This is a genomic window from Janibacter sp. UYMM211, assembly GCF_040547045.1.
Lineage (GTDB): Bacteria > Actinomycetota > Actinomycetes > Actinomycetales > Dermatophilaceae > Marihabitans > Marihabitans melonis.
Map to the genome: position 1 here is coordinate 1 of NZ_JBEPOY010000005.1, position 54,359 is coordinate 54,359.

Sequence of the window (54,359 nt, forward strand, 5' to 3'; positions counted from 1 at the left end):
GCTCCCGTCGCGAGCCGCGCGCGGGTCGAGGGGGGCCCACCCCCCCCCCCCGGGCGGGGGGAACCCCCCCCCGGGGGGGGGGGGGGGGGGGGCCCCCCCCCCCCCCCCCCCCCCCCCCCCCCCCCCCCCCCCCCCGGGCCCCCCCCCCCCCCCCCCCCCCCGGGGGGGGGGGCCCCCCCCCCCCCCCCCCGACAGGCGGAGACCGGCGGCGCGTGGTCTCGAGGCTCCTCCGTCGCACCCTCGACCAGCAGCTGACCCCTACGCGGGGCCGACGATGAGGGTGGGGACGCACAGGTCGGGGTCGCGGACGGTGGCGACGAGGGTGCCCTGCTTGCGACCAGGACGGACCTCGGAGACGTCGACCTCGGCACCGAGCAGCCGCTCGCGTACCGCGGCGACGTCGGGGGTGCGCCAGGCGATCCCGGAGAGGCGGTCGGCTCCCCCTTCGCCCCCGTCGCCCTCGCCGTCCAGACGCGTGACGACCTCGACGACCGAGTCGCCCGCGCGGAAGAACAGGCCGCGCATGCGGTGCTCGGGCATCGTGCGGTCCAGGCGCAGCTCGAGCCCGAGCCGCGCGCCGTACAACGCCGCAGCCCGGTCGGGGTCGGTGCTGCTGACGACGACGTGGTCGACCCCTTCGATCCCGCCGCGGGGGTCGAGGTCGACCTGACCGGTCGTGCCCGCCACGCGCCACGACGTGCCGGCGACGTCGACGACGCCCCCGTCGACGGGCAGGCCGCGACGACCGATGAGGGTGAGCGTCTCGCTGACGTCCGTGGCCGCGAGGGTGACGGCGGCGAGCCCCTCGGGCCCCCCGACGGTCGGGCCGACGCCGACAGCGACACCGCCGACGACGAGCGCAGGCGAGTGCTCGATCCCGGCGAAGCGGCACCACGCCTCGCGGGTGGCGTCGACGTCCTCGGAGGCGATGCTCACCCCGCTGATCCCGACGACCTCCTGCGCGCGCTGCGTGTCACTCATGGGCGCAGCCTGGCAGGTGGGGGACCCGCGACGCACGACGGCGTCGAGGGTCCCCGGTCACATGAGCTTGCGGACCACCGGCAGCGGGGCGACCTGCATGACCTTGGCGAGCGCGGCCCACGGGCGGGCGGGGACGAAGGCCTTCGCCCGACGCGCCTCGATCGCCGCGACCATCGAGCGCACGCCGGTCTCGGTGTCGACCATGAAGCGGACCTTCTGCTCGACCTTGTCGTTCATCTCCGAGCGGATGTAGCCCGGGCAGATGACGGAGACGTCGATGTCGAGGTCGGGCTTGCCGAGCATCTCGCTGCGGATGCCCTCGCCGAGGCTCGCGACGGCCGCCTTGCTCGCCGCGTACGCGGTCATCGACGACGGGAAGCCGCGCACCGAGGTCACCGAGCTGATGATGACGAGGTGCCCGCTCTTCTGCTCGCGGAAGACCTGCATCGCGGCCTCCGCCTGCGCGAAGGCCCCGAGGACGTTCGTCGTCAGCGTCTCGCGGTTGGCGTAGTGGCTGCCCTTGCCGACCGGCGCGCCCTTGCCGAGCCCGGCGTTGACGACGTAGCGCTCGATCGTGCCGAAGTCCTCCTGCACCCGCCGGGTCACCGCGAGCACCGCCTCGTCGTCGGTGACGTCGAGCGGGTAGGTCTCGACCCGGCGACCCGGGTGCGCCGCGGTGATCTCGGCCTGCAGCGCGTCGAGCCGGTCGGTGCGGCGGGCGGTGAGGGCGAGGTCGTGGCCGAGCGCCGCCATCTGACGGGCCATCTCGGCACCGAGGCCGGAGCTCGCGCCGGTGATGAGGGTGGTGGGCATGGGGTCTCCTGCGGGTCAGCGGGCGGCGGGTCGGGCCCACCCTAGGAGGAGGTCGCGGCGGGTGACCCGCGGGTAGGACGACCGTCACGGGACGAGCACGGTCCGCACCTCCCGCAGGACCGGGGTACGACCGAGCTCGTGGGCGGCCGCGGTCGTCGTACCCGCGCGTCACGAGGCGAAGGGGGGGACCCTCAGGCCGGAGGGAGGACCGCGCCGGCGGCGGTGACGACCCGGCGAGCCAGGGCGTGCCCGGCCTCGACGGCGGCGACGAGCTCGCTCCCGGCGAGCGTCGCCCCGAGGAAGCCCGCGGCGAAGGCGTCGCCCGCGCCCGTCGTGTCGACGACCCCGTCGACGGGGGCGACGGGCACGACGAGCGCGTCCGCGCCGGCACGCAGCACCCGCGTCGGGTCGGCACCGGCCCGGGCGAGGACGACGGCGCTGGGGTGGGCGTCGAGCCAGGCCGGGTCGTCGAGGCCGAGGGCGTGGACCTCGTCGGCGTTCGCGCTCACCCACGTCGGGGCGACCCGGGCGAGGACCTCGCGCACCCAGCCCGCGCCGTGGCGGTCGACGAGCAGGGTCGAGGAGAGGTCGACGCAGACCCGTCCGCCGGCGGAGCGCACCGTGTCCGCGGCCGCGGCGAGCGCGTCGGGCGTGGTCCCCCCGTCGAAGCCGTACAGCGGCAGGTGCAGGACCTCGACGCCGTCGAGCCATCCGGGCTCGACGCTCTCGACGAGGGCGCTGGCCCCGCGGCTCGGGTACATCGTGCGCTCGCCGTCCTGCTCGACGACGACGACGACGACACCGGTCGTGCCGCGCTCCTGGACCCGCACGTCGACCCCGTGGCCGGCGAGCTCGGCGACGAGGGCCCGCCCGGCGACGTCGTCGCCGACGCACCCGACGAAGCGGGTCGGGGTGCCGCTCGCCGCGGCGAAGGCCGCGACGTTGGCCGCCGACCCACCCCGCTGCGTGCTCACCTGCGCGGCGACGTCGCTCCCCCGCCGCAGCGGCTCATGGGTGAGGACGACGACGTCCTGGACGAGGTCGCCCGCGACAGCGAGCACGCGGCTCAGCCGCTCACGCCGGCGGCGAGCGCCGTGGCGACCTCGCAGCCGAGCGCGACGTTGTTGCGGTAGAGCGCGACGTTGGCGTCGAGGGACTCCCCCTTCGTCGCGCGCTGGATGAAGTCGAGGAGGAAGGGCGTCGTCGCCTGGCCGCGCACGCCCTGGTCGTCGGCTGCCGCCCAGGCGCGCTCGATGACCTCGTCGAGGGCCACCGGGTCGAGGCTGTCGCCCTCGGGGATGGGGTTGCCGACGAGGACCGAGGCGGGCAGGCCCAGGCCGCGCGAGGCGCGGTAGAGCGCCGCGACCTGCTCGGGGCTGTCGACCTGCTGGGCGAGGGGGTAGCCGGAGTCGTGCACGTAGAAGCCCGGGTAGCGCAGGGTGCGGTAGCCGACGACCGGCACCGACAGGGTCTCGAAGCGCTCGAGCGTCGCGGGGATGTCGAGGATCGCCTTCGCGCCCGACGAGACGAGGACGACGGGCACCCGCGAGAGCGTCACGAGGTCGGCGGACTCGTCGAAGGTCGTGCTCGCCCCGTGGTGGACGCCGCCGAGCCCCCCGGTGGAGAAGACCTCGATGCCCGCGGCGTGCGCGAGGAAGGCGGTCGCCGCGATGGTCGTGCCGGCGCTCGCACCGGTGGCACGGGCGATCGGCAGCTCGCGCACCGAGGCCTTGATGACGTCCTCGCCGGCGAGCCGCTCGACCTGCGCGGTGCTCATGCCGACCGTCGGGACGCCGTCGACGACGCCGATCGTCGCGGGCACGACGCCGGCGGCGCGCACCTGCTCCTCGGCCGCCAGCGCGACCTCGAGGTTGCGCGGGCGCGGCAGCCCGTGGGTGAAGATCGTCGACTCCATCGCGAGGACCGGGCGGCCGGCGGCGACGGCCTCGCGCACCTCGCTCGAGACCGCGACGGCGGTGGGGTCGGGCAGGGTCGAGGTGGGGGTCGAGTCGCTCACGCGGCACAGGCTATCCGGGGGTCGTCGGCCCCCTCTGCCGCGTCCCCGAGCGCGGGACGCGGCCGCTCAGGCGGGCCGGGTGACCCCGGCGACGTCGGCCCCGAGGACCTCGACGAGACGGGCTGCGGGGACGGTCGCCGCGACCCCGTGCGCGCCCGCGCCGATGGACACACGGCGCCCCTCGGGCCGCAGGATCGAGGCGTCCGCGACGACCGGCCAGGCGTGCGTGGACCCGAAGGGGGTGATCGTGCCCCGCTCGTAGCCGGTGACGTCGCGGGCCGTGCCCGCGTCGGGCATCGACAGCCGGCTCACCCCGAGGTGCTCGCGCAGCAGCGGCCAGTCGATCTCGCGGTCGCCCGGCACGAGGACGAAGAGGTGGTCGTCGTCGCCCCGGCGCACGACGAGGGTCTTGACGATGTCGGCGGGCTGCACCCCGCGGGCGGCAGCGGCCTCGGCGAGCGAGCCCACCCGGCCGTGCCGGGTCACCTCGTGCTCGATGCCCGCGGCGAGCATCGCCGCGACGGCCCTGCGCTCGCCCTCGGAGGTCTCGACCGGCTCGTGCTCGCTCATCGGCCCAGCGTAGGGGCGGGCGGTGTCAGCCCAGGAGCCCCGCGACGTCGCGCTCGAAGAGCGCCCGGGTGTCCCGCTCCTGCTCCGCGCTCTCCCAGGCGACCTCGTCGAGCTCGGCCAGGGCCTGCTCGGTGACCTCGGCGACCCCCGCGTCGGAGACCAGCCCCAGCCGCTGGGCCACGCCGGCAGCGCCGACGTAGGTGTCGACGACGTGCACGCCGAGCGCGGCGAGCCGGTCGCGCTCGGGCTGCGCCGTGGCGACGACGTCGTGGACGAAGACGGCGGGGCAGTCCTGCGGGTAGGCCTCGCGCATCCGGGTGCCGACGAGGACGTCTCCCTGCCCGGTGTCGCCGACGAAGACGACGCCGTACTCGGGGAAGGCCTGGCGGTAGCGCTCGACGTTCGCGAGCTTGACGTCGGCCATCGCGTCCTTGCTGCGCAGCCCGAGGAGCTCGCCGGCGAGCACGGAGGAGGAGACGACGCCGGCCTTGCGCAGCGCGTCCTTCGTCGAGCCCTCGACGAGACCCATCGCGAGCTCGGGCCGGGCGGTGACGAAGGTGAGGTCGCCGCGGGAGAGCGGGTTGTCGACCGGTCCGTCGTCGAGCGCCTGGAGGAAGGCGAGGACCCCCGGCACCGGGGTGTGCCCGCGGGGGTAGCGCGTCTCGTGGATCATCGGGAAGACGGTGTCGTCGATGTCCGAGAGCACCTTGACGCCGACCCGGCCGAGGGCCTGCGCCTCGGCCGCGAGATGGGCGAGAACCCGCCCGCGGATCTCCTCGTCGTCGACGTCGTCGAAGAGCAGCTGCTCGAGGTCGTGATGGTCGTCGCGCCGGTTGATCGCGTTCTTCAGCTCGGTGAGCTCGACGCCGTGCAGCGAGGTGAAGATCTCGGCGAGCCGGCGCTCGTCGGCCGCGCTCGTCCACCCCTCCTGCAGCTCGTGCACCTCGGTGACCAGGTCCGTGCTCATCGGGCTCCTCCTACGACGTCGATCGCGCGTCGCTCGACGCGCACCCGCAGCCGGTCGACCCGGCCCATGATGTCCCCGTCGAGCTGGACGTGGAGCGGCTGGTCCGCGGTCACCTCGAGCGAGGCAGCCCGGCGGGTGCGCAGACCCGGGACGTCCCGGCGCAGGCCGAGGACCCCCTTCGCCGCCACCGGGAGCCAGCCGACCGGGCGGGCGACGGTCACCTCGAGGACGTCGAGGAGACCGTCGTCGAGGAGCGCGCCGGGAGCGATCTGGACGCCGGCGCGCACCCGGCCGCAGCTCGCGGCGAGCACGCTCCACGCGACGACCTCGCGGGCCGGGCCGTCGTCGAGGCGCACCCGGACGGGCACGGGGCGGCGCAGCGCGTGGCGCGCGGCCGGGGTGACGTAGGCGGGCCACCCGATGCGGTGCTTGAGGTCGTCGCGGGTGTCGGCGACGGTGGCCGCGTCGTGGCCGATGCCGGCGAGCACGACGAAGGGGTGCTCGCTCCCGTCCTCGCCGAGGCGGGCGAGACCGAGGTCGAGGGGGCGGCGGCGGCCGTCGAGGGCCGTGTCGACGGCCCGGCCCGTGTCGCGGGTCGCGAGACCGAGGTTGTGCGCCAGGAGGTTCGCGGTGCCGCCGGGCACCAGCCCCATCGCGACCCCGGTGCCGGCGAGGCCGTGGGCGACGGCGCGCACGGTGCCGTCGCCGCCGCATGCGAGGACGAGCTCGGCCCCGGCGCCGGCGGCCGTGGCCGCCTGGTCGCGACCGGTCGAGTCGACGGTGGTCTCGAGCACCTCGGGCTCGGGCCACCGGCGCTCGGCGCACCCCTGGGCGACCCGGTCGGCGACCCCCTTCGCCCGCGTCTTGGAGGGGTTGACCACCACCGCGACGCGCGTCATGCCCGAAGGCTACGGGTCGCACCCGCCCGAGATGCCGGCACGCGCGCCGGGTGCAGCACGCGCACATGCCGGCATCCGGGGTCTTGACATACAACCGATCGGTTGTATGTTTGACGTGTGGCTGACGACGAGGACCGCGCGGACGCGATGTTCCACGCCCTCGCCGACCGGACCCGGCGCGACATCCTGCGCCGCGTGCTGGCCGGGGAGCACTCGGTGTCAGCGCTCGCGGAGAAGTACGACATGTCCTTCGCCGCGGTGCAGAAGCACGTCGCCGTCCTCGAGCGCGCGGGCCTGATCACCAAGCGACGCGAAGGTCGCACGGCGATGGCCAGCGGAGACGTCGAGGCCGTGCGCTCGGTGGGTCAGCTGCTCGGCGAGATCGAGCAGGTCTGGCGCGGCCGGGTCGCCCGGATCGACGACCTGCTCCTGCGCGGCAGCACCGACGTCTCACCGATCACCCCACCCGAGCAGGACCGAGAGGACTGAGCACCATGCCCGTCACCGACATCACCCCCGACGTCGAGGGTCGTACCCTCACCGTCGTCGCCGACTTCGCCGCCCCCGTCGACCGCGTGTGGCAGGTCTACGCCGACCCGCGCCAGCTCGAGCAGGTGTGGGGCCCGCCGGACTACCCCGCGACCTTCGTCGAGCACTCGCTGACCCCCGGCGGCCGGATGGTCTACTACATGACCTCGCCCGAGGGCGAGAAGTACTACGGCTACTGGGAGGTCGGAGACGTCGAGGAGCCCCGCCGCTTCGACTTCGCCGACGGCTTCGCCACAGACGAGGCCGGCACGCCCGCCCCGGAGCTGCCGGTGTCGCGCGCGACGATGACCTTCGACGCCACCGACGGCGGCACCCGCCTGACGACCGTGTCGACCTACGAGAGCGCCGAGGCGCTCCAGCAGGTGCTCGACATGGGCGTCGTCGAGGGCACCGCGGGCGCGATGAACCAGATCGACGCGCTCCTCGCCGCCTGACCCCCCTTCGCCCCCTCCACTTTCCCGCCCAGGGCGGGAACATTCGACCTCGGGAAGGACATGTTCTTTCCCGAGGTCGCACTTTCCCGCCCTGGGCGGGAAAGCTGTGACTGGGGAGCGAAGGGGGACGAGGGCGAGGTCAGGCGCCGCGGCGGGAGTCGTCGTAGACGACGATCGAGCCGGAGTAGCACGCCACCCAGACCCGCTTGGTCGTCGGCTCGTAGGTGACCCCGATCGGCAGCCCGTCGGTGGGCTCGGAGTCGACGAGCTCCATGTCGGCGGTGAGGATCTTCGAGACCCGCACCGCGCCGTACTCGACGACGTAGAGGGCGGCGCCGTCCGGCGAGATCGCCGTCGAGCGCGGGTCGGCCGCGGTCTTCGCCTCGGCGACGACCTCCCCGCTCGACACCTCGACCTTGCTCACCGTCGCGGCCCCGCTGTTCGTCACGTAGAGGTAGTCGCCCTTGGGCGAGATGACGACGTGGCGCGGCTTGTCGCCGGTCTCGGCGAGGGTGCGCACGCTCCCCTTCGCGAGGTCGACCGCGACGGTGCGGTCGCTGCCCATGATCGCGACGTAGGCCGTCGTGCTGTCCGGGCTCACCGCGATGCCGCGGGGGTGCTGCCCGCCCGTGGGGATCGTGCGGGTCACCGTCGCCTTCGCCGCGTCGACGACGGTGAGGTCCATCGAGCACCAGTTGCTCACGAGGACCGAGCGGCCGTCGGGAGTCACGGCGACGTACTTCGGCACCGCGCCGACCTCGACGACCCGCCGCACCTCGAAGGTGCTCGTGTCGAGCTCGTAGAGATAGCTGTTGGAGATGCCGGCGCCCGAGGTGCACGAGTCGGCGCCCTCGGGGGCGAAGCCCTTGCCGTACATCGAGTACTGGCTCACCCACGCGGTGCGCCCGTCGGGGCTGAAGGCGACCTCGACCGGCGCCCCCTTGCTGCGACCGGGGTGGCCCTTCACCCCGAAGTCGGACAGCTCGACGGTGTCGGAGACCGTCGCCACCCTGGCGCCGTCGGGCCGGTAGGCGGTGACCGTGTGGCTGTACATCATGTTCTGCGCGAGGACGAGACCCTGGCCGCTCGCGACGACCGACTTCGGCGTGAGGCCGCCGGTGATCCGCTGCACCCGGACGAGCTCGGTGTCAGCGGTGCCCGCCGGCTCGCCCTGCTCCTCCTGGGGGCGAAGGGGTGGCGCCGCCTGCTCGACCGTCGTCGCCTTCTTCGCCGGGGCGGCCGCGGCGACGGGGGTGGCGGCAGCCGCGGGCTCCGCGTCGTCGCCGCCGAGGAGCACGCGGCCGAGCGCGCACAGCCCGAGCACGACGGCGATGACCACCGCGAGCGCGACGAGGCGGCGCCTCTTGTAGACCGGGTCGTCGTCGACGTACATCCCTGCTCCCCCTTCGGGTCTCGCGCGTCCCCCGCGCGACCCGGCCACGCTATGGCGGCTCCGCCGCCGGTCCGGGGAGGCGCACCGCGAAGGGGGTACCTGGGGAGGGGGTGCGCCAGCCCGAGGGCTGAGGACGACGCGGTGGGAGGGCACCTACCGTCGAGACGTGACCGACACGACGGACGAGACGCCGCACATCGACATCGAGGACCCGCAGGTGTGGGTGCTCGACATCGACGGGCGCCGGCACGAGGTGCGCACCTCGCAGCGCGGCTTCCGCAACCTCGCGACGTGGTCGGTCGACGGCGTCGAGGTCGCGTCGAGCAGCGGCAGCGCGGACTCCCTCGAGCTCGTCGTGCCCGACGACCACGAGCTCGTCGAGGAGATCGGCGCGATGAAGGCCCGTTTCGCCGCGACCGGGCGCCCGCGCCGGGTGACGCACTTCGCGGGGGCGAAGTCCGCGGCGCTGCCCCGGGCGCTCGTCGGGACCGGGGGCACCGACCTCGACCCCGAGCCGGGGAGCCGGGCGCACCGCCGGGAGGAGTGGGCCGTACGGCACCCCGTGCTCGCCTCCGCCGACGACGTCCTCGGCGGTGCGGGCAAGGTCGTCGTGCCGCTCCTCCTCGCCGCGCTGCTGCCGGTCCTCGGGCGCCTCCTCCCGGACTGGGGCCTCGACCTGCCGAGCGTGGACCTCCCCTCGATCCCGTGGCCCGACCTGCCCTCGATCCCCTGGCCCGACCTGTCGGTGCCCTGGCCGGACGTCACCCTGCCGGGGTGGGTGGGCGCGCTCCTCGGCGCCGCGAAGGTGCTGTGGCCGCTCCTGCTCGGCATCGCCGTCGCGGTCGGCGAGCACCGCCGTCGGCGACGCAACGCCGCGGCGCGCGACGACCGGGAGGCTCAGCAGACGGGCGAGGGGGCTCGCGACGGGGACGCGGACGCCGGGGCGGCGCGGCCCGGCCTGGACGAGGAGGAGTGAGCTGTCGGAGGTGCGGCGTAGCGTGATCTGGTGACAACGGCCCGCCCCGCACCCGCTCCGACCAGCTCCACGAACGCCCAGGGTCCGGACAACCCCTGGCCCGCCCTCTGGGCCCTCGTCGTCGGCTTCTTCATGATCCTCGTCGACGCCTCGATCGTCTCCATCGCCACCCCCGCGCTCATGGCCGACTTCGGCGCCGACATCGAGTCGGTCGTGTGGGTGACGAGCGCCTACCTCCTCGCCTACGCGGTGCCGCTGCTCATCACCGGTCGCCTCGGCGACCGCTTCGGGCCCAAGCGCATCTACCTCGTCGGGCTCGTCGTCTTCACCCTCGCCTCGCTCGCCTGCGGGCTCAGCGGGTCGATCACCGCGCTCGTCGTCGCCCGCGTCGTCCAGGGCCTCGGCGCGGCCATGATGACGCCCCAGACGATGTCGGTCATCACCCGCACCTTCCCCGTCGACCGCCGCGGCTCCGCGATGGCGCTGTGGGGCGCGACCGCCGGCGTCGCCTTCCTCGTCGGCCCGCTCCTCGGCGGCGTCCTGCTCGACAGCGTCGGCTGGGAGTGGATCTTCTTCATCAACGTGCCCGTCGGCATCGCCGGGCTCGTCGCCGCGTGGCGGCTCGTCCCCGACCTCGAGACCCGCGGTCACTCCTTCGACTGGGTCGGTGTCGTGCTGTCCGCCGTCGGCCTCTTCGCCGTCGTCTTCGCCGTCCAGGAGGGCGAGCGCTACGACTGGGGCACGATCACCGGGCCCCTCTCGGTGCCGCTCCTCGTCGTCGTCGGCCTCGTCGTCCTCGCCGCCTTCGTCTGGTGGCAGTCCCGCGTGCGCCCCGAGCCTCTCGTGCCGCTCGGCCTCTTCCGCGACCGCAACTTCTCGCTGTCGAACATCGCCATCACGACGATGGGTCTGGCGATCACCGCGATGATGTTCCCCCTCCTCGTGTGGCTGCAGAGCGTGCGGGGCCTGTCCCCCACGCAGGCGGCGCTCGTCCTCGCCCCGCAGGCGATCGCCTCGATCGTGCTCGCCCGCCCCGTCGGCCAGCTCGTCGACCGCATCCACCCCCGGATCCTGCCGACCATCGGGCTGAGCGGCTTCGCGGTGACCCTCGTCGTCCTCGCCCTGCTCATGCGCGCCAACGCCCCGCTGTGGGCGGTCGTGCTCACCTCGACCTTCGTCGGCGTGACCGGCGCCTCGATCTGGGGCCCGCTCGCGACGACCGCCAACCGCAACCTCCCGGTGCAGCTCGCCGGGGCCGGCTCGGGCGTCTACAACACGACCCGCCAGGTCGGCTCGGTCGTCGGCAGCGCGGCCATCGCCGCCCTCATGAGCTCGCGCATCGCGGCCAACGTCGGGGGTGGCGCCGGTCAGGGCATGAGCATGGAGGGCGCCGGGGCGTCGGCCCAGCAGATCCCGCCGGCCGTCGCCGACGCCCTGTCGAAGGCCTTCGGCGAGGCGATGCTGCTGCCCGCCGCCGTCCTCGTCGTCGGCGCCCTCGCCGCTGCCGGCCTGGAGCGGATGAGCCACACGAAGGGCTGAGCCCCCCGGCCCGGCGGATCACCCCTTCGCCCTCCTCTCCCGCACCCGCCGCCGCTTTCCCCCTTCGCCGAGGTATGGCAATCGGTCGGGATCCGCGTCGGATCCCAACCGATTGCCATACCTCGGCGGGCGGGGTGGTGAGGGGGCAGGGGCGAAGGGGGTCAGGCGTGGGGGTGGTGGATCGGGCCGTCGCGGTGGGACAGGCGGGTGCCCGCACCGCCCCACTGGAGGGCGATGATCTCGGCCGCGATCGAGACCGCGGTCTCCTCCGGGGTCCGCGCCCCGAGGTCGAGGCCGATCGGCGAGCTGAGCCGCGCGAGCTCGGCCTCGGTGACCCCGGCGGCTCGCAGCTGGGCCTCGCGCTCCTCGTGCGTGCGCCGCGATCCCATCGCCCCGACGAAGGCGACGTCGAGCCGCAGGGCCACCTCGAGCAGCGGGATGTCGAACTTCGGGTCGTGCGTGAGCACCGTGAGCGCGGTGCGCCGGTCGATGCGCCCGGCCTCGGCCTCCTCGCGCAGGTACTGGTGAGGCCAGCGCACGACGACCTCGTCGGCGCCGGGCAGCCGGGCGGCGGTGGCGAAGGTGGGCCGCGCGTCGCAGACCGTCACGTGGTAGCCGAGCAGACGCCCCTGACGCACCATCGCCGAGGCGAAGTCGATCGCCCCGAAGACGACGAGCCGGGGCCGGGGCGCGAAGACCTCGACGAAGACCCGCATCCCCTCGCCGCGCCGCTCCCCCGACGTGCCGTAGGTGAGCAGCTCCGGGGTGCCCTGCGCGAGCAGGCCCCGCGCGTCGTCGGTCACGGCGTCGAGCCCGCGGCGACCGCCCGGGAAGCCCGCGGCGTCGACCTCCTCGCGCTCGTCCGACCCCGGGTGCACGACGACACGTCGCCCGACGAAGGCGGCGTCGGTGTGCTCGACGACGGTCGCCACGGCGACCGGGCGACCGGAGCGGATGTCCTGCGCGATCGCGCCGAGCTCGGGGAAGAGGTCGCGCGAGACGGGCTGCACGAAGAGCTCGAGCGTGCCGCCGCAGGTGAGACCCACCTCGAGCGCGTCGCCGTCGCTCACGCCGTAGCGGACGAGCTGCGGGATGCCGGCGGTCGCGACCTCCTGGGCGAGCTCGTAGACCGCGCCCTCGACGCAGCCGCCGGAGACCGAGCCCACGGCGCGGCCCTCGTCGACGAGCATCGCCGCGCCGGGCTGCCGCGGCGCAGAGCGCCAGGTCTCGACGAGGGTGGCCAGACCGACGGTGCGGCCGGCTCGCCAGCTCTCGACGAGGTCGTCGAGGACGTCACGCACGGCGGGCTCCCTTCGTCACGGCCTCGGCGGTCCTCGCAGGCTAGCCCGAGCTGCCGGCTCAGTAGCGACCGCTGAGCAGGCTCCCGGCATCGGGCGACTCGGTGGGCAGGCCGAGGTCGGTGAGGATCGACCACGCGGTCGCGGTCGCGGCGGAGATGACGGGCTTGCCGTAGGCGTCCTCGACGGCCTGGATCGCCGGCAGCGAGGGCATCTGCACGCAGGCCGAGAGCACGAGCGCGTCGGCGTCCTCGAGGGCCTGGGCGTCGAGCCGCTTCCAGTGCTCGGTGAGGTCGGCGGGGTCGAGGCGGGCGACCTCGAGGTTGTCGGAGACCTCGAGCGAGAGGGTGTCGAGGACCTCGAAGCCCGCGTCGACGACGTAGTCGGCGACGAGCTGGGTCAGCGGCTTCATGTACGGCGTCACCATGACGACCTTGCGCGCGCCGAGCGCGGTGAGCGCGCGCAGGAGGGCGCCCGCGCTGCTGATGACGGGGGCGCTCACCCCTTCGCTGTCGAGGGCGGCGCGCATCTGGTCCTCGGCGGTGCAGTGGTAGCCCGCACCCTGCGCCATGATCGCGACGAGGCAGGCCGAGGCGACGACGTCGGGACGCGCGTCGGCGAGCTCGAGCGAGGCGCGCTCGGTCTGCGCGTTCATCTTCACGAGCTCCTCGGGCGTCACGTGCTTCATCCGCATGCGGCTCGAGTGGAAGACGAAGTGGTCCTCAGGGTGCACGAGCTCGCGTCGCCCGAAGATCTGCGGCAGCTCGGTCTCCATCGTCAGGTTCGAGCTCGGCACGATCATCCCGATGTGGCGGGTCGTGGCGGAGGTCGTCGGCAGGGGCTGAGCGGCAGTGGTCATAAAACATTCGTACACGTACTAGTTGCCGTTGACAAGGCCCTCTCGACCACCGGTCTACCGTGCCTCGCGGACGGCCGACGACCCCGTCGAGATCCTTGTCGCGCACCGGATTTCCGCCATGTTTCCGGGGCGTTTCGGGGGCGAAGGGGGACCCTCGCCCCGCGACAACCGCCCGTCGAGAAGTTCGGCCGAAGGTCTTGACGGCCCCAACTAGTGCGTATAGAAACGACCTCCATATCCACCCAGCGCCGAGTGAGAAAGAGATGCAGACGATGACCCAGCTGACCTCCGCAGACCTCGTCCAGGCCTTCACCGACGAGCTGCGCCTGTGCAAGCTCGAGCCGGGCGAGCACGTCGTCGTGCTCTCCGAGCCGTCGAGCCGCCAGGACTACGTCGCCGCGTCCTTCGCCGCCGCGAAGGCGTGCGGCGCCCACGTCATCGCGGCCACCGTGCCCGGCGGCAACCCCGACCCGGTGCCGAGCACCCACACCGGCGCAGGTCCCGGTCTCAGCTCGGTCCTGCAGGACACCGTCGCGCAGCAGCTGCTCAAGCAGGCCGACCTCGTCCTCGACCTCACCCGCGAGGGCTTCATCCACGCGCCGATCCAGGACGAGATCCTCCAGGGCGGCACCCGGATCCTCTTCGTGTGCGACGCCCCAGACGTGCTCGTGCGCAACATGCCCACCGCCGCCGACAAGCCCCGCGTGCTCTCCGGCCAGCAGCTCGTGCACGACTCGAGCAGGATGCGCGTGACGAGCGCGGCCGGCACCGACCTCACCGTCGACCTGACGAACGTGCGCTGCGACTACCAGGTCGGCTTCACCGACGACCCGGGCCGGTGGGACCACTGGCCGAGCACGATGGTCCTGTGCTGGCCGGAGATCTCCGACGGCCAGATCGTCATCGCGCCGGGCGACATCCTCCTCCCCTTCAAGGAGTACGTCCGCGAGCCGGTCACCCTCACCGTCTCCGGCGGTCACATCGAGCGGGTGAGCGGCGGTGCCGACGCGAACATGCTCGAGACCTACTTCGCCGACTCCGACGACAAGTGGGCGCGCTACCTCTCCCACATGGGCTGGGGCCTGATGAAGACCGCCGACTGGTTCGCCCAGGCGATGTACGCCAAGCACGAGGTCATGGGCATGGAGGCCCGCGCCTTCGCCGGCAACTTCCTGTGGTCCACGGGTCCCCACCCCGTCCTGCACCGCGACTCCTACGCCCACCTCGACATCGCCATGCGGGGCTGCACCGTGACGCTCGACGACACGACCGTCGTCGCCGACGGCACCCTCGTCGAGTCCTGACCCGCCACCCCCGACCGGTCCCGCCGGTCCCCCCGTCGAGAATTCTCCCCACCCCACCAGGAGGCACCACGTGTCCATGAGCCAATCTCTCGAGGTCGTCGTCGTCGGCGGCGGTCTCGGCGGGCTCACCGCCGCCCTCGCCATGCGCCAGCAGGGCCTGAGGGTCACCGTCCTCGAGCGCGCCGATGCGCTCGGCGAGGTCGGCGCCGGCATCCAGACCGCCCCCAACGCCGCCCGGGTGCTCATGGGTCTGGGGCTGCTGCCCGAGCTCGAGCGCATCAAGACCGAGCCGCAGGACCAGGTCCGCCGGCGCTGGAAGGACGGCAGCGTCATCGGCCTGACCGCCCTCGGGTCCTACGTCAAGGACACGTACAACGCGCCGTACTGGCACTACCACCGCGCCGACCTGCACCAGGTCATCCACGAGGCCTGCGTCGACCCGCAGGGTCACGGCCCCGTCGTCGAGGTCATCACGAGCGCCGAGGTGCGTGAGGTCGACCAGAGCGACCCGGCCCGACCGGTCGTCGTCACCGCCGACGGACGCCGGGTCGCCGGCGACGTCGTCGTCGGCGCCGACGGGATCCGCTCGGCCGTGCGCGACGCGATCGGCGGCGAGGACACCCTCGTCTTCTCCGGCGAGATGGCCTACCGGGTGCTCGTCCCCGGCGACGCGATCCGCGAGGACCCCGCGACCCGCTGGCTCGTCGACCGCTTCCAGAGCACCATCTGGTACGGCCCGGACCGTCACCTCGTGCACTACATGATCCGCGGCGGCGAGATGCTCAACATCGTCGCCATCGTCCCCGCCGACGACGGCATCGCGCAGAGCTGGTCGCGCCCCGCGACGACCGACGAGCTGCTCGAGCAGTACCAGGACTGGGACGACCGGGTCGCCGCGATGCTCTCGAAGGCCGAGCACTGCAGCGCCTGGGCGATGTACCACCGCCGCCGCGACCCGCTGTGGGTCGACGGCCAGGTCGCCCTGCTCGGCGACGCGTGCCACGCGATGCTGCCCTACCAGGCCCAGGGCGCCTCGCAGGCGATGGAGGACGCCGCCGTCCTCGCCGAGGAGCTCGGCGCGGTCTCGCGCGCCGACATCCCCTCCGCCCTGGCCCGCTACGTCTCGCGACGCTCGAAGCACGCCGGGATGGTCCAGGACGCCTCGCTGCGCAACAAGGACTTCTACCACCTGCCCGACGGTCCCGAGCAGGAGGAGCGCGACGCGAAGCTCGCGGCCTTCAACGGCGAGTCGGACGTCTCGTACCACTGGTTGTGGAGCGGCAGCCCGCTCAACAACGCCGACATGGAGTCCTACCACTACCAGTTCCGCCGCTGAGCCACCCGGCTCGACGTCACCCGTGCCACACGACCAACGGAGATTCGCATGCGTACTGGCGATCAGATCGTCCAAGACCTCCCCTGGAGGTGGAACGTCCAGGGGAAGATCTTCCTCATCGGCGGCCTCGGCTACCTCTTCGACGCCTGGGACATCGCGCTCAACGGCTTCCTGACCCCGCTCGTCGGCCTCGAGTTCGACCTCTCCCCCGGTGAGCGCGGCTACGTCGCGACGGCCAACCTCATCGGCATGGCCGTCGGGGCCATCACGTGGGGCAGCATCGCCGACCGCCTCGGGCGCAAGCGGGCCTTCAGCATCACGCTGATGATCTTCGCGCTCTTCTCGGTGCTCGGCGCCTTCTCGCCGACGTACAGCGTCTTCCTGCTCTTCCGCTTCCTCGCCGGCTTCGGCCTCGGCGGGTGCATCCCCGTCGACTACGCGATCGTCGGCGAGTTCTCGCCGAGGGCCGTGCGCGGCAAGGTCCTCACCGCCCTCGACCTCTTCTGGCCGATCGGTGCGACCTTCGCCGGCCTCTCCGCGTGGGCCCTGCTGAACGTCGAGCACAACTGGCGGGTCATGCTCGGCATCATGGTGCTGCCCGCCCTGCTCACCTTCTGGGTGCGCCGCGGCATCCCCGAGTCACCGATCTACCTCGCGAAGGTCGGCCGCGAGGCCGAGGCCCGAGAGATCATCGACCGGCTCGTCGTCGAGACCGGGGCCACCCCCGAGCCCTACGAGATCAAGCCGCCGGTCGTCCAGGCGAAGGTCAACGGCGTCGTCGCCGCGTCGCGCCAGCTGCGCACCATCTGGGGCCAGCTGCCGATGATCACCTTCATGGCCTGGTTGCTCTTCGTGAGCATCATGGTCGTCTACTACGCCGCTCTCAGCTGGCTGCCCACGCTGCTGCGCGACGCCGGGGCGACCTTCACCGTCGCCTTCCTCGGCTCGACGATCATGAGCGCCATCGGCATCTTCGGCTGCGCGCTGTCGGCGGTCCTCGTCGACATCACCGGCCGCAAGTGGCTGCTCGGCGTCAGCGCGTCGCTCGGCTCGATCGCCCTCGTCGGCATCGGCTACACGATCGACATGCCGGGTACCGCGCTCATCGCCATCGGCATCTTCGGCTTCGTCATCCAGGTGGCGATCCCGGTGCTCTACGCCTACATCGCCGAGATCTACCCCACCGAGGTCCGCGCGAGCGGCTTCGCCTGGGCGTCGTCGATGAGCCGCATCGCGACCGGCCTCGCGCCGATCGTCTTCAGCGCCTGGGCCTTCCCGACGCTGGGCCTGGTCAACACCTTCCTCATCCTCATGGGTGCCGTCTTCGTGGCCGTCGCGGTCATGGCGAAGTTCGGTCCTGAGACCAAGGGGATGGAGCTCGACGCCGTCGTCGAGGACGTCGAGGCCGCCCCGGCACCCGCGCGCGCCGGCGCGCTCGACTGATCCCGCTGCCGCGCCGCGCCCCCCACGGGGGCGTGGCGCGGCAGCACCGTCCTCCCACCAGGAGCTGCCCCGTGAAGCCCGCACCCGTGAGCTACCACCGCGCGTCGAGCGTGCGTGACGCCGTCGCGCTGCTGACGAGCCTCGGCGAGGAGGCCAAGGTCATCGCCGGCGGTCAGTCGCTCGTGCCGATGATGAGCTTCCGCCTCGCCCGCCCCGAGCACCTCGTCGACATCACCCGCATCCCCGGGCTCGACACCCTCGAGGTCGTCGGCGACGAGCTGCACATCGGTGCGCTCGTCACCCACCAGGCGGTCCTCGAGAGCGACGTCGTGCGCGGCAGCCGTGGTCACCGTGTCGTCGCGACGACGATGCGCCACGTCGGCCACCTGCCGATCCGCACCCGCGGCACCGTCGGGGGCAGCATCGCCCACGCCGACGGCTCGGCCGAGTGGCCCCTCCTCGCCGTCCTGCTCGGCGCCCGCGTCGTCGTCGAGGGCTCCTCCGGCGAGCGCGAGATCCCCGCCGCCGAGCTCTTCTACGGCCTCTACACGACCTCGATCGAGCCCGACGAGATCGTCGTGCGCGTGATCTTCCCCGCGGCGAAGGGGGAGACCGGCTTCGTCGAGCACGGCCTGCGTCACGGCGACTTCGCCCTCGCCTCGGCCGGCGTCGTCCTCCCGTCGTCCCCCGGCGCGACGGACGCCCGCGTCGTCGTCAGCGGGGCCGCCCCCGCCCCGACCCGGCTCCCGCAGGCCGAGGCGGCCCTCGCGGCCGATGCCGACGAGGACCGGCTGCGCCGGGCCGTCACCCATGACCTCGACGACCTCGAGGTCGACGACGACTACCAGCGCGACCTCGTGACCGGCATGGTCACGCGGGCCGTGCAGGAGGCACGCCAGTCATGAGCACCGAGCACCAGCACGACGCGCCGCACGACGGCGCCCACGGCCGTGGCCCGGCGATGACCCGCGACGGCGCCTTCATCGGCGCCTCCGTGCGCCGGCGCGAGGACCCCCGGCTGCTCACGGGCGCGGGCCGCTTCGTCGACGACATCGACCTCACCGGCCAGCTGCACGCCCAGTTCGTGCGCAGCCGCGTCGCCTTCGGCCGCATCCTCGACGTCGACCTCGAGGCCACCCGCGCGGTGCCCGGGGTGGTCGCCGCCTTCGCCGCCGACGACCTCGTCATGGCGCCGATCACCGCCCTGCTGGACCGGCCGATCGAGCAGTTCCGTCCCACCGAGATGCCCGTCCTCGCCCACGACACCGTGCGCTTCATCGGCGAGCCGGTCGCGATCGTCGTCGCGAAGACCCCGTACGCCGCCGAGGACGGCGTCGAGGCCGCCCGGGTCGAGTACGAGACCTACGACGCGATCGTCGCGGCCGACGCGGCGATGGCTCCCGGCGCCCGCCGCCTGCACGACGGCGCGCCGGACAACGTCCTCGTCGACGTCTCCCTCTTCGACACCCCCGGGGTCGACGACGCCTTCGCCCGGGCCGCCGAGGTCGTCGAGATCTCCATCGACACCGGCCGTCAGAACGCCCTGCCGATGGAGACCCGCGCCGCCCTCGCCCAGTGGGACGAGCGCGAGTCGCAGCTCGTCCTGCACACCCCCACCCAGGTGCCGCACCTCGTGCGCACCGCCACCGCGGCCAGCCTCGGGCTGCCCGAGCGCCAGGTCCGCGTCGTCGTGCCCGACATGGGCGGTGGCTTCGGCATCAAGTGCGTCGTCGGCCGCGAGGAGATGGTCGTCGCCGCGGCCGCCCGCCGGCTGCGCCGCCCGGTGAAGTGGGTCGAGGACCGCAAGGACGCGCTCACCGCCTCCTTCCTCGCCCGCGAGCAGCACTACACGGCGCGTGCCGCCTTCGCGCAGGACGGCGAGTTCCTCGCCCTCGACGTCGAGGTCGTCTGCGACATGGGCGCCTACTCCTGCTACCCCTTCACCGCCGGCATCGAGCCGCTCATGGCCTCCGGCGAGATGCCCGGGGTCTACCGGCTCGGCGCCTACCGCGTGCACGGCCTCGCGGTCGCGACGAACAAGGCGCCGACCGCTCCGTACCGCGGCGTCTCGCGCCCGCAGTACGTCATGCTCCTCGAGCAGATCATGGACCGGGCGGGCCACCAGCTCGGTCTGGACCCCCTCGACGTGCGCCGGCGCAACCTCATCACCGACTTCCCGTACACCTCGATCAACTCCATCACCTACGACCCGGGCTCCTACCTCGAGTCGCTCGACCTGTGCGAGCAGATGGTGCGCGAGGAGGGCTGGTTCGAGCGGCAGGCGCAGGCCCGCGAGGAGGGGCGCTACGTCGGCATCGGCTTCTCCTGCTTCAGCGAGCGCACGGGGTACGGCTCCTCCGCCTTCGCCGCGCGCAAGATGCTGGTCGTGCCGGGCTTCGACATCTCCGACATCCGGATGGACCTCGACGGCACGATCACCGTGACGAGCGGCACGATGAACCACGGGCAGAGCCACGAGACGACGATGGCCCAGATCGTCGCGGACACCCTCAAGGTCGACGTCGAGCGGGTCAAGCTCCACCAGGGCGACACCGACCGGATCACCTACGGCTTCGGCACCTTCGCCTCGCGCTCGGCGGTCATCGGCGGCAGCGCGGTGCAGCTCGCGTCGCGCGCCCTCGGCGAGGACCTCGTCGAGATCGCGGCGCACCTGCTCGAGACGAACGTCGACAACCTCGAGCTGCGCGACGGCGCGGTCCGCCGCCGCGACGAGCCCGAGGAGGGCGTCACCTACGAGGAGATCGCCGACGTCGCCTACCTCCAGGCGCACCGCCTGCCGAAGGGGGTGAGCCCCGGCCTGCACGCGACCGCGTCCTTCGACGTGACGAACGACGGCACCTTCTCCAACGCCACCCAGGCGGCGGTCGTCGAGCTCGACCCCGTGAGCGGCGCGGTGCGCATCCTGCGCTACTTCTGCGTCGAGGACTGCGGCGTCGCGATCAACCCGCAGGTCGTCGAGGGCCAGGCCCGCGGTGGCATCGCCCAGGGCATCGCCGGCGCGCTCTACGAGGAGATCACCTACGACGCGAACGGCGAGCCGTCGTGCGCGAGCTTCATGGACTACTGCGTCCCGACGGCGATGGAGACCCCCGACATCCGCATCGCCCACCTCGAGACCCCGTGCATCTACAACGAGACCGGCGCGAAGGGGGCGGGCGAGGGCGGCACCATCGGCGCCCCGGCCGCGGTCCTCGGCGCGGTCAACGACGCCCTTCGTCCCACCGGCGCCCTGCTGGGCCGGACCCCGATCACCCCGCGTGCGGTGCACGCGGCCATCACAGGAGGTACCCGATGAGCGACCGGCATCTCATCGAGCTGACCGTCAACGGCGAGGAGCACGAGCTGCTCGTCGAGGCCCGCGAGACCCTCGTCGACGTCATCCGGCACCGCGTGGGCGCCACCGGCACGCACGTCGCGTGCGAGCACGGCATCTGCGGCGCGTGCACGGTCCTCGTCGACGGCGAGCCGACCCGCTCGTGCCTCGTCCTCGGCGTCATGGCCGACGGCAGCGAGATCCGCACCGTCGAGTCGCTCGCGCAGGAGAGCGGGCTGAACGACCTGCAGCAGGCCTTCACCGCGTGCCACTCGCTGCAGTGCGGCTTCTGCACCCCGGGGATGCTCATGCTCGCCGAGGGCGGCATCCCCCACCTGGAGAGCAGCGAGCGCGAGGAGGTCCGCGAGCTCGTCTCCGCGAACCTGTGCCGCTGCACCGGCTACGAGACCATCGTCGACGCGGTCGAGCAGGTCGCCCGGCAGCGCCGGGGCGACGAGCCGGCCGTCACCGAAGGAGCGCACGCATGAAGATCGACAACGAGGCGCTCGTCGCCGCGGGCCCCCAGGAGGTCTTCGACCTCATCAACGACGTCGAGCGGGTGGCCTCGTGCCTGCCCGGGGCCGAGCTGCTCGGACGCGAGGGCGACGACGCCTACCGCGGCCGGGTCGGCCTGCGGGTCGGGCCGATCGGCGCGTCCTTCGAGGGGGTGCTGCGCTTCGTCGAGGTCGACGAGGCGGCCCGCACCATGCACCTCGTCGGGCGCGGCTCGGACGTCAAGGGCAACGGCGACGCCGAGGCCGACGTGCGCCTCGCGGTCGTCGAGCACCCCGAGGGGTCGCTGCTGACGATCACCACCGACCTCAACATCCGCGGCAAGTTCGTCCAGTTCGGCAAGGGCGCGATCGCCTCGGTGAGCAACAAGATCCTCGGCCAGTTCGCGACGAACATGGCCGCCCTGCTCGAGCAGGGCGACGCCCCGGCGGCTGCGGTGGCACCCGCCGGCGCGAGCACCGCGGCGCCCGCGACGGCGGGGGCTCCCCCTTCGCCTGCCGCGCACCGCCCGACGGCGGTCGGCGACGACGCCGCCCGCCGCCGTCTCGTCCTCGCCGCGACCTTCGTCGCGGGGTGCGTCGAGGGCTGGATCCTCACCCGGGCCTTCGGACGGAGGGGATGAGCATGGCCGAGCAGGACGTCCACGACGCGTCGACCCTCGCGACGTACGACCGCGCCGGCTGGGGCGGCAGCGTCGTGCGGGGCCCGCGCCCCGCGCTCGTCGTCATCGACCTCACCCGCGGCTTCACCGAGCCCGGCTTCGACGCCGGCGCCGACCTCACCGACGTCGTCGCCGCGACGCAGCGGCTCGTCGACGTCGCCCACCGTCAGGGCCACCCCGTCATCTGGACCCGGATCGTCTACAGCCCGGCCGAGGTGCGCCCCGGTGCGATCGCCTGGCTGACGAAGGCGGCCGGCATGCGGGCGATGCTCGAGGGCAGCGAGGCCGTCGACATCGACCCGCGCCTGAGCGTCGACCCCGAGCGCGACGTCGTCGTCGACAAGAAGGGCGCCTCGGGCTTCCACGGCACGACGCTCGCCGCGCTGCTGCGCTCGGCGGGCTGCGACACCGTCGTCCTCACGGGCGCGACGACGAGCGGGTGCGTGCGCGCCTCCGCCGTCGACGCCGTCCAGGACGGCTTCTCGGTCCTCGTCCCGCGGCAGGCCGTCGGCGACCGCGCCCAGGGCCCGCACGACGCCAACCTCTTCGACATCCAGGCCAAGTACGGCGACGTAGTCGACCTCGACGACGCCCTGGACTACCTCTCCGGCACGCCCGGGCAAGGAGCACCCGCATGACCCGCACCGTCACCCTCACCGCCCTCGCCGACCTCCCCGGGACCGGCGCGACCAGCCGCTGGGTGGAGGGCGAGGTGGGCCTGCACGTCCTGGACTACCCGGGCCCGGCCGGCTCCACGCTCGCGCCCGTCGTCCTCGTGCCGGGCATCTCGATGCCCGCGATCGGCATGGACCTCGTCGCCCGCGACCTGTGCGCGACCCGGCGCGTCCTCGTCACCGACGTGCGCGGCCGCGGGCTGTCGCAGTCCGGCGGCGGCTACACGATGACCGACTACGCGCAGGACCTCGAAGGGGTGGTCGAGACCCTCGTGCCCGGCGAGGGCGCCGTGCTCGTCGGCCACTCGATGGGCGCCCGCATCGTCACCCTCGTCGCGGCCCGCGGCAGGGTCGCCCACGGCGGCGTCGTCGCCGTCGACCCGCCCCTGTCCGGCCCCGGACGCGCCCCGTACCCGACGACCCGCGCCGCCTTCATGGGCCAGGTCGAGCAGGCCCTGCGCGGCACCGACGCCGACGAGGTCGCGGCGTCGTGGCCGAGCTGGCCGCGCCGCGAGCAGGAGATCCGGGCGCGCTGGCTGGGCTCCTGCGACCCGGAGGCCATCGGCGCGACGCACGACGGCTTCGAGAGCGAGGACTTCTTCTCGTGGTGGCCGCAGGTGCCCGCACCGGTCGCCTTCGTCCGCGGCGCCGACAGCCCGGTCGTGCCCGAGGAGGCCATGGCCGAGGTCGAGGCGGCGAACCCGTGCGCGTCCGTGCACGTCGTCCCGCAGGCCGGTCACATGGTCTTCTGGGACAATGCGCAGGGGGCCGACCAGGTCCTGTCGGAGGCGCTCGACGCCGTCGACGGCGCGTGACGAGAGGGACCGGGTGAGCAGGGGCAGCACCGACGTACGACGGGCGCAGACGCCCGACCGGCTGGGCGACGCCCCCGGTTTCGTCATCCGCAAGCTCTACCAGAGCTACACCGCGGCGTGGTCGCGCATGGTCGACACCGGCCTCACCGGGCCGCAGTTCGCCGTGCTCGCGGTGCTCGACGAGCACGACGGGTCCGACCAGGCGTCGGTGGGCTCGGCGGCGGCTCTCGACGCCTCGACGATGGTCGACGTCGCCCGTCGCCTCGAGCGCCGCTCGCTCATCGTGCGCACCCGCTCGCCGATCGACGCCCGGCGCAAGGTCGTGCAGATCACCGCGCTCGGCGAGGCCGAGCTCGCGCGCAGCCGTGAGTGCATCACGCCCCTCGACGAGGCCCTCTTCGCCCACGCGCCCCGGCGCAAGGAGGAGATCATGGCCGAGCTCAACGCCCTGAGCGTGCGCTGGGCCGAGCTCGCCGCCGAGCTCGACGCCGCGGAGGGCTGAGGCCGCTCCCCCTTCGCCGAGGTCCTCCCCCTTCGCCGAGGTATGGCGATCGGTCGGCGACCCCCGGGGGATCCCGACCGATCTCCATACCTCGCGGGAGCGCGAAGGGGGCGAGGGGCGGGAGCGCGAAGGGGTCAGATCGCGGGGAGGTCGGCGCAGGCCGCGGCGTGGGCGCTCGCGAGCGCCTCGAGATCGGCGCGGTAGTCGGCGATGCGGCAGCCGCGGCCGTTGGGCTTCACGGCGATCCCCTCGTCGGCCCACCGCTCGAAGGCTGCCACCCGCAGGTGCGGGACGTGCTCGCCGGAGGCGTTGACGACCCGCCACCACGCGACATCGCTGCCGTACGTGCTCATCACCCGGCCGACGAGCCGCGGGCCGCGCCCGACGAGCTCGCCGAGGTCTCCGTAGCTGACGACCCGGCCCGGCGGGACGAGCTCGACGGCGCGCAGGACGCGCTCGGCGACGACGTCGTCCACCCCGGGGCTACTTCTCGGTGATGGTGATCGAGTCGATCGTGTGCTCCTCGCCCGGGGAGCCGTCGGGGCTGCCGTCCTCCTCGATCTCGCGGACGGTCTCCATGCCGCTCGTGACCTTGCCGAAGAGCGAGTAGTCCGGCGGCAGCGCGACACCGGAGTCGCCGGTGACGACGAAGAACTGCGAGCCGTTGGTGTCCGGGCCGGCGTTGGCCATCGCGAGCGAGCCGATCTCGTACTCGCCGGCCGCCGGCAGCTCGTCCTCGAACTCGTAGCCCGGGCCGCCGTTACCCTGCCCGGTCGGGTCGCCGCCCTGGATCATGAAGCCGGGGATGACGCGGTGGAAGGGCACGCCGTCGTAGTAGCCGTACCGCGAGAGCACGACGAAGTTGTTGACGGTCTTCGGCGCCTTCTTCGCGTCGAGCGCGAAGGTGACGTCGCCGACGTCGGTCGTCATCACCGCGGTGTAGGTCTTCGACTCGTCGATGCACATCGGCGGCGCCTGCTCGAAGGTCTGCACCGGCGTCTCGACCCCCTCGGCGGGCGGGCACTCGACCGCCTCGCCGCTCTGGCTCACCCCGGTGGGGTTCTCGGGCTCGTCGGAGCCGCACGAGGCGAGCGCGAGGGCGAGGGCGGGCACGGCGAGCAGGGCGAGGGGGGCACGCATGCCGGTGAGTCTACGAAGCGCTCCCCGCCCTTGCCGCCCCACGACGCGGAGGTGAGGATGACGCCCATGAGCGCGAGCACGAGTGCCGGCATCCACTTCCCCGCGGTCGGCGACGAGCGGCCGACGACGGCGACGACCCGGGGGATCCTCGCCGACTCCGTCGCCGGGGTCGACGCCGCGCTCGCCCGGCGCATCGAGGCGACGCCGGACTGGCGCAAGGGGTATCTCGCGCACGTCCACGACATCACCGCGGCCTCGGCCGCCTCGCCGCTCGCGGCCCGTCAGATCGCGCGCGACGGCCTGGCCTCGATGCGCCGCCGTCTCGTCCTCGTCGGCGAGGACGGGTGCGAGACCCCGCTCGAGGAGGTCGACCTCGGCACCTCGACCGACGGGTCCGGGCACGAAGGGGTGAGCCTGACCCCCTTCGCCACCGAGTCGGTCACCGGCACCGGCGAGGCGGTCCGCGAGCTGCGGGTGCCGCTGCGCGGACGTGACCTGAGCGGCACCGCGCTCCTCGCGCAGGTGGAGCGCTGGGTCGAGGAGGGGGTCGTCGAGCCGAGCGTCGGCGACGCCGTGCGCGAGGTCGTCGCGCACCCCGAGTGGCTCACGCTGCCGGGTCGGCGGGTGCTCCTCGTCGGCGCAGGTGCCGAGATGGGCCCGCTCGAGCCGCTGCTGTCGTGGGGGGTCGAGGTGCACGCGATCGACCTGCCGCGCTCGAGGGCCTGGCGCTACAAGCGCGGTCTCGCGGCGGGTCTGGCCGGCACCCTGCGCTTCCCCGTCGACGAGCACGGCGACGCGGGTGCCGACGTCGTGCACCAGCCCCTCGAGGTGCTCGACTGGGTCCGTCGGGCGCGCGGCGACGACCCCTTCGTCGTCGGGATGCACGCCTACGCCGACAGCGGGGTGCACGTGCGGGTAAGCGCGGCGAGCGACCTGCTCATGACCGCGCTGCTCGAGCAGGAGCCGCAGACCGCGCTCGCCTGGCTCGCGACACCGACCGACACCTTCGTCGTCCCGCCCGAGGTCGTCGCCGACGCGCGCCGCCGGTGGGACGCCCGTGGTCTCGCGCTGCGCGGGGTGCAGGCCCCGGCCCGGGCGCTCGCCCGCGGCGCGCTCTTCGCCCCGGCGTACGCGGGCGCCCCCGACGGGCAGCCGGGCATCGCCGACGTCCTCGTGCCCCAGCAGGGCCCGAACTACGCCGTCGCGAAGAGGCTGCAGCGCTGGCGCGGGGTCGCGGCCGAGGCGGGCGGGCACCGGGTGTCCTTCAACGTCGCGCCCGCGACGTGGACCCGCTCGGTGGTGAAGAACCCCGTGCTCGGCGCGGCGTACGCGGGCGCGCACCGCTTCGGGATCGAGGTCTTCGAGCCCGAGACCGTCCGGCCGCTCATGGCAGCGCTCCTCGTCCACGACCTCATGGCGCCGCAGGTGGTGCGGGCCCACCCCGAGGAGCTCTTCTCCGACGGCGCCGCCCACGGCGGGCTGTGGCGCGTGGGCTACGAGCCACGCTCGGCCCTCGGGGTGGCCGCGGCGGCCGGGCTGCCGTCACGGCTGCGGGCGAAGGTGGGCCGGGGCGGGTCGGGCCGCGGGTGAAGGTCGTCGACCCTCAGGGACGCACGTGGCGGGTCTCCCGGCGGTGGGTGCCGTGGCGCCGTCGGACCCGCGTCATGGGTCCCGAGGTCCCGTCGAGCACCGGCCTCGGTGACGACCCCATCAGCATGATCATCGGTCTGGTCCTGCTCGTGCTCTTCATCCCCGTGCTGATCACCGCGCTGCTCGTCGCGGTCGAGCTGCTCCTCCTGCTGCTCCTCGTCCCCTTCGTCGTCCTCGGGCGCGTGCTGCTCGGGCGGCAGTGGCGCGTCGAGGTGCGCGAGGGCTGGACCCCCGTGTGGGACACCGAGGCCGGCGACTGGGCACGCAGCGGGCGCGCGATCAGCGAGATCGCGCAGGTGCTGCAGCAGGGGCGGGCCCCGTGGCCGAGCCCGCCGCCTCAGCCGCCGACGACGGTGCCGACGAGATAGGTCAGACCCATCCCGAGCAGACCGACGACGACGTTGCGGGCGATCGGGCGGGCACGCCCGCTGCCGCCGAGCGTCGCGCTGGTCAGGCCGGTGAGGACGAGGGCGAGGACGACCGCGCCGAGCGTGAGCAGCACCCGGTGCGCCACCGGCGAGAGCACCATGACGAGCAGCGGCACGAGGGCGCCGAGGCTGAAGGCGGCCGCCGACGCCCCGGCCGCCTGCCACGGGTCGGCCCGCACGTCGGGGCTGATGCCGAGCTCGGACTCGGCGTGAGCGGCGAGCGCGTCGCGCTCGGTGAGCGCGACGGCCACCTCGTGGGCGACGTCGGCGGGGATCCCCTTGCGCTCGTAGATCCCGGCGAGCTGACGCAGCTCGCCCTCGGGGTCCTCGGCGATCTCCTGCGCCTCGTGCCGCAGCTCGGCGATCTCGGTGTCGCGCTGGCTGCTCACCGACACGTACTCGCCCCCGGCCATCGACAGCGCCCCCGCGACGAGGCCCGCGGTGCCGGCGACGAGGAGCGCGCTCGTGTCGGTCGTCGCCCCGGCGACACCCATGACGAGACCGGCCGTGGAGATGATGCCGTCGTTCGCGCCGAGGACGCCCGCCCGCAGCCAGTTGAGCTTCGCCGACAGGGCGCCGGCCTGCTCGTCGGCGGGGATCGGGGGCAGGGACTCAGGGGTCCTGGGCTGGGCATCGCTCATGACCCTGATCTACTCCCACCCGTCCTGCTCTGCAAGGACGCCTGGCCTCACTCAGCAGGCCCCCACACTCGCCCCACAGCAGGCGCACAGGGCCGCGGCCTGGACTGTCATCCGACAGCGCAGCCCGGTCCAGGGCCCGCACGCGACGACGGAGGACGACATGAGCGACAGGCGCACGTACGAGGGCCGCGAGCTGCCCAGGCAGGACGAGGAGCTCGTCGACCAGGGGCTGCAGTTCGACATCGGCACGCTGCTGGGGCGCCGCCGGGTGCTGACCTTCCTCGGCGCGAGCGGGGTGCTCGGGCTGACGGCCTGCGCGGCCGGCACCGACAGCCGCAGCCCGAGCACCACGAGCGCGACGACGAGCAGCAGCACGACCTCGGGCGGCAGCGCGTCGAGCGCGAGCTCGGGCGATCTCGCCGAGATCCCCGACGAGACCGCGGGCCCCTACCCCGGTGACGGGAGCAACGGCCCCGACGTCCTCGCCGAGTCCGGCGTCGTGCGCCAGGACATCCGCTCGAGCTTCGGCTCCTCGACGACGACGGCCGAGGGGGTCCCGATGACCCTCACCCTCTCCCTGAAGGACCTCGCCGGGGGCGGCACCCCCTTCGCCGGGGTGGCCGTCTACGTCTGGCACTGCGACCGCGAGGGCCGCTACTCGATGTACACCGAGGGCGCCGAGGACGAGAACTACCTGCGCGGGGTGCAGGTGGCCGACGACAGCGGGCGCGTGAGCTTCACGAGCATCTTCCCCGCGTGCTACTCGGGGCGGTGGCCGCACATCCACTTCGAGGTCTACCCCGACGAGGCGAGCATCACCGACGCGGGCAACGCGATCGCGACCTCGCAGGTGGCCCTGCCCAAGGACGCGTGCGACGCCGTCTACGCGACCTCGGGGTACGAGGACTCGGTGGGCAACCTCGGCCGGCTGAGCCTGACCTCGGACAACGTCTTCGGCGACGACGGCGGGACGAGCCAGCTCGCGGACGTCACCGGCGACGTGACGAAGGGGTACGAGGTCACCCTGACCGTCGGCGTCGACACGGCGACCGAGCCGACGGGCGGCGGCATGGGTGGTGGCATGGGCGACGCCCCTGGTGGGGGCCCGGCGGGCGGCTGAGCTCCCGGCGCTCAGGGGTGGTGCTCGACGCGGCCGGCGTCCGGGCCGACGAGCCGGGTGACGGTGCGGGCCTGCGGGTCCCACCACGTGAGCCCGGCGAGGACGACCGCCCCGGGCGGCTCCTCCTCGACGACGGCGAGGGCGCGGGGCAGGTCCTCGAGCGCCAGTCTCGCGACGAGGGTGACGTGCGGCGCCCACGGCTCGTCGACCCGCGGGTCCTGGGCTGCGCGGCGCACCCCGTCGACGACGGTGCGCAGCTCCTCGGGCACGACGACGGGCAGGTGGAGCACGAGCGCGCGGCCGGTGAAGGTCGCCGGCTCCCCGAGCTCGACGGGCACCGGCAGCAGCGGATCGACCGCAGCGCCTGCCTGCGCGGCGAGGTCCGCGTTCATCTCGGCCGCGGCCGCGAGGGTGACGTGCGGGCGGTTGCTCGTGCTCGCGTGGCCGTGCGGCGAGGCCAGGCCCGCGGCGTGCAGCCGCTCCCAGCACCTGCGCACGACGGCATCGCCCACCGGGTCGAGGGTCAGGTCGAGGGAGTGCCGTGCCACACCCCCAGCATCCCCCTCCCTCGCCCGACGAGGTGCTGCTGGGTCCCCCTTCGCCCCCTCGCCCCTCCTCCCTCCTCTTACAAAACCCTGCTGGCTGGGTTTTGATGTGCCAGGTGCCTCTCGACAGGGTCCTCGCACGTCGAAAGGCTGCCAGCAGGGTTTCGTAGGCCGGGGACGAAGGGTGAGCCCGTCCGGTGGTCGTGCGTGCACGGACGTAAGGTCGGCTGGTGATGACGAGAGGCAGGCCGGGGCCGGCCGGGACGAGCCTGGTGCTGCTCGTCGCGACCGCGCTCGTCGCGCTCAACCTGCGCCCTGGCGCGTCGACCGTCGGCCCGGTGCTCGACGAGATCCGCGACGGCCTGGGCATGAGCGGGGGTGCGGCCGGGGCCCTCACCGGGCTGCCGGGTCTGTGCTTCGGCGTCGGCGGCGCGCTCGCCGTCGGGCTGGGCCGCCGGGTCGGCGCAGCCGGGGGCATCGCGATCGGCCTCCTGCTCGCCGCCGTCGGGCTCCTCCTGCGGCCGCTCGTCGACGCACCCGCCGCCTTCCTCGTGCTCTCGGCGATCGCCCTGCTCGGCATGGCCGTCGGCAACGTCCTCGTCCCCGCGTGGGTGAAGTCGCATCGTGGCCACGAGGTCCGCCTCATGACCCTCTACGGCACCGGTCTCATCGTCGGCGGGGCGGTCGGCTCGCTCCTCGCGGCCCCCGCCGCGGCCGCCGGCGGCTGGCGCACCGGGCTCGGGGTGTGGGGCATCGGCGCCGCTGTCGCGGTCCCCCTGTGGTGGTGGCTCTCGCGCACCGAGCGCCGACGCGTCGTCGTCGGCACGGACGTCGACGCCCCGCCGAGCGCGCACGTCGTGCGCTCCCCCACCGCCCTGGCGATGACCGTGCTCTTCGGGCTGCAGTCGATGCACGCCTACATCCAGATGGGCTGGCTGCCCCAGATCTACCGCGACGCCGGTCTCAGCGCCGCGACTGCTGGCTCGATGCAGGCCCTGCTCGCCGCGGTGACGATCATCGGCGGGCTGACGATGCCCGGCGTCATCGCCCGCGGCCGCGGGCTGCGCCCGATGATCGTCGGGCTCGGGCTGCTCCTCGTCCTCGGCTACGGCGGCCTCATCGGCGCCCCGGCGACCACGCCGTGGGTGTGGGCGGTCGCGCTCGGGCTGTCCGGCTTCGCCTTCCCGCTCGTCATCGCCCTCATCACGGCGCGCACGCGCTCGCCGCTCGTCACGGCCCGGGTCTCCGGCTTCGTCCAGCCGGTCGGCTACCTGCTCGCCGGCGCGGGTCCGCTGCTCGTCGGGGTCCTCCACGACGCGACCGGCGGCTGGACCGTCGTGCTGTGGGTCCTCGCCGCCACCGCCGTCCCCTTCGTGTGGGCCGGTCTGCGGGCCGTGCGCGAGGCGAGCGTCGACGACGAGCTCACGGACCACGCGCGCGACGGCGTGCGTGCCTAGGCTGGGCAGATGAGCCAGGCCACGCCGGAGCAGCTCGAGGCGGCGATCCGCGAGCTCCTCGCGGCGCGCTCCGCGGAGGCGACGATCTGCCCGAGCGAGGCCGCCCGGCAGGTCGGCGGCGACGACTGGCGCGACCTCATGCAGCCGGCCCGCGACGTCGTCGCCCGGCTCGCCGACGCCGGTGAGGTCGAGGCGACCCAGGGCGGCGAGGTCGTCGACGCGCGCACCGCCCGCGGGCCGATCCGCGTACGCACCTCACGAGCCGCGCGATGAGCGAGCCCGACGAGCACTTCTTCGTCGTCGACGGCCGCCGCTGGCGCCGCGAGGACCCCCACCTGCCGAGCGAGGTCGCCGAGGAGCTGCGCTCGCACCTCGGGCGCGCCCGCTCCGCCGTCGGGCGGGCCGGTCGCGAGGGCACCGACCCCGCGCCGTACCGTGCTCGGGTGAGCGCCGCGAAGCACGGGCTCGGCGAGCGCGGCACCCCGTGGTGGGAGCAGGACGACGACGAGCGCCGCGAGCGCTACGAGCAGGCTCTGCGGACCCTGCGCGCGGACGACGACCCCGCCTGATCCGACCACCCGGCTGCGCCCCCTTCGCACCGGTCGTGCTCGGTACGGTCGGGCGATGAGCACCCTGAGCACCACGATCCGCGCGACCCATCTCGTCACCAACGCCGCGTGGTTCGGCGGCTCGCTCTTCGGCGCGGTCGGGCTCAACCCCGCCGCGCGTCGCGCCGGCAGCACCCGCGAGCAGGTCGACATGTCCGGCGAGGGGTGGGAGCGCTGGGGTCCCGTGCAGGGCGCGGCGATCGGGCTGCACCTGCTGAGCGGTCTGGGCATCCTCGCCGACAACAAGAACCGCACGATGCGCCACCGCCCCACCCGCGAGGCCGTCGTCGTCAAGACCGTCCTCACCGGGGCCGCGCTGGCGAGCACCGCGGGCGCCTACGTCTTCGGCGAGCGGCTCGGCCAGCTGCGCGGCAGCGACACCGACGCGAAGGGGGAGATCGCCACCACCCCGAGCGGTCGGGAGGAGCAGGCGCGCACCGCCGAGCGGCAGCTCGCCTGGCTCCAGTGGGCGACGCCCGCGGCGACCGGCGCGCTCCTCGTGCTCGACGCCTACCTCGGCGAGCAGCAGCGCGGTCTGGCCGGCCTGCTCGACCGGCGGCGCTGAGACCCGCGATGAGATCGCAGACCCGCGAGTACCGCACCGGCGGCGACGAGGTCGTCCTCGACATCACGTCTGACTGCGAGCGCTTCGTCGAGGGCGACGGGCTACTCCACGTCTTCGTCCCGCACGCGACGGCCGGCATCGCGATCATCGAGACCGGCGCCGGCAGCGACGACGACCTGCTCGCCGCGCTGCGCGACCTGCTGCCCGCCGACGAGAGGTGGCAGCACGCGCACGGCAGCCGTGGGCACGGTCGCTCGCACGTCATGCCGGCGATCATCCCGCCGTACGCGAGCGTGCCCGTGCTCGACGGGCGGCTCGCGCTCGGGACGTGGCAGTCGATCTGCCTCGTCGACCTCAACGTCGACAACGCCGTGCGCACGGTGCGGCTGAGCCAGCTCCAGGGCTGACCCCCCGGTCGCCGCGACGACGACCGGTCAGGCGGAGCCGTCGTGCCCGCGGAGCAGGTCGGCGAAGCTCGCCGAGGGGGTGAGACCGAAGGCCTGCGGACGGACGTCGCGCGTCGTCGGCGCGAAGCCCTCGACCGCCGTCGGCTCGGCGACGACGAGGGCCGCGAGCTCGCCGGCGGCGCGCTGGATGCGTCGCTGCAGGTCCGACCCGCCCTCGCCCCCGCCGAAGTCGTCGGTCGCGGCGAAGACGCCGGTCGGCACGACGACCGCGCGCAGGTAGGCGAAGAGCGGGCGCATCGCGTGCTCGAGGACGAGCGAGTGCCGTGGGGTGCCCGCGGTCGCGGCGAGCAGGACCGGCATCCCGTCGAGGGCCTTGGGGTCGAGCAGGTCGACGAAGGTCTTGAAGAGCCCGGAGTAGCTCGCGGCGAAGACCGGGGTCACCGCGACGAGCCCGTCGGCCGCGGCGACCTGCGCCTGTGCGGCGACGACACCGGGCGTCGGGCGGTTGCCCGACACCATCGTCTGCGCCATCTCGACGGCCAGCTCGCGCAGCTCGATCGTCTCGACCTCGACGCTCTCGCCCCGCCCGCCGACGGCCGCTCGCACGGCGTCGGCGACCTGGTCGGCGAGCAGCCGGGTGCTCGAGGGCTGGGAGAGACCGGCGGTGAGGACGACGACGCGGCGGCTCATCGGGCGACCGCCTCGGCCTGCGCCTGCTCGCGCGCACGCTCCTGCTCGGCCCGGGCGACGGGGCTGCTGATCACCTGGCGGTGCGGGCTGTCGGGTCCGGCCGCGACGAGCGAGGCGTGGGTCGGCGGGTCGCTCGGCACGTGCGCGGGACGACGGCGCTCGAACTCGGCGCGCAGCGTCGGCACGACCTCGGTGCCGAGCATCTCGACCTGCTCGAGGACCATCGGCAGCGGCAGCCCCGCGTGGTCCATGAGGAAGAGCTGGCGCTGGTAGTCGCCCACGTGGTCGGCGAAGCCGAGGGTGCGCTCGATGACCATCTCCGGGGTGCCGACGGTGAGCGGGGTCTGCCGGGTGAAGTCCTCGAGGCTCGGGCCGTGCCCGTAGACGGGGGCGTTGTCGAAGTAGGGCCGGAAGACGCGCTTGGCCTCGGCCTCCGTGGCAGCCATGAAGGCCTGCCCGCCGAGCCCGACGACCGCCTGGTCGGCGGCGCCGTGCCCGTAGTGCTCGAAGCGCCGGCGGTAGAGGTCGACCATCTGCGCGGTGTGCCCGAGGTCCCAGAAGATGTTGTTGTGGAAGAAGCCGTCGCCGTAGAAGGCGGCCTGCTCGGCGATCTCGGTCGAGCGGATCGACCCGTGCCAGACGAAGGGGGCGACCTCGTCGAGCGGGAAGGGCGTCGAGGTGTAGCCCTGCAACGGCGTGCGGTAGCGGCCCTGCCAGCTGACGTCGCGCTCGCGCCACAGCAGACGCAGGAGGTGGTAGTTCTCGATCGCGAGCGGGATGCCGTCGCGGATGTCCTTGCCGAACCACGGGTACACCGGACCGGTGTTGCCGCGCCCCATCATGAGGTCGACGCGGCCCCCGCTGAGGTGCTGCAGCATCGCGTAGTCCTCGGCGATCTTCACCGGGTCGTTCGTCGTGATGAGGGTCGTCGCGGTCGAGAGCTTGAGGCGCTCGGTCCTCGCGGCGATCCAGCCGAGCATCGTCGTCGGCGAGGAGGGCACGAAGGGAGGGTTGTGGTGCTCGCCGGTCGCGAAGACGTCGAGACCGACCTCCTCCGCCTTGAGCGCGATCTGGAGCATCGCGTCGATGCGCTCGGCCTCGCTCGGGGCGGTGCCGGTCGTGGGGTCGGTCGTGACGTCGCCGACGGAGAAGATGCCGAACTGCATGATGCGCTCCCTTTGATTGACGTTTCAACCATAGCAACGACGCCCCCGGCTTGGCCATTCCCTCCGGCGCGGCGCCTCGGGGGTCGGGCCCCTACCCCGGGAGGACGGCGCCGGGGTTCATCAGGCCGGCGGGGTCGAGGGCGGACTTCACCGCGCGCATGAGGTCGAGCTCGACCTCGGACGTGCGCTGCTGGTGCGCGCCGACCTTCGTGCGCCCCAGACCGTGCTCGGCGCTGATCGACCCGCCGCGCGCGGTCACCTCGTCGTAGACCGCCGCCGTCAGCTCGGGCGCGGCGGCGCGCAGCGCGTCCTCCTGCCCGACGGGCGCGGTGAGGTTGTAGTGGAGGTTGCCGTCGCCGACGTGCCCGTAGGTGACGAGACGGACCCCGGGCAGGACCGCGTCGAGCCTCGGCGCGAGCGCGGCCACGGCATCGGCGAGACCGGCGATCGGGAGGGTGACGTCGTGCTTGACCGACGGCCCCTCGACCCGCTGGGCCTCGGACACCCCGTCGCGCAGGACCCACAGCGCGGCGCGCTGCGCGGACCCTGTCGCGACGACTGCGTCCGCGACGAGACCCTCCTCGACGGCCGCGCCGAGCGCGCCCTCGAGCTGCGCGTCGAGCGCGCCCTGGTCGACCCCCGCGAGCTCGACGAGCCCGTACCAGGGGTGCACCTGGGCGAAGGGGTCCCGCGCGCCGGGCACGTGGGCGAGGACGAGGTCGAGGGCCTGGCGCCCGACGAGCTCCCACGTCGTGAGGCTCTCCGCGGCGTGCTCGCGCAGCCGACCGAGCAGGGCGACGGCCGACCCGACGTCGGGCAGCGCGACAAGTGCCGTCGCCCGCCGTGGGGTGGCCGGCAGCAGACGCAGCACGGCCGCCGTGACGACCCCGAGCGTGCCCTCGGCCCCGACGAAGAGCTGGGTGAGGTCGTAGCCGGTGTTGTCCTTGCGCAGCGCACGCAGCCCCTCCCACACCCGCCCGTCGGGCAGGACGACCTCGAGGCCGAGGACGAGCTCACGGGTCATGCCGTAGCGCAGCACCGCGGTGCCGCCGGCGTTGGTCGAGACGATGCCGCCGACGGTCGCCGAGCCCTCCGAGCCGAGCGAGACGGGGAAGAGCCGACCGACCCCCTTCGCCGCCTCCTGCAGCTCGGCGAGGACGACGCCGGCCTCGACGGTCACCGTGTCCGAGACGGGGTCGACGTCGCGGATGCGGCGCATCCGGGTGAGCGAGAGGACGACCGACGGGCCGTCGTGCCGCGGTGTCGCCCCGCCGTTGAGCCCGGTGTGCCCGCCCTGGGGCACGACGGCGACGCCCTCGGCCGTGCACAGCCGCACGACCTCGGCCACCTCGGCGGTGCTCGCCGGCCGCGCGACCGCGAGCGCCGAGCCGACGACCGTGCCGGTCCAGTCGCGCAGGTAGGGCTCGAGGTCGTCGCCGTCGGCGAGCAGCCCCCGGTCGCCCAGCACCTCGCGCAGCGCCGCGACGAGCCCCGCGCTCACGAGTCCCCCCGGAGCCGGACGTGCTGCGGGCCGAGCGAGCCCACGTCGGGCACCCCGAGCAGGCACATCGTGCGCTCGAGCTCGGAGCGCAGGATCTCGAGCACCGCGTCGACCCCGCGTCGGCCGCCGAGCATAAGGCCGTAGAGGTACGGCCGGCCGACGAGCACGCCGCGGGCGCCCATCGCCAGCGCCGCCGCGGCGTCACCGCCGGAGCGCACCCCGGAGTCGACGTAGACCTCGGTGCGGTCGCCGAGCGCGTCGACGACCTCCGGCAGCAGCTCGAGCGGCACGGGCGCGCGGTCGAGCTGACGCCCGCCGTGGTTGGAGAGCACGACCGCGTCGGCCCCCGCGTCGACGGCGACGCGCGCGTCCTGCGTCGTGAGCACGCCCTTGACGACCACCGGCAGGCCCGAGCGCTCCTTGACCCAGGCGATGTCCTCGGGGCGGATCGCCTGCTCTCGCAGCGCGTTCGACACCCCCCACCGCGCGTGCTCGGACCCCTCGGGGAAGGTCGCGAAGCGCAGCGGCTCGCTCGTGAGGATGCCGCCGACCCACCCCGGGTGACGGGCCAGCCCGGCGAGCGTGCGCGGGGTCAGCTCGGGCGGGATGGCGAAGCCGTTGCGCTTGTCCTTGCGCTTCATCCCCGTGACGACCGTGTCGACGGTGAGCATGACGGCCTCGTACCCGTGCTCGCGCGCCTGCTCGAGGTGCTCCAGGCTCACCCCGCGGTCGCGCATGAGGTAGAGCTGGTACCAGTTGCGCCCGCCGGGCGCCGCGGCCGCCAGATCGGGGATCGAGGTCGTCGCGTACGTCGACAGCGTGTAGGGCACCCCCGCGTCGGCGGCCGCCGCGGCGACCGCGCACTCCCCCGTGTGGTGGCTCAGCCGGGTGTACCCGGTCGGCGCGAGGACGAAGGGGGAGGCCGCGGGCCGCCCGAGCATCGTCGTCGTGAGGTCGGGGGTCGCGACCGCGCCGAAGACCGTGGGCCGCAGCTCGACGCGCTCGAAGGCCTCCCTGTTGCGCGCCATCGCGATCTCCGCGTCGGAGCCGGAGTGCACGTAGTCCCACACCGCGCCCGGCACCCGCCGCCGGGCCATCGCCTCGACGTCGTCGATGCTCACCGCTCGGGCGAGACGCCGCGACACCGCGTCGGCCGCGGGCCGGCGCATGTGGAGGAAGGGCTCGACGTCGGCCCATCGGGGCACGCGTCGGGGCGGGCGCGGGGTGAGGGCAGCGGACATGGTCGACCTCTCGTCAGGTGCGGGGGCGGGGGTGCGTCATCCGAGGACCGCGGCGACGACGAGCGCGACCGGCAGGGCCGCGACGGTGGTCACGAGGATGGTCTCGCGGGCAACGTCCTGCCCGACGCGGTAGCGCGTCGCGTGCAGGAAGATGTTCTGCGCGCTCGGCAGCGCGGCGGTGAGGACGACGCCGAGCAGCGCCGGGCCCTCGAGACCCAGCGCGGAGGCGACCGCCCACGCGACGACGGGCATGACGGCGAGCTTGAGACCGGAGGCGAGGGCGACCTCGGCCGTGTGACCGGAGCGGCCGACCGGGGGCGAGAGCCGCAGCGCGGCGCCGTAGCTGAGGAGCATGAGCGGGATCGCCGCGCCGCCGAGCAGCGACAGCGGGGCCTCGACGACCTCGGGCAGCGGCCAGCCGGCGATCGCGATGACCGAGCCGATGACGGCGGCGACGGTCAGCGGGTTCGTCGCGACCCGGCGCAGCGCGGCGGCGGCGCCCGCGGCCCCGCCGCGGAGCCGGTCGAGCACGACGAGGGCGACCGGCTGCACGACGAGCAGCTGGAGGAGCAGGGTGGGCACGACGACGCCGACGTCGCCGACGACGAAGGCGGCGATGGCGATGCCGAGGTTGCCGGCGTTGACGTAGCCGGAGACGAGCGAGCCGATGACGACCTCGCCCGCCGGCCGGCGCCAGACCAGCCGTGCGACGAGCGCGTAGAGCACGAGGTTGACGGCGAGGGCGCTCGCCGACGCGACGACGTTGACCCCCGCCCCGACGAGGTCAATCCGCGAGACGGTGACGACGAGCAGCGCCGGCATCGCCGCGAAGAACGCGACCTCGCCGAGCGTGACGATCATCCGGTCGTCGACGACCCCGACGTGCGCCAGCCCGGCGCCCACGGCGATGACGAAGAGGATCGTCGCGAATCCCACGATCACGGGTGGACCTCCCTTCGACGGTCTGGACAACTCATCATACAACCTCCATACTCATCGCATGAGTTGGCGGGTCGTCTCATGACCCGCCGTCCGCCCCGCCCCACACAACCACCCGGAGGACCCCCATGGCCGACGCGATCCGCTCCCTGACCCTGTCGCACGTCGTGCTCCCGCTCGAGACGCCCGTGAGCGACGCGAAGGTCCTCACCGGCCGGCAGAAGCCGCTCACCGAGACCGTCCTGCTCTTCGTCGAGGTGACGACCGAGCAGGGCCACCGCGGCATGGGCTTCAGCTACTCCAAGCGCGCCGGCGGTCCGGCGCAGTACGCCCACCTCCGCGAGGTCGCCGAGGTCGCCATCGGGCAGGACCCGGCCGACATCGACCGCATCTACCAGTCCCTCATGTGGGCCGGGGCCTCCGTCGGCCGCTCCGGCGTCGCGACCCAGGCCGTCGCCGCCCTCGACGTCGCGCTGTGGGACCTCAAGGCCCGGCGCGCCGACCTGCCCCTGGCCAAGCTCCTCGGCGCGTACCGCGACTCGTGCCGCGTCTACAACACCTCCGGCGGCTTCCTCCAGGCCTCCGTCGAGGAGATCAAGGAGAAGGCGAGCGCCTCGCTCGAGGCCGGCATCGGCGGCATCAAGATCAAGGTCGGCCAGCCCGACTGGCGCGAGGACCTGCGTCGCGTCGCCGCCCTGCGCGAGCACCTCGGCGACACCCCCTTCATGGTCGACGCCAACCAGCAGTGGGACCGCGACCGCGCCCGCCGCATGTGCCGCGAGCTCGAGGCCTTCGACCTCGTGTGGATCGAGGAGCCGCTCGACGCGTGGGACGCCGTCGGCCACGCCGACCTCTCGCGCACCTTCGACACCCCGATCGCGACCGGCGAGATGCTCACCTCCGTGCCCGAGCACATGGCGCTGATCGACGCCGGCTACCGCGGCATCGTCCAGCCCGACGCCCCGCGGATCGGCGGCATCACGCCCTTCCTGCGCTTCGCGACCCTCGCCTCGCACGCCGGGCTCGCCCTCGCGCCGCACTACGCGATGGAGATCCACCTCCACCTCGCCGCGGCCTACCCGACCGAGCCGTGGGTCGAGCACTTCGAGTGGCTCAACCCGCTCTTCGAGGAGCGCATCGAGATCCGCGACGGCCAGATGTGGGTGCCGGACCGCCCGGGCCTGGGCTTCACCCTCAGCGAGCGGATGCGTCAGCTGACGAAGGACACCGTCACCATCGGCGCCGCGTGAGCGATGGCGTGAGAGCGACGGGTCGTCGTCGTGCGGGCATGATGCCCGCATGACGACGACCCTCGCGCATGCCGTGGTCACCGGGCTCAAGGAGGCGATCCTGCGCGGAGACCTGCCGCCCGGGGCGAAGCTGCCCTCGGAGCCCCAGCTCGTCGAGCAGTACGGCGTCTCGCGCACCGTCGTGCGCGAGGCGGTGACACGGCTGCGCAGCGAGGGTCTCGTCGAGACCTTCCACGGGCGCGGGTCCTTCGTCCTCGCGCTGCCCGAGCCCTCCCCCTTCGCCGCCGAGTCGACCCGGATCCGCACCCACGACGACGTCCTGGCGATGCTCGACTTCCGCATCGGCGTCGAGAGCGAGGCCGCCGCGCTCGCGGCGCACCACCGCACCCCCGCCGACGAGCGGGCCATCCGCGCGGCGACGGAGGACTTCGGGCGGCAGGGGCACGAAGGGGCGGTGAGTGCCGACTTCGACTTCCACCGGGCGGTCGCGGCCGCGACCGGCAACCGCTTCTACCTCGAGCTCGTCGAGTCGCTCGGGCCGATGATGATCATGCTGCCGCGCACCCAGCTCGGCGAGCCGTACTCGATGACCGACGCGACGCACGTCGAGCGGGTGCAGCGCGAGCACGACGCCATCGCTGACGCCGTGCTCGCGGGTGACGCCGACACCGCCCGGGCCGCGATGCGCGTGCACCTCGGCAGCAGCCGGCGTCGGGTGGGGTCTACCAGCTCGCCGTCCGGGGGCTGAAGCCCGGCTCGATCGAGCGCATGTAGACGGTGTCCTCGCGACGCCGCACCCCGCACTCGAGGTACTGCTCGTGGAGCAGGCCGAGCGCGTCGCGGTCGAGCGTCACGCCGAGGCCGGGGGTCGTCGGGACCTTCACCGACCCGTCCACGAAGTCGAGCACGCCGGGCTCGACGACGTCCTGCGTCTTCCACGGGTAGTGGGTGTCGCACGCGTACGTGAGGTTCGGCGTCGCGGCGGCGAGGTGGACCATCGCGGCCAGGCTGACCCCGAGGTGGCTGTTGGAGTGCATCGACAGGCCGAGACCCCACGTGTCGGCGATGCCGCCGAGCAGGGCAGAGCGGCGCACACCGCCCCACAGGTGGTGGTCGGACAGGACGACCTGGACCGCGTCCTGCGCGATCGCCGGCGGCAGGTGCTCCATGGCGATGACGCACATGTTCGTCGCGAGGGGCAGCGGGCTCTGCGCCGCGACGGCGGCCATCCCCTCGATCCCGGGCGTCGGGTCCTCGAGGTACTCGAGGACCCCGTCGAGCCGGCGGGCGACCTCGATCGAGGTGGGGACGGTCCACGCGCCGTTGGGGTCGAGCCGCAGCGGCATGTCGGGGAAGGCCTCGCGCAGCGCCTCGATCGCCGCGCACTCCTGATCGGGCGGGAAGACGCCGCCCTTGAGCTTGAGCGAGCCGAAGCCCCAGCCGTCGACGAGCCGGCGGGCCTGGGCGACGACCTGGTCGGGGGTGAGCGCCTCGCCCCACTCGTCGTCGGGCGCGCCGGGGTGACCGGCCCACTTGTAGAAGAGGTAGCCGGAGAAGGGCACCTCGTCGCGCACGGCGCCGCCGAGCAGGTCGCTCACGGGCACCCCGGCGCGGTGGCCCTGGATGTCGAGGCAGGCGACCTCGAAGGGGGAGAAGACGGTGTCCGACGCGGAGTCGACGTCAAGCATCCCGCCGAAGCTCGCGCCCGCGCCGCCGTCGCCCGTCGCGAGCACCTCGGCGACGAGCCGGCGCAGTCCGTTGAGGTCGTAGGGGTCGGTGCCGGGCATCCGGGCGGCGACCGCCTCGAGCCGGGCGAGGTGGGTCTCGTCGCCGTAGGTCTCGCCGAGCCCGAGCACCCCGTCGTCGGTGTGCACCTCGACGACCGCACGCAGCGCCCACGGCTGGTGGACGCCGACGACGTTGAGCAGGGGCGGGTCGGCGAAGGCGAGCGGGGTGACGACGACGCGGGAGATCTTGGCGCTGCTCATGCGGTCGGCTTCACGGCGAGGACGGGGACGTCGAGACCGAGGAGCAGGCGCTGGGCGTCGCTGCCGAGGACGAGCTTGCCGACGGGGCTGCGGCGACGCAGACCGATGACGACCATGCTCGCGCCGGTGCTCGCGACGAGCCCCTCGAAGGTGTCGACGATGTCGGAGCCGTGCAGCGGCTGCTCGACGGTGGCCTCGACGCCCGCCGCGCGGGCGGCGCCGAGGATCCGCTCGCGGGCCTCGTCGTCGACCATCTCGGCGTCGACGGTGCTGCCGCGGCGTGGGCTGTTGACGACGACGACGTCCTGCTGGAGGGCCGCCGCCATCTCGAGGCCGCGGGCCAGCGCGGCCTCGCCCTCGGGGGTGGGGACGTAACCGACGAGGATGCTCACGGGTCTCTCCTTGGGGTTCGTGCGGGGGTGCGGTGCGGGATGGGCACGGGGTCAGATGGGCACGGGGTCAGACCCGCAGGTCCTCGCGGTCCGGCTGGTCGGCGACCGCCGCGGCGCGGCGGCGCTTGCGGATGCCGCTGACGATCGGCCAGGCGGCGACGAGCACGAGGACGAGCAGGATCGTGCCGGAGATCGGGCGCGTGACGAAGCCGGTCGGGTCGCCCTCGAAGATGATGAGCGAGCGGCGGATGTTCGCCTCGACGAGACCGCCGAGGACGAAGGCGAGGACGAGCGGCCCGGGCTCGAAGCCGAGCTTCTTCATGAGGTAGCCGACGACGCCGAAGATGATCATCACGTAGATGTCGAAGACGCTGTTGTTGATCGTGTAGACGCCGAGGACCGTGATGAGCACGGTGATCGGGGCGAGGATCGCCGGGCGCACCCGCAGGATCCGCACGAAGATGCCGACGAGCGGGATGCTGAGGAGCAGCAGGATGAGGTTGCCGACGTACATCGAGTTGATGACGCCCCAGAAGAGGTCGGGGCGCTCGTCGACGAGCTGCGGGCCGGGCGTGACGCCGAGGATGAGCAGGGCGCCGAAGAGGATGGCCATCGAGGCGTTGGCCGGGATGCCGAGGGTGAGCAGCGGGATGAAGGACGAGGTCGCCGCGGCGTTGTTGGCCGTCTCGGGGGCGGCGACGCCCTGGATGGCGCCGCGGCCGAAGCGCTCGGGCGTCTTGCTGATCCGCTTCTCCGTCGCGTAGGCGGCGAGCGAGGACATCACCGCGCCACCACCGGGCAGGACGCCGAGGAGGAAGCCGATGCCCGACCCGCGGGCGATGGCGCCCGAGGACTCCTTGAGGTCGGCCCGCGAGGGCCAGACGTTGCCCACCTTCGCCGGGGCGTGGACCTTGCCGTGGCGCTCCTCGAGGTTGTAGAGGATCTCGCCGACGCCGAAGAGGCCCATGGCGACGACGACGAAGTCGATGCCGTCGGAGAGCTGGAGGCTGCCGAAGGTGAAGCGCTCGGCGCCGCTGAAGCTGTCGCGGCCGACGGTCGCGAGGAGCATGCCGATGCCGGCCGCGATGAGCGCCTTGAGCATGTGGCCGCTGCCGATGGTCGAGACGAGGAGCACGCCGAGCAGGGCGAGGGCCGCCATCTCCGGCGGGCCGAAGTCGAGGGCGTAGCCGGCGATGACCGGGGCGAGCAGGCTCAGGCCGATGATCGAGACGGTGGCGCCGATGAAGGAGCCGATCGCCGCGATGCCGAGCGCGGTGCCCGCCTTGCCCTGCTTGGCCAGGGCGAAGCCGTCGAAGACGGTGACGACCGATGACGCCTCCCCCGGCAGACGGAGCAGGACCGAGGTGATCGTGCCGCCGTACTGGGCGCCGTAGAAGATGCCGGCGAGCATGATGATCGCCGAGACCGGGTCGGTGCCGTAGACGATCGGCAGGAGGATCGCGATGGTGGCCGCCGGGCCGAGGCCGGGCAGGACGCCGATGAGCATGCCGATGAGCACGCCGATGAGGCAGTAGAGGAGGTTGCGGGGCTCGGCGACGACGCTGAAGCCCTCGAGGAAGGCGCTGACATCCATGACGACTCCAGGTCAGAGGGCGATGAGGTGCGGCAGCGGGATGCGCAGGCCGTAGAGGAAGAGGACGTAGAAGACCGCGACGGTCCCCACGGAGACGGCGATCGAGGTCCGCCAGCTCTCGCCGCCGAGCCAGCGCAGCCACACGAGGCACAAGAGCAGCGAGGGGATCTCGAAGCCGACGACCGGCAGCAGGACCGCCACGCCGAAGAAGGTGGCCAGGCCGACGAGCGGCAGCAGGCTGGAGCGGCTGAAGACCTCGGTGTCGGTCAGACCGCGCCCGAAGAGGAGCAGCAGGACACCGAGCGCGGCGATGCCGACCGAGATGATGAAGGGCCACAGGCCCGGGCCGGGGTCGCGGGGCGACCCCAGCCCGTAGCCCGAGGCGAGCACCGCACCGGCGATGCCGATGATGAGCGCGACGAGCGCGCCGGCGATCTGGTAGCCGGGTCCGCCCGCGGGCGGACGCTCCTCGGCCAGCTCCTCGGCGACCTCGGCCTCGAGCTCGGCGAGGACGTCGCCCTCCGGTGCCGTCCGGGGGCTGCCCGGTGCGCGCTCGTCGCTCATGCTCTTCTCCTTCGGTCCTGCGAGGTGGTGCGGGTGCTGTGCGTGATGGTGCGGGGTGGTGCGGGTGCCGTGAGGCGTCAGGTCACTGCTTGGCCAGGTCGAGGTCGTACTTCTCGACGAGCTCCGCGTAGCGCTTCTTGTCGGTCTCGAGCTGGGTGGTGACCTCCTCGCCGGAGACCTCCATCGGCGTGAGGCTGTTCTGCTCGTTGAACTTCTTGTACGCGTCGGTGGCGAAGGTGTCCTTCATCCCCTTCGCGATGGTGTCCTTGACGTCCTGGGGGGTGCCCTTGGGCACGGTCATGAAGCGGTACTGGAAGACCTCGACGTCGAGACCCTGCTCCTTGGCGGTGGGCACGTCCTTGAGGTACTCGATCCGCTCGGGGGCGAAGACCGTGACCGGCGTGAGCTTGCCGGACTCGATGTTCTCGACCGCCTCGCCGATCTGCAGGCAGGCCGTGTCGACCTGGCCGCCGAGGACCGCGGTGAGCGCGGGGGCGCCGCCGTCGAAGGGGACGGGCTTGGAGGTCGCGCCCGCCGTCTCGAAGGTGAGGGCGCAGGAGAGCTGCGCGCCGGTGCCGACACCGGTCGTCGCGTAGGTGAGCGTCTTCGACGCGCCCTTGATGTCGTCGAGGTCCTTCAGACCGCTCTTCGGGCTCGTCACGAGGACGTAGTCGTCGCGGCTGACGCCGCCGACGACCTCGACGTCGTCGATGCTCGTCACCTCGGACTCCTTCACGGCGAGCGGGGTGATCGCGAAGAGCGAGGCGTTCTGGATGCCGATGACGGAGCCGTCGTTCTTGGCGTCCTTGATCTCGGCCGCGGCGAGCGCGCCGTTGGCGCCCTCGCGGTTGATGACGGCGAAGGTGCCGCCGAGCGAGTCGGACAGCCCCTTCGAGACCGCGCGGCTGATGAGGTCCGAGGACCCGCCGGCCGAGGCGCCGACGTACATCTCGACGGTGCCGGAGGGGTAGGACGCGTCGTCGCCGCCGCCTCCACCCGTCGAGGTCTGGACACCGCCGCAGGCGGTGAGGGCGAGGACGCTCGCGCCGGCGAGGGCGGCGAGGGCGGGGGTCTTCGTGGGCATCGTTGCTCCTAAGGGGTTCCGCGTGACGAGGGATGACACTAGGAGCGTCGGTCGATGCACGTCCAAGCCCAACTGAGCATGGAGTGATCCACGCAAGGCATCACGAACCGGGGACGGCGCCCAGACCGGCTGCAGCAGCCCCCTCGCCGACACCCCTCGTGGGGACTACCGTCGACAGATGGCCCCTACAGACGTAGAAGCCCCGATCAGGGTCGCCCTCCTCGACGACTGCGAGGTGGTGGCCCGGGGGGTCGCGGCCATGCTCGCCGACTACCCGCTGCGCGTCGAGCTCGTCGAGCCCGACCACCGGCTCGTCGTCGCGCAGCCCGTCGACATCGCCCTGTGGGACGCCTTCGCGCCCGGCGCAGCCGACGAGGACCGCTCCACCGTCGCCGACTCCCTCGTGCGCCGCACGGCGCTCTTCACGTGGGACGTCTCGAGCCGGAGCGTGCTGCTCGCCCAGGAGCGTCACCTGTCCGGGGTGCTGTCGAAGTCGGCGAGCGCCGGCCGGCTCGTCGACGCCCTCGAGCGCGTCGACGCCGGCGAGAACGTCGTCATGAGGCCCGACGACGCGGTCGCCGAGGAGGACGGGTGGCCGGGCCGGGCCGAGGGCCTGACCCGGCGGCAGGCCGACGTCGTCCGCCTCGTCGTCGCCGGTCTGAGCAACCAGCAGATCGCTCACGCCTGCTACCTCAGCATGAACTCGGTGAAGTCCTACATCCGCGCCGCGTACCGCACGATGGGCGTCAGCTCGCGCAGCCAGGCGGTGCTGTGGGGCGTCGACCACGGCTTCCGCCACCACCGCCCCTGACGACGGGGGACCCACCGCGGGTCGGCCAGGAGCACCCACGGCGGGCCGCTCTCCACGCTACGGCGGCGGCCTGCTCGACGCAGGCCCCCTTTCGGGCGGTCCCGCTCAGGTGCGGGCCTCGGCCTGCTGATGGGAGCGGCGAGGGCGGAGCACAGCGTGGTGGGTTCGTGACCTCGCCGAGCTGTGCCCTCCCTCGTCGCCCTCGTCGCTCCCATCTCCCCAGCGGCCGCGGTGCGCCGATGCGACGACGGTACTCCCGTCTCTTTACCGCGTCTTTACTTTCGCTTTACTACCTCTAGACAATTTTCAGCGCTGGACAGCGACCGGGATGCTCGCAGGTGACCGTGCGAGGGTGAGGGCTCACCACCCCTTCGACGTCTGGACGTCTCCCATCCCTGCTGCAGCAGCCCGTGCCCGAGCCCGTCGGTGGGCGCATGTCGACCCGGCCCGACGAGGCCTCGTGCTGGCGTGGGTGGGCTTCACCCTCACCTTCGCCCTCGCGCGCCTCGTCACCGGGGTCATCAAGATCGGCGACCAGGACACCGGTGACGTCGTCGTCGGCGGCGTGCACCTGCACCACTACCTGTGGGGCATCGCCATCGTCGTCGCCGTCGCGATCTACGGGCTCGTCGACCGCAGCGCACGGACGCGGTCCGTCATGGGTGCCGCCCTGGGTGTCGGCGTGGCGCTCGTCGTCGACGAGATCGCGCTGCTCGTCACCCTCGAGGACGTGTACTGGACGAGCGAGGGCTGGTCGAGCGTCGCCGTCGCGGTCATCATCATCGGCGTCGTCGGCAGCGCGCTCGCCGCGACCCGCAGCGGCCGGCAGGACGACTGAGCCGCCGTCGCGTGGCACCGGTTCGACGAGGGGGTGTCACCTCGAGGTGACACCCCGTCTTCGACCCACCGCCCGCGTACGCTCGGGCTCGTGATCACCCTCGACCAGGTCCGCTGCTTCGTCGCGGTCGCCGAGGAGTTGCACTTCGGGCGCGCGGCGCAGCGGCTGCAGATGACCCAGCCCCCGCTCTCCCGCCAGATCCAGAAGCTCGAGCGCGCCGTCGGCGCCCACCTGCTCGAGCGTGACAACCGGCACGTCGAGCTGACCGGGGCCGGTCTGGCCTTCCTCGACGAGGCCTACCGTCTGCTCTCCGTCGTCGAGAGCGCCGGCGACGTCGCCCGCCGGGTCGACGCCGGCGCCGCGGGCGTGCTGCGCCTGGGCTTCACCGCCGTCTCCGCCATCTCCATCCTCGGGCCGCTGCTGCGCCGGCTGAGCACCGAGCTGCCCGACGTCGAGGTGCTGCTGTCCGAGCGCGTCACCGGGGCCCAGGCCGACGGCATCCGCCGCGGCGAGCTCGACCTCGGGCTCGCGCGACCCCCCTTCGACACCGGTCTGCTCAGCTCGCGCGTCGTCCTGCGCGAGCCGCTCATGGCCGTCCTGCCCACAGACCACCCGCTCGCCGGTCTCGACCGCCCGCTGACGCCGGAGGACTTCGACGGCGAGCCCGTCATCGCCTACGACCCCCGGCAGTCCCGCTACTTCCACGAGCTGCTCGTGCGCTTCTTCGCCAACGCCCACCCGCGCGTCGACCAGCGGGTGCACCAGGTGCTCACCGCCCTGCTCCTCGTCTCCGCCGGCCGCGGCACGACCCTCGCGCCCGAGTCGGCCCGCTCCCTCGGCGTCTCCGGCGTCGTCTTCGCCGAGCTCGCGCACGGCGGCGGGCGCACCGGTCTCGACGCCGACCCCGAGCGGCCGGTCGAGCTCCACGCGATCTGGGACCGCTCGTCGGTCAGCCCGGTCGTGCGCCGGGTGCTCGACGTCGTCCGCGACGTCTCCACCGGGGCCGGTCGAGAGCACACCCGACCGAGCGCGTAGCTCTCCCCCGTACCGGGCCCCGCCCGTCCTGCTCACGTCACGATGTCGATGCCCGGGGGGTATTGCGGGATACATCTTTGGGCTTGGACAGGCATCGTCCACCCCTCCTAGCGTGACCGACGAACCCCCACCGGTACGACGACAAGGACGACAGCGTGACCGCCTACAGCCCCGCAGACCTGGCCGAGCAGCTCAAGAGCGGACTGCTCTCCTTCCCGGTCACGCACTTCACCCCCGACCTCGAGCTCGACCTCGACGCGTACCGCCAGCACCTCGCCTGGCTCGCCGAGCACCCCGTCGCCGGTCTCTTCGCCGCCGGCGGCACCGGCGAGGGCTTCAGCCTCAGCCTCGCCGAGACCGACGCCGTCGTGCGCGCCGCCGTCTCCGAGGTCGCCGGGCGCACCCCGGTCCTCGCGCCCGCCACCGGTGCGACCGTCAACGCCGTCGCCCAGGCCCGCGCGGCCGCCGACGCCGGCGCCGACGGCATCCTGCTCATGCCGCCCTACCTCACCGAGGCCGGCCAGGACGGCCTCTACGAGCACGTGAGCCGCGTGTGCGAGGCCACCGGCCTGGGCGTCGTCGTGTACTCGCGCGCCAACGCCGTGCTCCACGCCCCGACCGTTGCCCGTCTCGCCGAGGCCAACCCGACCCTCATCGGCTTCAAGGACGGCATCGGCAACGTCGAGCAGATGACGCGCACCTACGCCACCGTCGGCGACCGCCTCATGTACATCGGCGGCCTGCCGACCGCGGAGACCTTCGCCCTGCCGCTGCTCCAGCTCGGCGTGAGCACCTACTCCTCCGCCCTCTTCAACTTCGTGCCGGAGTGGGCCGTGGCCTTCTACGACGCCGTGCGCCGCCAGGACACCGACGAGGTCTACCGTCGGCTGCGCGAGTTCGTCCTGCCCTACCTCGACATCCGTGACCGCACCCCCGGGTACGCCGTCTCGATCGTCAAGGCCGGGCTCGAGGCCATCGGCCGTCCCGCCGGCCCGGTCCGCCCGCCGCTGACCGACCTGCGCCCGGACGAGCGCGCCGAGCTCGCCACCCTCGTCGAGCGCACCCGCCTCGTCGAGACCGCCCGCTGAGAGGACACCGCATGACCGACCAGCCCACCTCGATCGTCGCCGGCGCCGAGAGCGCCACCGCCGACGTCGCCGCTGCCACCCAGGCCGCCGAGGACGCCTTCGCGCAGTACCGCGCGACGACGCCGCAGCAGCGCGCCGACTTCCTCGAGGCGGTGGCCGCCGAGATCGAGGCCGACACCGACGCCCTCGTCGAGGCCGCCGTCGCGGAGTCGCACCTGCCCCAGGGCCGCATCACCGGCGAGGTCGGTCGCACGACCGGCCAGCTGCGGATGTTCGCCGGCGTCGTGCGCCGCGGTGACCACCTCGGCGTGCGGGTCGACCCGGCCCAGCCGGACCGCACGCCGCTGCCCCGCGCCGACATCCGTCAGCGGATGATCCCGCTCGGCCCGGTCGCCGTCTTCGGGGCGAGCAACTTCCCGCTCGCCTTCTCGACCGCGGGCGGCGACACCGCGTCCGCGCTCGCCGCCGGCTGCCCGGTCGTCGTCAAGGGCCACCCCGCCCACCCGCGCACCGGCTACCTCGTCGCGAAGGCCGTCTCCCGCGCCGTCGCGAGCACCGGCCTGCCGGCCGGCACCTTCTCCTTCCTCCTCGGCGACGGGATCGAGCTCGGCCAGGAGCTCGTCCGCGACCCGCGGATCACCGCCGTCGGCTTCACCGGCTCGCGCGGCGGCGGTCTCGCCCTCGTGCGCGCCGCGGCCGAGCGCGAGGTGCCGATCCCGGTCTACGCCGAGATGTCCTCGATCAACCCCGTCGTCGTGCTCCCCGGGGCGCTCGAGGGCGACGTCGCCGGACTGGCGCAGGCCTACGTCGGCTCGCTGACCCTCGGGTCGGGCCAGTTCTGCACGAACCCCGGCCTGCTCTTCCTGCCCCGCGGCGAGGCGGGCGACGCCTTCGTGGCTGCTGCTGCCGAGGCGGTCGGCCAGGCCTCCGGCACGCAGATGCTCACGTCCGGCATCGCCCAGGCGTACGCCGAGGGCACGGCCCGTCAGTCCTCCGGCGACGGCATGACCGTGCTCGCGACCGGCTCGGCCGGCGAGGGCTCCGACGCCCCCGCGCCGCAGCTCACGCAGGCCGCCTCCGCCGACTCCCCGGTCGTCGCCGACGAGGTCTTCGGGCCCGCCGGCGTCGTCATCCGCTACGACTCGGTCGAGGGTCTCCTCCCTTCGCTCGCCGACCTCGAGGGCCAGCTCACCGCGACGGTCCACGCGGCCGCGGGCGACGCCGAGGCGGCACGCGCGCTGCTGCCGACCCTCGAGCGCAAGGTCGGACGCATCCTCTTCAACGGCTGGCCCACCGGGGTCGAGGTCGGGCACGCGATGGTCCACGGCGGCCCCTTCCCCGCGACCTCCGACAGCCGCACGACCTCGGTCGGATCGCTGGCGATCGAGCGCTTCCAGCGTCCGGTGGCCTACCAGGACGTCCCGGCCGACGTGCTGCCCGAGGCGCTGCGCGACGACAACCCGTGGGGTCTGCTGCGGCGCGTCGACGGGGAGCTGCAGGCGTGAGCACGACGATCGCCCGCGTCGAGGTCGTGCCCGTCGCCGGGCACGACTCGGCGCTGCTCAACCTCAGCGGCTGCCACGGCCCGTACTTCACCCGCAACATCGCGATCGTCACCGACTCGCAGGGTCGCGAAGGGGTCGGCGAGGTGCCCGGTGGCGAGGCCATCCGGCGCACGGTCCTCGACGCCTCCGAGCTGCTCGTCGGTCAGCCGGTCGCCCGCTTCCGCTCGCTGCTGCGCGACGTCGCCGCCGCCTTCGCCGACCGGGACTCCGGTGGGCGCGGGCTGCAGACCTTCGACCTGCGCACGACGATCCACGCGGTGACCGCGCTCGAGTCCGCGCTGCTCGACCTCGCCGGCCAGGAGCAGGGCGTGCCCGTCGCCGAGCTGCTCGGCGACGGGCAGCAGCGCACCCACGTGCCGATGCTCGGCTACCTCTTCTACGTCGCCGACCCCGACGAGGTGGGCGGGGCCTACCTGCGCGAGCCGGACGGCGCCGACGACTGGGAGCGGGTGCGCCGTGAGGTCGCGATGACGCCCGAGGCCGTCGTGCGTCTCGCCGAGGCCGCGCAGGCCCGGTACGGCTTCACCGACTTCAAGCTCAAGGGCGGCGCGCTGCCCGGCGAGGAGGAGGTCGCGGCCGTCACCGCGCTGCACGAGCGCTTCCCGGACGCGCGGATCACGCTCGACCCCAACGGCGGGTGGCTGCTCGCCGACGCGATCCGTCTGCTGGGTGGCACCGGTGACGTCCTGGCCTACGCCGAGGACCCGTGCGGTGCCGAAGGGGGCTACTCGGGTCGCGAGATCATGGCGGAGTTCAAGCGGGCCACCGGTCTGCGGACGGCCACGAACATGATCGCGACGGACTGGCGCCAGATGGCGCACGCCATCCGGACGAACGCCGTGGACATCCCCCTCGCGGACCCGCACTTCTGGACGATGGCCGGCTCGGTGCGCGTCGCGCAGATGTGCCACGAGTTCGGGCTGACGTGGGGCTCGCACAGCAACAACCACTTCGACGTGTCGCTGGCGATGTTCACCCATGTCGGCGCGGCCGCCCCGGGCGAGATCACCGCGCTCGACACGCACTGGATCTGGCAGGACGGGCAGGGGCTGACGACCGACCCGCTGCAGATCCGCGCCGGGCAGATCGAGGTGCCGACGGCTCCCGGGCTCGGGGTGACGATCGACCGCGAGCGACTCGCCGAGGCCAACGCCCTGTACGAGGAGCACGCGCTCGGCGCCCGCGACGACGCGATCGCCATGCAGGCCCTCGTGCCGGGCTGGACCTTCGACCCGAAGCGTCCCGCCCTCGTGCGCTGAGCCGAGCACGACGAAGGGGGACCCCGACCGATCCGGTCGGGGTCCCCCTTCGTCGTCCGGCGGGCGGTGCCACCACGGCGCACGCTCTGCCGCGAGCTACGGCCCGGCGGGGCCGGTCAGGCGACGGGCTGGTCCTGCAGGACGAGCGCGCGGGTCGCGGCGACGAGCTGGTCGACGAGGACGTCGAGCTCACCGGCACGACGCTCCTCGAGCTGCAGGCCGTCCTGGCCGAGCTCGGTGAAGAGGCTCAGCGCGACCTGCTGACGCACGGCGTGCATCGAGAAGTTCGCGACGACGGAGCGCCAGTGCTCGACTGCGCGGATGCCGCCGTCGGCGCCGTAGGAGACGAAGGCGACCGTCTTGCCCATCCACTCGGGGGCGAGGGAGTCGAAGGCGTTCTTGAAGGCGCCGGGGATCGAGTGGTTGTACTCGGGGGTGACGAAGACGAAGCCGTCGTACTGGTCGATCGCCTGGCCGAAGCGCACGACGCGCTCGTCGTCGTACTGGCGGTTCGCCATGCCGGGGATGACCGGCGAGGTGAGCATCGGCAGGTCGAAGTCGGCGAGGTCGACGATCTCGAAGGTGGCCTCCTCGCGCTGGTCGGCGGTGGCCTGGACCCACTCGGCGACGGTGCGGGCCGCGCGGCCCTCGCGGACGGAGCCGACGATGATGCCGATCTTCATGTGGTGCTCTCCTTCGGTGATGCTGCGTGCAATGGTTTAACTCTCAACTAAGACGATAACCGATCCATTCCCCGTGACCCAATCGCCGTCGTTTCGTGGGGTACCGACGACCGCGGCGGTCGGGGGACGATGTCGCCATGAGCCCGCACGAGATCGCCGACCCGACGACCCCGCGCAGCAAGACCCCCTTCGTCGTCGCCGGCGTGCTCGCCGCCGGGGTCGCGGTCGTGGCGACCGCGGGTCTGGGCTGGCGCGCCCTGAACCCCACGACCGAGGTCACCGGCCAGGTCGCGCTGACGAGCGAGGCCCTCGTGCGGATCGGGCCCGGCGGGTGGTACTACGAGTCGGGACGGCGCGGGGCGCCGGACCTCGTGCGCCAGGTGGGCACCGACGCGTCGTGGGAGGTGCCCGAGATGGAGTCGGGCATCAGCGCGACCCCTGACCTGCTCACCGAGGACGGCGCGGTGCTCCATCTCGACGGCGACGCCGTCGAGATCCGCACCGCCGACGGCACGCAGCGCGCGGACGTGCGCGACGTCGCGCAGGCCTACGGCGAGGACCTCTGGCCCGGCGAGCGGCTCGAGCTGGTCGGGGCGAGCGCGACCCACGCCGTCGTGCGCAGCTGCCTCACCGACGAGTCCGACGGCGCCGCCCAGGACGTGACCGTGCTCGCCGGCGTCGCGCTCGACGACGGCGACGTCTCGTGGGCCACCCGCGTCGCCACCTCGTGCGACCCCGAGGTCGCCACCTACCGGGCGCGCCACGCCCCCGCCCAGCGCTACACCTTCGTCGAGACCCCCGACGAGGTCCTCGCCGTCGACCTCTCCGACGGCGACGTCGCCCAGCGGTGGCGTGGCCTGGAGATCCACGACGTCGCCGTGCGCGGCGACGACGCGCTCGTCACCGTCGGCGACCGGGTGCGGGCGATCTCCCTGCGCTCCGGTCGCACGCTCGACGAGCAGGAGTGCCGGGTCGCCTCGCTCGGCGACGACATCGGCATCGACGGGCAGGTGAGCGAGCTCGGGGCGCTCTCGGCCGGGTGCATGGAGCGCTCCTGGGTGTGGGACGGCGAGCAGCTCGTCGAGGGCCCCGACGACGGGGGCGGGATGAACGAGCCCCTCGCCGAGGGTCGCGAGGTCGCCCGCGGCCGGCTGGCGCTGACCCGCGAGGGCACGACGCTGCACGTGCGCGACCTGCTCGGCGAGCGACCCGACCAGAAGGTGGCGATGCAGTCCGAGGACGCCGTCGTCGCCGCGTACCAGCCCGGTGGCCGCCTGCTCGTGCTCGCCGAGGTCGGCGACGACCACGCCTCGTCGATGCGTCTCGTCGACCTGCAGACCGGCGACCTCGTCGCCGACGCGACGGGGCGCCTGGACTTCAGCGCCGACGTCACGCCCGACGGCTACGCGCTCGTCGAGTCCGCGGACCACGAGACGCACTGGGTCGTCGGGGTGACCCGATGAGCCGCGCGCGCCCGGTCCGGGTCCTCGTCGGCGTCGCGGTGGCTGTCGTCGCCCTGCTCGTCGTGCTCCTCGGCGCCGGCGTCCTCGGCCCGAGCCGCGCCGAGCGGGCCGCCGGGGTCGACGACCTCACCGGACCCGACGACGCCGTCGGCGTCGTGTGGTCCGGCGAGAGCCGCTTCGTGACGATGGGCCCCGGCGGGTGGTTCTCCACCTCGCCGAAGGGGGACGCGGACGTCCTCATGGTCCACGGCCCGACCGGTCGGCAGTGGTCGATGCCCTCCTTCGACAGCCCCGACGCCATCACCTCCGACGGGCGGGCGATCTCGTTGCTCGGCGGTGACGTCACGATCATCAGCGAGGACGGCACGCGCGTCGAGGCGAGCGCCCGAGATCTCCTCGTCGCCTTCGGCGACCGCCGCCTCGTCGCCGGCGAGGACGCCGTCTTCGTCGCGCTGTCGGACGAGCACGTCGTCGTCGCGACCTGCCTCTCGACCGACGGGGCGCGGCTCGACGAGGAGGCGCCGGGCGGGCGGACCGTCGTCGCGGCGGTGGGGCTCGACGACGGGCGGGTCGCCTGGACGCACGACACCGAGGTGGGCTGCGAGGCCGACGTCGCGGGCTACCGCTCGATGGCCCAGCCCGAGCAGCGCTACGTCGCGATCCACCCCTCGCAGACCCGCACCGACGTCCTCGACCTCGCGACCGGCACGACCGTCGCGAAGCTCACCGACCGCACGACCGGCCGGGTCGTCGTCCAGGGCGAGCGCGCG

57 protein-coding genes (1 of these 57 running past the window's edge) are annotated in these 54,359 nt (G+C 73.5%); 32 read left to right on the forward strand and 25 right to left on the reverse strand.

Annotated features, from left to right (window positions below; translation table 11 throughout):
• Positions 1-258 precede the first annotated feature (258 nt).
• The 7 genes from ABIB53_RS13065 to ABIB53_RS13095 all read right to left on the reverse strand — a co-directional run bounded on the left by ABIB53_RS13065 (position 259) and on the right by ABIB53_RS13095 (position 6,247).
• Positions 259-981, reverse strand: coding sequence for a VOC family protein (locus tag ABIB53_RS13065; RefSeq protein ID WP_354588472.1), 723 nt, complete (start codon positions 979-981; stop codon positions 259-261).
• A 57-nt stretch (positions 982-1,038) separates the two neighbouring features.
• The gene (locus tag ABIB53_RS13070; protein ID WP_354588473.1) at positions 1,039-1,794 is read right to left on the reverse strand and encodes an SDR family oxidoreductase; all 756 of its coding nucleotides are present in this window, start codon (positions 1,792-1,794) and stop codon (positions 1,039-1,041) included.
• Between the two features lie 191 nt (positions 1,795-1,985).
• Entirely contained in the window at positions 1,986-2,855 is an 870-nt protein-coding gene (locus ABIB53_RS13075) for a carbohydrate kinase family protein (protein WP_354588474.1), read from the reverse strand.
• A 5-nt stretch (positions 2,856-2,860) separates the two neighbouring features.
• Positions 2,861-3,811 carry a pseudouridine-5'-phosphate glycosidase gene (locus ABIB53_RS13080; RefSeq protein ID WP_232311763.1) on the reverse strand — a complete coding sequence of 317 codons (951 nt, stop codon included), beginning with the start codon at positions 3,809-3,811 and terminating at the stop codon, positions 2,861-2,863.
• A gap of 66 nt (positions 3,812-3,877) precedes the next feature.
• Positions 3,878-4,381 carry an aminoacyl-tRNA deacylase gene (locus ABIB53_RS13085; protein WP_229300159.1) on the reverse strand — a complete coding sequence of 168 codons (504 nt, stop codon included), beginning with the start codon at positions 4,379-4,381 and terminating at the stop codon, positions 3,878-3,880.
• 25 nt (positions 4,382-4,406) lie between these two features.
• Entirely contained in the window at positions 4,407-5,348 is a 942-nt protein-coding gene (locus ABIB53_RS13090; protein WP_354588475.1) for a phosphatase domain-containing protein, read from the reverse strand.
• Positions 5,345-6,247 carry a diacylglycerol/lipid kinase family protein gene (locus ABIB53_RS13095; protein WP_354588476.1) on the reverse strand — a complete coding sequence of 301 codons (903 nt, stop codon included), beginning with the start codon at positions 6,245-6,247 and terminating at the stop codon, positions 5,345-5,347. The genes ABIB53_RS13090 and ABIB53_RS13095 overlap by 4 nt, the downstream gene beginning before the upstream one ends.
• Before the next feature lie 147 nt (positions 6,248-6,394).
• Here ABIB53_RS13095 and ABIB53_RS13100 point away from each other — a divergent pair, with 147 nt between their 5' ends.
• Positions 6,395-6,736, forward strand: a complete 342-nt coding sequence (locus tag ABIB53_RS13100; protein ID WP_191681145.1) for an ArsR/SmtB family transcription factor — start codon at positions 6,395-6,397, stop codon at positions 6,734-6,736.
• 5 nt (positions 6,737-6,741) lie between these two features.
• The gene (locus ABIB53_RS13105; protein WP_354588477.1) at positions 6,742-7,230 is read left to right on the forward strand and encodes an SRPBCC family protein; all 489 of its coding nucleotides are present in this window, start codon (positions 6,742-6,744) and stop codon (positions 7,228-7,230) included.
• A 139-nt stretch (positions 7,231-7,369) separates the two neighbouring features.
• On the opposite strand, the gene ABIB53_RS13110 is transcribed toward ABIB53_RS13105, so the two are convergent.
• Positions 7,370-8,623, reverse strand: a complete 1,254-nt coding sequence (locus ABIB53_RS13110; protein ID WP_354588478.1) for a YVTN family beta-propeller repeat protein — start codon at positions 8,621-8,623, stop codon at positions 7,370-7,372.
• 166 nt (positions 8,624-8,789) lie between these two features.
• Between ABIB53_RS13110 and ABIB53_RS13115 the strand changes: the two genes are divergently transcribed.
• Positions 8,790-9,599: a hypothetical protein gene (locus tag ABIB53_RS13115; protein WP_354588479.1), complete on the forward strand. Its 810-nt coding sequence runs from the start codon at positions 8,790-8,792 to the stop codon at positions 9,597-9,599.
• 30 nt (positions 9,600-9,629) lie between these two features.
• Positions 9,630-11,138 carry a DHA2 family efflux MFS transporter permease subunit gene (locus tag ABIB53_RS13120; RefSeq protein ID WP_123092645.1) on the forward strand — a complete coding sequence of 503 codons (1,509 nt, stop codon included), beginning with the start codon at positions 9,630-9,632 and terminating at the stop codon, positions 11,136-11,138.
• Between the two features lie 161 nt (positions 11,139-11,299).
• Here the strand turns inward: ABIB53_RS13120 and ABIB53_RS13125 are convergent, their stop codons facing one another.
• Both ABIB53_RS13125 and ABIB53_RS13130 read right to left on the reverse strand, forming a co-directional pair.
• Positions 11,300-12,439, reverse strand: a complete 1,140-nt coding sequence (locus ABIB53_RS13125) for an XdhC family protein (protein ID WP_191565167.1) — start codon at positions 12,437-12,439, stop codon at positions 11,300-11,302.
• Between the two features lie 58 nt (positions 12,440-12,497).
• Positions 12,498-13,295, reverse strand: a complete 798-nt coding sequence (locus ABIB53_RS13130) for a maleate cis-trans isomerase family protein (RefSeq protein ID WP_354588480.1) — start codon at positions 13,293-13,295, stop codon at positions 12,498-12,500.
• 272 nt (positions 13,296-13,567) lie between these two features.
• On the opposite strand from ABIB53_RS13130, the gene ABIB53_RS13135 reads away from it, so the two are divergent.
• From ABIB53_RS13135 to ABIB53_RS13180, 10 genes are all read left to right on the forward strand, one after another.
• A complete protein-coding gene (locus ABIB53_RS13135; RefSeq protein ID WP_354588481.1) occupies positions 13,568-14,599 on the forward strand; it encodes a 2,5-dihydroxypyridine 5,6-dioxygenase NicX family protein in 1,032 nt (343 codons plus the stop codon).
• 76 nt (positions 14,600-14,675) lie between these two features.
• Complete coding sequence (locus ABIB53_RS13140; protein ID WP_224766942.1) at positions 14,676-15,935, forward strand: FAD-dependent monooxygenase; 1,260 nt, start codon at positions 14,676-14,678, stop codon at positions 15,933-15,935.
• A 48-nt stretch (positions 15,936-15,983) separates the two neighbouring features.
• Positions 15,984-17,378, forward strand: coding sequence for an MFS transporter (locus tag ABIB53_RS13145; RefSeq protein WP_354588482.1), 1,395 nt, complete (start codon positions 15,984-15,986; stop codon positions 17,376-17,378).
• Positions 17,379-17,449: 71 nt separating this feature from the next.
• Positions 17,450-18,283 (forward strand): FAD binding domain-containing protein, encoded by an 834-nt coding sequence (locus ABIB53_RS13150; RefSeq protein ID WP_354588483.1) that lies wholly within the window; start codon positions 17,450-17,452, stop codon positions 18,281-18,283.
• The gene (locus ABIB53_RS13155) at positions 18,280-20,694 is read left to right on the forward strand and encodes a xanthine dehydrogenase family protein molybdopterin-binding subunit (RefSeq protein ID WP_354588484.1); all 2,415 of its coding nucleotides are present in this window, start codon (positions 18,280-18,282) and stop codon (positions 20,692-20,694) included. Before ABIB53_RS13150 ends, ABIB53_RS13155 begins: the two co-directional genes overlap by 4 nt.
• Positions 20,691-21,200 (forward strand): (2Fe-2S)-binding protein, encoded by a 510-nt coding sequence (locus ABIB53_RS13160; protein ID WP_201464711.1) that lies wholly within the window; start codon positions 20,691-20,693, stop codon positions 21,198-21,200. The genes ABIB53_RS13155 and ABIB53_RS13160 overlap by 4 nt, the downstream gene beginning before the upstream one ends.
• Positions 21,197-21,847: an SRPBCC family protein gene (locus tag ABIB53_RS13165; protein WP_354588485.1), complete on the forward strand. Its 651-nt coding sequence runs from the start codon at positions 21,197-21,199 to the stop codon at positions 21,845-21,847. The genes ABIB53_RS13160 and ABIB53_RS13165 overlap by 4 nt, the downstream gene beginning before the upstream one ends.
• 2 nt (positions 21,848-21,849) lie before the next feature.
• Complete coding sequence (locus ABIB53_RS13170) at positions 21,850-22,524, forward strand: isochorismatase family protein (RefSeq protein WP_354588486.1); 675 nt, start codon at positions 21,850-21,852, stop codon at positions 22,522-22,524.
• Positions 22,521-23,375, forward strand: coding sequence for an alpha/beta fold hydrolase (locus tag ABIB53_RS13175; protein WP_354588487.1), 855 nt, complete (start codon positions 22,521-22,523; stop codon positions 23,373-23,375). The genes ABIB53_RS13170 and ABIB53_RS13175 overlap by 4 nt, the downstream gene beginning before the upstream one ends.
• Positions 23,376-23,388: 13 nt before the next feature.
• Positions 23,389-23,877, forward strand: coding sequence for a MarR family winged helix-turn-helix transcriptional regulator (locus tag ABIB53_RS13180; RefSeq protein WP_354588488.1), 489 nt, complete (start codon positions 23,389-23,391; stop codon positions 23,875-23,877).
• Between the two features lie 134 nt (positions 23,878-24,011).
• Here the strand turns inward: ABIB53_RS13180 and ABIB53_RS13185 are convergent, their stop codons facing one another.
• Together ABIB53_RS13185 and ABIB53_RS13190 are read right to left on the reverse strand one after the other, a co-directional pair.
• A complete protein-coding gene (locus ABIB53_RS13185; protein ID WP_191564239.1) occupies positions 24,012-24,353 on the reverse strand; it encodes an MGMT family protein in 342 nt (113 codons plus the stop codon).
• Positions 24,354-24,360: 7 nt separating this feature from the next.
• Positions 24,361-25,017, reverse strand: a complete 657-nt coding sequence (locus ABIB53_RS13190; protein ID WP_354588489.1) for a peptidylprolyl isomerase — start codon at positions 25,015-25,017, stop codon at positions 24,361-24,363.
• A gap of 66 nt (positions 25,018-25,083) precedes the next feature.
• Between ABIB53_RS13190 and ABIB53_RS13195 the strand changes: the two genes are divergently transcribed.
• On the forward strand, positions 25,084-26,607 hold the full coding sequence (locus ABIB53_RS13195) for a hypothetical protein (RefSeq protein ID WP_354588490.1): 1,524 nt from the start codon (positions 25,084-25,086) through the stop codon (positions 26,605-26,607).
• A gap of 74 nt (positions 26,608-26,681) precedes the next feature.
• Positions 26,682-27,035 carry a hypothetical protein gene (locus tag ABIB53_RS13200; protein WP_148041597.1) on the forward strand — a complete coding sequence of 118 codons (354 nt, stop codon included), beginning with the start codon at positions 26,682-26,684 and terminating at the stop codon, positions 27,033-27,035.
• Here the strand turns inward: ABIB53_RS13200 and ABIB53_RS13205 are convergent.
• Positions 27,005-27,736 (reverse strand): VIT1/CCC1 transporter family protein, encoded by a 732-nt coding sequence (locus ABIB53_RS13205; RefSeq protein ID WP_354588491.1) that lies wholly within the window; start codon positions 27,734-27,736, stop codon positions 27,005-27,007. The two genes, ABIB53_RS13200 and ABIB53_RS13205, sit on opposite strands and share 31 nt — an antisense overlap.
• Before the next feature lie 160 nt (positions 27,737-27,896).
• Between ABIB53_RS13205 and ABIB53_RS13210 the strand changes: the two genes are divergently transcribed.
• On the forward strand, positions 27,897-28,856 hold the full coding sequence (locus ABIB53_RS13210; RefSeq protein WP_354588492.1) for an intradiol ring-cleavage dioxygenase: 960 nt from the start codon (positions 27,897-27,899) through the stop codon (positions 28,854-28,856).
• An 11-nt stretch (positions 28,857-28,867) separates the two neighbouring features.
• Here ABIB53_RS13210 and ABIB53_RS13215 read toward each other — a convergent pair whose 3' ends face one another.
• The gene (locus ABIB53_RS13215; RefSeq protein WP_354588493.1) at positions 28,868-29,404 is read right to left on the reverse strand and encodes a 2'-5' RNA ligase family protein; all 537 of its coding nucleotides are present in this window, start codon (positions 29,402-29,404) and stop codon (positions 28,868-28,870) included.
• A gap of 230 nt (positions 29,405-29,634) precedes the next feature.
• On the opposite strand from ABIB53_RS13215, the gene ABIB53_RS13220 reads away from it, so the two are divergent.
• From ABIB53_RS13220 to ABIB53_RS13240, 5 genes are read left to right on the forward strand one after another with little or no spacing between them, the layout of a single operon-like run.
• Entirely contained in the window at positions 29,635-30,858 is a 1,224-nt protein-coding gene (locus ABIB53_RS13220; protein ID WP_354588494.1) for an MFS transporter, read from the forward strand.
• Positions 30,859-30,867: 9 nt separating this feature from the next.
• A complete protein-coding gene (locus tag ABIB53_RS13225) occupies positions 30,868-31,131 on the forward strand; it encodes a DUF3253 domain-containing protein (protein ID WP_354588495.1) in 264 nt (87 codons plus the stop codon).
• Complete coding sequence (locus tag ABIB53_RS13230) at positions 31,128-31,427, forward strand: hypothetical protein (RefSeq protein WP_354588496.1); 300 nt, start codon at positions 31,128-31,130, stop codon at positions 31,425-31,427. Before ABIB53_RS13225 ends, ABIB53_RS13230 begins: the two co-directional genes overlap by 4 nt.
• Before the next feature lie 55 nt (positions 31,428-31,482).
• Positions 31,483-32,031, forward strand: a complete 549-nt coding sequence (locus ABIB53_RS13235; RefSeq protein ID WP_354588497.1) for a hypothetical protein — start codon at positions 31,483-31,485, stop codon at positions 32,029-32,031.
• 8 nt (positions 32,032-32,039) lie between these two features.
• The gene (locus ABIB53_RS13240; RefSeq protein WP_123092666.1) at positions 32,040-32,438 is read left to right on the forward strand and encodes a secondary thiamine-phosphate synthase enzyme YjbQ; all 399 of its coding nucleotides are present in this window, start codon (positions 32,040-32,042) and stop codon (positions 32,436-32,438) included.
• Between the two features lie 27 nt (positions 32,439-32,465).
• Here ABIB53_RS13240 and ABIB53_RS13245 read toward each other — a convergent pair whose 3' ends face one another.
• The 5 genes from ABIB53_RS13245 to ABIB53_RS13265 all read right to left on the reverse strand — a co-directional run bounded on the left by ABIB53_RS13245 (position 32,466) and on the right by ABIB53_RS13265 (position 37,978).
• A complete protein-coding gene (locus ABIB53_RS13245; protein WP_123092667.1) occupies positions 32,466-33,128 on the reverse strand; it encodes an FMN reductase in 663 nt (220 codons plus the stop codon).
• The gene (locus tag ABIB53_RS13250) at positions 33,125-34,294 is read right to left on the reverse strand and encodes an LLM class flavin-dependent oxidoreductase (RefSeq protein WP_354588498.1); all 1,170 of its coding nucleotides are present in this window, start codon (positions 34,292-34,294) and stop codon (positions 33,125-33,127) included. Before ABIB53_RS13250 ends, ABIB53_RS13245 begins: the two co-directional genes overlap by 4 nt.
• A gap of 91 nt (positions 34,295-34,385) precedes the next feature.
• Positions 34,386-35,795, reverse strand: a complete 1,410-nt coding sequence (locus ABIB53_RS13255) for an FAD-binding oxidoreductase (RefSeq protein WP_354588499.1) — start codon at positions 35,793-35,795, stop codon at positions 34,386-34,388.
• A complete protein-coding gene (locus tag ABIB53_RS13260; RefSeq protein WP_354588500.1) occupies positions 35,792-37,036 on the reverse strand; it encodes an alpha-hydroxy acid oxidase in 1,245 nt (414 codons plus the stop codon). Before ABIB53_RS13260 ends, ABIB53_RS13255 begins: the two co-directional genes overlap by 4 nt.
• A gap of 36 nt (positions 37,037-37,072) precedes the next feature.
• Positions 37,073-37,978, reverse strand: a complete 906-nt coding sequence (locus tag ABIB53_RS13265; protein WP_224766939.1) for an AEC family transporter — start codon at positions 37,976-37,978, stop codon at positions 37,073-37,075.
• A gap of 125 nt (positions 37,979-38,103) precedes the next feature.
• Here ABIB53_RS13265 and ABIB53_RS13270 point away from each other — a divergent pair, with 125 nt between their 5' ends.
• Together ABIB53_RS13270 and ABIB53_RS13275 are read left to right on the forward strand one after the other, a co-directional pair.
• The gene (locus ABIB53_RS13270) at positions 38,104-39,225 is read left to right on the forward strand and encodes an L-talarate/galactarate dehydratase (RefSeq protein ID WP_229300126.1); all 1,122 of its coding nucleotides are present in this window, start codon (positions 38,104-38,106) and stop codon (positions 39,223-39,225) included.
• Positions 39,226-39,274: 49 nt separating this feature from the next.
• Positions 39,275-39,973 carry a FadR/GntR family transcriptional regulator gene (locus tag ABIB53_RS13275; RefSeq protein ID WP_354588501.1) on the forward strand — a complete coding sequence of 233 codons (699 nt, stop codon included), beginning with the start codon at positions 39,275-39,277 and terminating at the stop codon, positions 39,971-39,973.
• Here ABIB53_RS13275 and ABIB53_RS13280 read toward each other — a convergent pair.
• The 5 genes from ABIB53_RS13280 to ABIB53_RS13300 form a co-directional block, all read right to left on the reverse strand.
• Entirely contained in the window at positions 39,948-41,213 is a 1,266-nt protein-coding gene (locus tag ABIB53_RS13280) for a glucarate dehydratase family protein (RefSeq protein ID WP_354588502.1), read from the reverse strand. The two genes, ABIB53_RS13275 and ABIB53_RS13280, sit on opposite strands and share 26 nt — an antisense overlap.
• The gene (locus tag ABIB53_RS13285; RefSeq protein ID WP_068271335.1) at positions 41,210-41,605 is read right to left on the reverse strand and encodes a universal stress protein; all 396 of its coding nucleotides are present in this window, start codon (positions 41,603-41,605) and stop codon (positions 41,210-41,212) included. The genes ABIB53_RS13280 and ABIB53_RS13285 overlap by 4 nt, the downstream gene beginning before the upstream one ends.
• A gap of 67 nt (positions 41,606-41,672) precedes the next feature.
• Entirely contained in the window at positions 41,673-43,199 is a 1,527-nt protein-coding gene (locus tag ABIB53_RS13290; RefSeq protein ID WP_354588503.1) for a tripartite tricarboxylate transporter permease, read from the reverse strand.
• 12 nt (positions 43,200-43,211) lie between these two features.
• Positions 43,212-43,763, reverse strand: a complete 552-nt coding sequence (locus ABIB53_RS13295; RefSeq protein WP_354588504.1) for a tripartite tricarboxylate transporter TctB family protein — start codon at positions 43,761-43,763, stop codon at positions 43,212-43,214.
• An 82-nt stretch (positions 43,764-43,845) separates the two neighbouring features.
• Entirely contained in the window at positions 43,846-44,847 is a 1,002-nt protein-coding gene (locus ABIB53_RS13300) for a Bug family tripartite tricarboxylate transporter substrate binding protein (RefSeq protein WP_354588505.1), read from the reverse strand.
• 178 nt (positions 44,848-45,025) lie between these two features.
• Here ABIB53_RS13300 and ABIB53_RS13305 point away from each other — a divergent pair, with 178 nt between their 5' ends.
• From ABIB53_RS13305 to ABIB53_RS13330, 6 genes are all read left to right on the forward strand, one after another.
• Positions 45,026-45,658, forward strand: coding sequence for a helix-turn-helix transcriptional regulator (locus tag ABIB53_RS13305; RefSeq protein WP_354588506.1), 633 nt, complete (start codon positions 45,026-45,028; stop codon positions 45,656-45,658).
• 460 nt (positions 45,659-46,118) lie between these two features.
• Entirely contained in the window at positions 46,119-46,496 is a 378-nt protein-coding gene (locus ABIB53_RS13310; protein WP_354588507.1) for a hypothetical protein, read from the forward strand.
• 90 nt (positions 46,497-46,586) lie between these two features.
• Positions 46,587-47,531, forward strand: a complete 945-nt coding sequence (locus tag ABIB53_RS13315) for a LysR family transcriptional regulator (protein WP_354588508.1) — start codon at positions 46,587-46,589, stop codon at positions 47,529-47,531.
• Between the two features lie 155 nt (positions 47,532-47,686).
• Complete coding sequence (gene kdgD, locus ABIB53_RS13320) at positions 47,687-48,619, forward strand: 5-dehydro-4-deoxyglucarate dehydratase (protein WP_068271292.1); 933 nt, start codon at positions 47,687-47,689, stop codon at positions 48,617-48,619.
• A gap of 11 nt (positions 48,620-48,630) precedes the next feature.
• Positions 48,631-50,124: an aldehyde dehydrogenase (NADP(+)) gene (locus tag ABIB53_RS13325; protein WP_354588509.1), complete on the forward strand. Its 1,494-nt coding sequence runs from the start codon at positions 48,631-48,633 to the stop codon at positions 50,122-50,124.
• Entirely contained in the window at positions 50,121-51,443 is a 1,323-nt protein-coding gene (locus ABIB53_RS13330; RefSeq protein WP_354588510.1) for an enolase C-terminal domain-like protein, read from the forward strand. The genes ABIB53_RS13325 and ABIB53_RS13330 overlap by 4 nt, the downstream gene beginning before the upstream one ends.
• A gap of 116 nt (positions 51,444-51,559) precedes the next feature.
• On the opposite strand, the gene ABIB53_RS13335 is transcribed toward ABIB53_RS13330, so the two are convergent.
• Positions 51,560-52,126, reverse strand: a complete 567-nt coding sequence (locus ABIB53_RS13335; protein WP_354588511.1) for an NADPH-dependent FMN reductase — start codon at positions 52,124-52,126, stop codon at positions 51,560-51,562.
• Between the two features lie 137 nt (positions 52,127-52,263).
• On the opposite strand from ABIB53_RS13335, the gene ABIB53_RS13340 reads away from it, so the two are divergent.
• Complete coding sequence (locus tag ABIB53_RS13340; RefSeq protein ID WP_354588512.1) at positions 52,264-53,589, forward strand: hypothetical protein; 1,326 nt, start codon at positions 52,264-52,266, stop codon at positions 53,587-53,589.
• A protein-coding gene (locus ABIB53_RS13345; RefSeq protein WP_354588513.1) for a hypothetical protein crosses the window boundary here: on the forward strand, positions 53,586-54,359 show its 5' portion. 663 nt of this gene lie beyond the right edge of the window; 774 of the gene's 1,437 nt are visible here — the first part of the coding sequence; its start codon is at positions 53,586-53,588; its stop codon lies beyond the right edge, outside the window. Before ABIB53_RS13340 ends, ABIB53_RS13345 begins: the two co-directional genes overlap by 4 nt.

What these genes read in the sequence shown, in the direction of transcription:
- ABIB53_RS13065 (WP_354588472.1), bottom strand. Translation starts at nt 981, where the DNA reads ATGAGTGACACGCAGCGCGCGCAGGAGGTCGTCGGGATCAGCGGGGTG.
- ABIB53_RS13070 (WP_354588473.1), bottom strand. Translation starts at nt 1,794, where the DNA reads ATGCCCACCACCCTCATCACCGGCGCGAGCTCCGGCCTCGGTGCCGAG.
- ABIB53_RS13085 (WP_229300159.1), bottom strand. Translation starts at nt 4,381, where the DNA reads ATGAGCGAGCACGAGCCGGTCGAGACCTCCGAGGGCGAGCGCAGGGCC.
- ABIB53_RS13090 (WP_354588475.1), bottom strand. Translation starts at nt 5,348, where the DNA reads ATGAGCACGGACCTGGTCACCGAGGTGCACGAGCTGCAGGAGGGGTGG.
- ABIB53_RS13095 (WP_354588476.1), bottom strand. Translation starts at nt 6,247, where the DNA reads ATGACGCGCGTCGCGGTGGTGGTCAACCCCTCCAAGACGCGGGCGAAG.
- ABIB53_RS13100 (WP_191681145.1), top strand. Translation starts at nt 6,395, where the DNA reads ATGTTCCACGCCCTCGCCGACCGGACCCGGCGCGACATCCTGCGCCGC.
- ABIB53_RS13105 (WP_354588477.1), top strand. Translation starts at nt 6,742, where the DNA reads ATGCCCGTCACCGACATCACCCCCGACGTCGAGGGTCGTACCCTCACC.
- ABIB53_RS13110 (WP_354588478.1), bottom strand. Translation starts at nt 8,623, where the DNA reads ATGTACGTCGACGACGACCCGGTCTACAAGAGGCGCCGCCTCGTCGCG.
- ABIB53_RS13130 (WP_354588480.1), bottom strand. Translation starts at nt 13,295, where the DNA reads ATGACCACTGCCGCTCAGCCCCTGCCGACGACCTCCGCCACGACCCGC.
- ABIB53_RS13135 (WP_354588481.1), top strand. Translation starts at nt 13,568, where the DNA reads ATGACCCAGCTGACCTCCGCAGACCTCGTCCAGGCCTTCACCGACGAG.
- ABIB53_RS13140 (WP_224766942.1), top strand. Translation starts at nt 14,676, where the DNA reads ATGAGCCAATCTCTCGAGGTCGTCGTCGTCGGCGGCGGTCTCGGCGGG.
- ABIB53_RS13145 (WP_354588482.1), top strand. Translation starts at nt 15,984, where the DNA reads ATGCGTACTGGCGATCAGATCGTCCAAGACCTCCCCTGGAGGTGGAAC.
- ABIB53_RS13155 (WP_354588484.1), top strand. Translation starts at nt 18,280, where the DNA reads ATGAGCACCGAGCACCAGCACGACGCGCCGCACGACGGCGCCCACGGC.
- ABIB53_RS13160 (WP_201464711.1), top strand. Translation starts at nt 20,691, where the DNA reads ATGAGCGACCGGCATCTCATCGAGCTGACCGTCAACGGCGAGGAGCAC.
- ABIB53_RS13165 (WP_354588485.1), top strand. Translation starts at nt 21,197, where the DNA reads ATGAAGATCGACAACGAGGCGCTCGTCGCCGCGGGCCCCCAGGAGGTC.
- ABIB53_RS13170 (WP_354588486.1), top strand. Translation starts at nt 21,850, where the DNA reads ATGGCCGAGCAGGACGTCCACGACGCGTCGACCCTCGCGACGTACGAC.
- ABIB53_RS13175 (WP_354588487.1), top strand. Translation starts at nt 22,521, where the DNA reads ATGACCCGCACCGTCACCCTCACCGCCCTCGCCGACCTCCCCGGGACC.
- ABIB53_RS13190 (WP_354588489.1), bottom strand. Translation starts at nt 25,017, where the DNA reads ATGCGTGCCCCCCTCGCCCTGCTCGCCGTGCCCGCCCTCGCCCTCGCG.
- ABIB53_RS13195 (WP_354588490.1), top strand. Translation starts at nt 25,084, where the DNA reads ATGAGCGCGAGCACGAGTGCCGGCATCCACTTCCCCGCGGTCGGCGAC.
- ABIB53_RS13200 (WP_148041597.1), top strand. Translation starts at nt 26,682, where the DNA reads ATGGGTCCCGAGGTCCCGTCGAGCACCGGCCTCGGTGACGACCCCATC.
- ABIB53_RS13205 (WP_354588491.1), bottom strand. Translation starts at nt 27,736, where the DNA reads ATGAGCGATGCCCAGCCCAGGACCCCTGAGTCCCTGCCCCCGATCCCC.
- ABIB53_RS13210 (WP_354588492.1), top strand. Translation starts at nt 27,897, where the DNA reads ATGAGCGACAGGCGCACGTACGAGGGCCGCGAGCTGCCCAGGCAGGAC.
- ABIB53_RS13220 (WP_354588494.1), top strand. Translation starts at nt 29,635, where the DNA reads ATGACGAGAGGCAGGCCGGGGCCGGCCGGGACGAGCCTGGTGCTGCTC.
- ABIB53_RS13225 (WP_354588495.1), top strand. Translation starts at nt 30,868, where the DNA reads ATGAGCCAGGCCACGCCGGAGCAGCTCGAGGCGGCGATCCGCGAGCTC.
- ABIB53_RS13230 (WP_354588496.1), top strand. Translation starts at nt 31,128, where the DNA reads ATGAGCGAGCCCGACGAGCACTTCTTCGTCGTCGACGGCCGCCGCTGG.
- ABIB53_RS13235 (WP_354588497.1), top strand. Translation starts at nt 31,483, where the DNA reads ATGAGCACCCTGAGCACCACGATCCGCGCGACCCATCTCGTCACCAAC.
- ABIB53_RS13240 (WP_123092666.1), top strand. Translation starts at nt 32,040, where the DNA reads ATGAGATCGCAGACCCGCGAGTACCGCACCGGCGGCGACGAGGTCGTC.
- ABIB53_RS13245 (WP_123092667.1), bottom strand. Translation starts at nt 33,128, where the DNA reads ATGAGCCGCCGCGTCGTCGTCCTCACCGCCGGTCTCTCCCAGCCCTCG.
- ABIB53_RS13250 (WP_354588498.1), bottom strand. Translation starts at nt 34,294, where the DNA reads ATGCAGTTCGGCATCTTCTCCGTCGGCGACGTCACGACCGACCCCACG.
- ABIB53_RS13260 (WP_354588500.1), bottom strand. Translation starts at nt 37,036, where the DNA reads ATGTCCGCTGCCCTCACCCCGCGCCCGCCCCGACGCGTGCCCCGATGG.
- ABIB53_RS13270 (WP_229300126.1), top strand. Translation starts at nt 38,104, where the DNA reads ATGGCCGACGCGATCCGCTCCCTGACCCTGTCGCACGTCGTGCTCCCG.
- ABIB53_RS13275 (WP_354588501.1), top strand. Translation starts at nt 39,275, where the DNA reads ATGACGACGACCCTCGCGCATGCCGTGGTCACCGGGCTCAAGGAGGCG.
- ABIB53_RS13280 (WP_354588502.1), bottom strand. Translation starts at nt 41,213, where the DNA reads ATGAGCAGCGCCAAGATCTCCCGCGTCGTCGTCACCCCGCTCGCCTTC.
- ABIB53_RS13290 (WP_354588503.1), bottom strand. Translation starts at nt 43,199, where the DNA reads ATGGATGTCAGCGCCTTCCTCGAGGGCTTCAGCGTCGTCGCCGAGCCC.
- ABIB53_RS13295 (WP_354588504.1), bottom strand. Translation starts at nt 43,763, where the DNA reads ATGAGCGACGAGCGCGCACCGGGCAGCCCCCGGACGGCACCGGAGGGC.
- ABIB53_RS13300 (WP_354588505.1), bottom strand. Translation starts at nt 44,847, where the DNA reads ATGCCCACGAAGACCCCCGCCCTCGCCGCCCTCGCCGGCGCGAGCGTC.
- ABIB53_RS13305 (WP_354588506.1), top strand. Translation starts at nt 45,026, where the DNA reads ATGGCCCCTACAGACGTAGAAGCCCCGATCAGGGTCGCCCTCCTCGAC.
- ABIB53_RS13325 (WP_354588509.1), top strand. Translation starts at nt 48,631, where the DNA reads ATGACCGACCAGCCCACCTCGATCGTCGCCGGCGCCGAGAGCGCCACC.
- ABIB53_RS13335 (WP_354588511.1), bottom strand. Translation starts at nt 52,126, where the DNA reads ATGAAGATCGGCATCATCGTCGGCTCCGTCCGCGAGGGCCGCGCGGCC.
- ABIB53_RS13340 (WP_354588512.1), top strand. Translation starts at nt 52,264, where the DNA reads ATGAGCCCGCACGAGATCGCCGACCCGACGACCCCGCGCAGCAAGACC.